Below are 55,473 nucleotides of genomic sequence, written 5' to 3'. Positions count from 1 at the left end.
AAAACTCATCGAATGACCGCGCGCCAGCCTCCTGGCTGACCTTTGCCGAATCCACATTATCTCCGGATTGAGAGAACAAATTCAGAAGCTCCGTGTTCTGTAGCATATCCGAAATAAGAATTATTTGGTGGATCCCCTGCACCGAATAAAACTCTTCCCGTCCTGTTATATCTGCCAGCACTTCTAAAATGGGCGACTCTGTGCCCTCTGCTGGCTTTTGCAACTCGCTCAAGACGGTTGATAATGGGGTTCCAAACATCTGTGCGAATTTGCGTTGAACTTTCTCAGGGTTACCATACCAAAAGCTAGTCTCCTGCCCGCGTCCCGGACTGCAAACGGAAAAAATAGGGGGAAATCCGTATTCAACTTTATCTTGAAAGGTGAAAATACTGAGCTTGTAATCCTGGGGGATCTCGTCCTTCAAAGTGTTGATGACCCGCGCCAGCCGGTTTACCTGCGCATTGTTCCACTGATCTGACTTATCGACGACGAGGATTTCCAAACCTTTTGCGCCCGACAGGGGGCAGAGGTCCGCCTCGCCGCGCGGCGCAGGTTGCAACATTATATTTGCGTAGACGACGGCGGCAGCGATGGCGAAGGCGACTATCAGCAAAAAAGCGCCTGCCAGGTTCGCTCGGCTAACCTTGGAGCGCGGCCGATTCCGCATCTGCCTTCGCTTGTCCTTCGATTTCTGCCGCCCTAGCAAAATCATCAATATTCTCCAGCCGTTTTACGATCAAATCTTGAAAATAGCGAAGGTTGTCTTCCGCTTTGACCCCCACTTCCTCGCAAGATTTTGCTACTTCATCCGCATGCCGAAGCAAGGCAGCAACGTCAGCGTTAAGATCTGCATGCCGCAGCGTGGGCGTTTCTGAGAAATAGCGAGGCGCTGGTGTCTGTCGGATAGACCGGTTTTCGGCTCGATAGTCGTTGACGAGTTGACGGCAAACTTCCTGTATAGAATTTTGGAGGCTTCCCACATGTGATATTACGCCGGTCAGCTCAGATTTAGCCTGCAGTTGCCTTGCGCGAACCGATTGCGCTTCAACGATCAGCGATTTTAGCGGCTCGCTGTGGCTGTCAAGAGCGTCCTGAAGATCGTCTCTGAGGTCATCTTTAAGATTGCTCATTGCGACTTCGGCTTCAGTTAATTTACGATGGCGACGGCTGTAACCCGGATAGGACCCCAACAGTTTTGTGCCTTCATAGGAAGAAACCAGAAATATTGTCGCGCCGATAATTAGGAGCATCAATGAATGGAACGTCCGACCGTTGAATAGCTCAATTATATTGAAAGAAATAACCTCAGTTAATTCGGCAGTCGGGTCTCTGGAAAGGGAGTCTCGATAGTAGGCGACAACCATGTTGAACCAGAAGTCGCCACAAAAGATGGCGAGGGTCAGGGGAATAGCCCAGACTTTATGTGCGTGGTTATTGTGAGCAATATAACGGAATCCAATTACGCCAACCAGCAAGCCCAATGCCACGTTCACCAGCGATATCAACGCCGCGGTTGAGATCCCGCCAAGGTAGCCCGTGTCGCTTGCTTGGGCGAAAAACATCGCATTTGCGGCCGATTCCAAAACGACCATGAAAGCGATGATCCCAATAAAAAGCAGCATGGCCTGCGGGTATTCCGCTTCATACTCCCGATTATGTTTTCGTCTAAAGTGAAGATACTCCCTGCGGGCTCTCTGAATACGTGTTGCTGCTTCTGATATTTCGAAGCGGCGAGTGCTGAAGGCAGCCTCGACTGCATTCGTCAAGTCAACCCGTGCGTTTGTCAGGCGCCCATGGTCAACAGAGGTAGCGGAGAAGCGCGCGCCGATTGTCTTGATTTCGTTTCTTGCATCATTTTCAGCATTCGCAAGAAGATCCTGGCAATGTTCAATGATGCTCGATTCCGTAGTGCCGATCGTAGTCGCAGTAGTTTCCGGCAGTTCGTCGGCGGCATCCTTTTGTGCCCGAGCGATGACTCGCAACTTTGTGCGGACGGAATCCGCACTCACTTTTGCTTTCATATGGTCCTCAAGTCAGAAAAATCGCGGAAAGACGAAAGGTGATATAGGCTCCCGCCCACTTCGTGGTCGAACAGCCTGGCTTTCAGTCGCTTGTTCACTCGGTATCGGTTCCAAGTCCAAAGAGCGAAGCTCAAAGCAATAAGGGCAAGCATCAATGCGTATCCGGTGGTGATGGTAAGCCAATCCCCTCCATATTCGTCCGGCCACATTAGTAGAAAGAGAAAACCTGCGGTGCACAATGTTCCGATGACCACGAGAGCTGAAACGGTGCCGGAGAGCTTGAGGCTGTAAGCGCACCAGACAAGCGCTCGCAACAGAGTCCTGACAAGGAAGAACATCAAAGTTAGGCCGAGCCACATCAAGAATAGATAAGAAACGATATCGAACACCATATCGGTAGGAGTTGGCAGTGCCAAAGATATCAATGTTAGCGGAATTTCCAGAAGATCATTTAAGGTATCCCCGATCCAGATGCCAAAAAGTGTTGCGAGAAGATATAAAAATGCAACGAATATTCCTATGAATATGCTGCTTTGAAAGACAAGAATGATATCTGTAGCTGCGGAAATGAAAATTTGGAGCGGGCGGCTTAAATATTTGGTGATGGTCGATACTACTGGCATCGGTCTATTTGTAAGGAAATCCGCATGAGGAAAAGTCGCGGAGTATTCCCGCTTTTTGTATTTCTATTATTAATTGTGTCACTGCTGGGTAGTCAAGCTGTCGGCGCTTATCCCACGGCACCTTCAGGCGGTCGTCTCTTCGATCCTGGCCAGCTTCATAAAACGCCAGCAAATCATGACATCCAGCTAGATTTCGTTCGCCTTAAATTTAGAGGGAAGATCGAGCCCAAAGCCGGCGAAAGGCCGAAGGAGCATATCGGCGCGAGTTCTTTCGGTCGCAAGGCACTGAGTTCGATTGCCAAAACGTCGAATCGCACGGCCTTCGGCGTTGGCGAAGCAATACGCGACACAACCAAGGCTGCTCAGCAGATCGTGAAGAATGCGCTAGACGGCCGCATCCGGGAGCGGATGGTCGAAGCCGATTTGAAAGCTGGAAATCCAAATGCGATCGTACAAAATCAAACACTTATAGTGGATAAGAATGGCAAGAAAGTGCTTGATCCTATTACTAACCAGGGCCGACGGGTTGATCACGTCGTCATAGAAGATGGCAAGGTCACGCGGATCGTTGAGACAACGTCGCCGACGGCGTCAAAAACCGCTCAGAGGTTAAAAGAGATAGCTATCCGAGACTCCGGCGGTGAGTATATAAAAGACAGAAAAACGGGAAAGCTGATTTCAATTAAAGATATCAGCTCAGAAACGGCGAGAGTTGACATAAAAGATAAGAAAATATCATATGGTGCGCGATGAGTATTACTTTATACAAAGCAATAGTACCAGTGAGATCTGGAGATCTCACTAGCGATGCAGCGATAAAAATCGGCGAAGCGCTAAGAAGTTTCTTAGTTGAACATAATCTCTTGCTTGATGCCTCTGAGGTGGTGAGGCGCCCGGGAGGGATGGATATTGAGTTGTATCTGGAGGATTTGAATCAGGATGGGCTGGATGTCATGAAGATCGGGTTTCATAACTATTTGAAACGTTTCGAACGGGATGTTGCTGCTGATCCCTTTGATGTTAGGATCTTATCGAGGGCATTGGCGAAGGTACGGTCGAAATATAGGCACTGATTTCATGCTTAGGAGTGAATCCGGAAAACACCCCTTGGCCACCTAACCGTAGCGCAGCGGCCATAGTCACAATGACTGCGCATCAGTCGCTTTGCTTTGCATAGGCTATATTCTCGGCCGACGGCGGTACGGTTGAGGACGCGGAAATTGTTTTTGCGGTCTTCAAGACAGGAAGAAGCCCGAGATAGGTCTCGGCTTCGAGAGCCGCCCGTCGCTCACCGAGGGTTGGATGCGTGCATAGCCAAGAACCTTCGGCGAAGCCATGGAACATCAGTCGGGCATGCTCACGCTCGAATTCGCTCAGTTCCGGCTCGTTGTGCAGCTTTTCCAGAGCGGTAATCATATGTTCCTTGCTGGTGAGCGCGGCGCCGATGGCATCGGCCCAGTATTCGCGGCTGCGCGAGAGCCGCAGGACCAGCAATTCCGAAAACCAGGTGAGGAGCCAGCGGCCCCAGCGCTGGAGAGTTTTGGAGAACCCCAGATACCAGACCAGGGAGTTTTGGAAAGAGCGGGCGAGGCCCATGCGGCGCATGTCGTTATTGGCAATATGACCTAACTCGTGCCCGATGATGGCGTCCACCTCGGGTTCGCTCAAGGTATCGATGAGGGGTTGGCCGATGACGACCAGGGCATTATTGGGACTGCCGCCGATGGCGTAGGCGTTGTTGTGGGGCATGGTGCCGACCCATGGCCGGGTGTTGAGGCCGAGTCTGGCAGCCAGTGCATAGACGCGCTGGGCCAAGGGATCTTCCTCCTTCAGCAGAGTGATGCCATGTTTGCGGATCGCATTCTCGCGTTGCCGCCACAGGCCGGTAAATCCCCAAAGCGTTCCCCAGAGCGGGACGGCCAGGACGCCGCCCAACATACTTCCGGTGACAATCCCGACGCCTAAGCCGACCGGCAGGGAGATAAAGCTGGCCCAGGCCAGCCCGACCCAGCTGCCGAAGACCAAGCCAAGCCAGGTTGTCAGACTGCTGTTCTGGAGCTTTTCGTATTCAATTGTCGCTTCAGCCATGATTGTGCCCTCTCATCATCCCAATGCGTTGGCGGCAGGTTTCGCTCTTCTCGTGGACGACAAGTTGCGTCTTGAACGGGCGTGTGCCTGCAATGTCGGTAATTCCATAGCGCCAGCCGTCGCCTTGCCAGCCGCCGAGCAGCTCCCGGACTTCGTCGCTGGTGAGCAGTGGACGGCCGAGGAATTGAATGTTCTCGGTCGACGAGAAGCTGGTGTTGGTGGATCCGTCCCAGTCCTGCTGATGCGACGACACGTTGGCGCCGGTGCTCGTAGTGCGGATGGCATGGGTCTTATGGCCGAGATAGCCGCCGATCATCTTGGCCGTCTCCTCGTCATTGATCCCAAAGAACTGCTTGACAGCGCAGTTCAGGAACGGCCGCCAGCTGTTGCCCGGATAGTGCTCCTCGATCGAATAGATATCCTGCAGGAAGAACCACAGCCGCACGCCTGCGCCCGCATGGGTGCGGATCGCGTCGCGATATTCTGGGAAACGGCCTATATTCAAGAACTCGTCGAGTACGAACAGCACCGGAATTTCGGGGACGCGCGGGTTGGCGAGCATGGCGTCGAGAGCGGTTTTGAGAACGACGCGGAGCCAGCCCGCGAACGTCTTCATCATGTCGAACGGGATCTCGATATAGACCGTCGCGGGACGGTCCTTAAGGCTTTCGAAGCTGACGTCGTTGCCATCAATGCTTCGGAGGATTTCCGTATCTTTCCATTCGTAGAGCTTGCTTGTCAGCGTGGCCTCAAGGACCTTCAGATCACGCATCGGGTCCTTTTCGAGGATCGCGCGTGCGGCGTCGGCTGAGGGCGGAAAGGTCTCCATCTTCCTGGCCGCCTTGAGAAGATGGCGGCCCTTCAGCGACGCCATCTCGCAAGCAGTTGCCAAAGTTCGGCGGCCTTGCGGCGCCTTGTGGCGAACATACATGATGACCGCGGTCACGAAGCCGACGGCTTCGTCAGCGAAGAATGACGAGGCCTTGGGATCGTGCGGAAACATCTGCTGCGCAATTGCGCGGGCGTCGGATTCTCGCCGGACGCGGCTCAGAGGATCAAAGCGGTGCACCGGTTTGCCTGACCCGCGGTCCAGCGGGGCGATCCGGTAGACCGGGCCGAGCTTGCTGCGCGACTTGGAGGTGGCTTCGAACAGCTCGCCTTTGGGGTCAAGAACAACGCAGCTGCCCTGATAGCGCAAAAGGTTTGGAATGATTGTGGTCTTGCCTTTGCCCGACCGGGTGGGAGCGATGGTCAGAAGATGGCCGTCGCCATCCCAATGGACGTATCCCGCCGGTGTGGATTGGCCCTCATCGCTGAAAGTGCCGAGAAGGATGGAGCGTGGGTTGTCGAAGGCTGATTTGTCGCGGAGATAAGGCCGTAGATCCGTCGAATTGGGCCACCTAGCCGAGCCATAGAGGGGAGGTGGGTCGGCGAGCACGCGTTCGCGTTCCTGTCGAGCCGCCAGGTCACGCTTGGCGCGTTCGATGATCGGGCCAGGGTCTCGGCCGGAACGGATGGCGGCTTCGACAGCATCGGCCACTTCAGGACCATAAAGCTTTTCGATATCACGCCGCGCGGAACGGGCTTTGAGGCTCCGCCCGGCTTTCAGTCCCCATTTTGCCGATTTCAGCGCCAGCGAAAGGTTACGCTGAAGATCACCTAAAGGATCAAACTTATAGGTCACAATATCGCCCCACCCCAACCGGAGCGAGAATAACAAGCTAAAATTGAAAAACAATCGGAAGCGGGGTGCGAATTGCTTTGTGCCAAATAAAGTCAGGTAAGAATGCGCTGGAAATTGATGGTTTGGATCCGAAGTAAAGAGTGGGAAAACCGGCGATCCTTCTTGTCACACAAGGCCGAGCCAACCCATACTGCAATCAAAGGAGGAACTATGCCGAGCGTTTTCTTTTCCTATTCGCACGCTGATGAAAAGCTGAGGGATCAGCTAGAAAAGCAATTGTCCATGCTGAAGCGCCAAGGGGTGATCGAAACATGGCATGACCGGCGCATCGGCGCGGGGCAGGACATTGATCAGGCCATCGACGACCACATTAACACGGACAACATCATCCTGTTGCTCGTCAGCCCCGACTTCATCGCGTCCGACTATTGCTATGACATTGAAATGCAACGGGCGATGGAGCGTCACGAGCGCGGGGAAGCAATCGTCATTCCTGTCATCCTCAGAGCTTCCGATTGGCATGAGGCGCCTTTCGGCAAGCTGAAGGCGGTTCCACTCGACGGTAAACCGATCACGCAGTGGCCGGACATCGACGAGGCCTTCCTTCAGGTGGCAAAGGCGGTTCGTGAGGCAGCCGGGAGGTTCGGAGGCGAGGTTGCGACGCCTGTGCGGCGCTCGGCGGTGGCCGAGCGTTTTTCGGCAACCACTCCGGTCGCGCCTCGCTCCAGCAACCTCCGGCTGGCCAAATCTTTTACACAGAAAGATAAAGATCAGTTCCGCGACGAAACGTTTGAATATATTGCCCGCTTTTTCGAAAACTCTCTCAGCGAGCTGGGCGATCGTAATCCCGGGTTTGAAGGGGTCTTCCGGCGCGTCGATGCCAACCGTTTCTTCGCCACGATCTACCAGAACGGCAAGGATGCTGCACGGGGTACCGTGTACATGGGCGGAGACATCTGGGGAGGGGGTATCAACTACACCCAGGGCCATTCGACCAGCAGCAATAGCATGAACGAGTCGCTGAACGTCGAAGCCGACGAGTTGGCGCTTTACCTGACGAATATGGGCATGATGTCCTTTGGCGGGGAGCGGGATCAAAAACTCTCGCAGGAGGGCGCTGCCGAGTTACTTTGGGAAGCGTTTATTCGACCATTGCAGACTACCAGATATTGAAGGAACTGACGTGCTGTCACCCCGCGAATTCACGGTTGGTACTTTTGCCGATGCCAAGCCTCTGAGCTTGATCCTGCCGCGAACTCAACATGAGGAAACCGTCCTGTTCGGGCACCTGAATAATGTGACGATGGCCGTATTCCTGTCAGGCCAAAATCCTTTTCTGAGTTTTGAAAGTGCGGATAACAAAAGTTGGATGGGGCTCATTGTCCCTGACGTCAGTATCGAAGTGGACGAAACAAGCGCCTTCAACCCGGCTGCAATCGACACCCCTTTAGGTTCGGTTCTGAGAATGGACACGCGCCTAGCCATCGAGGCGCGCACCGAAAGTTCGTTTCGGTCGAAGGCGATCACTCTGCATAACGATCTCATGCCGGCCGGCGAGTTCAGTGCCGGATTTAAGACCTGGCAGGTGGTGATCGGAGAAGGACATTCCAAACGCGTTCTGTGGCGCACGCCCGATCCGAAACCGGCAGGCTGAGATTATATCATCCTGCGGATTTCGACCGCCAGAGGTTCGAGGTCGCCGCTGAAACTGACGATCATGGCATCCAGGAATGGGCCGGGTTGCAATTGTGTTTCGTCCAGTTCGTAACCGGCATTGCGAGCCAGCATTGTTAGAAATACCAGTTGGGTACGGCCATTGCCTTCGCGGAATGGATGGATCGCGTTGATCTCCGCCAGAAACCATGCCGCGCCTTGTGCGAAGGCATCCTTTGTTTCGAGATCGGCCAGGTGTTTGCGTTCGGCCAACTGCGTGAATAACTTCTCCGCTTCCGGCACAATGTATTCGGGATAGCAGAACCAATTCTCACCCTTGCCGGTGCGGATGGTACGGACTTCACCAGCCCATTCGTAGACATCTTGAAAGAAATGTCGGTGCAGCGCCAGATAGTGCGCGAAATCGAGGTTTCCTTCGGGCAGGGTCTCCTGCGCCCGTGAGTCGAACATCAACTGTTCGAACTCGTCCAGTTGGTCCTGGTCTTCAATATCGGCCTTGTTGCGCAGAACATGGGTGCCCGGATAGCAGAGCGGATCTTCGACGGCATTGTAACGGACCACGCGTCAGCCCTTTTTGAAGGCCTTCATGATCTCGCGCCGGTAGGCGTCACCCTTCAAGCCGCTGAAGGTGAGTTTGTCCGACAGCGCCTTCGAGGCGCCGTTCATCTTCAGTCCCTCGACCTCGGCGAATTTGGCAGCCTTGCTGCCGCCAATCGGACGGGTAACGAATTTGCCGGTGTCGGAGGAACGGCCAGGTTTCGGATCTTTTCTCATGACGCAAGCATACCATCACACCGAAGGCGTTGCCCACCTTTTTGTATCGGAATGGACATTGTAGGCTGGACCGAGTTTACGAGTTGTGGGGAACGCGGACATGTCCAATAAAATCAAACTGGTTCATGCCGTTAAAGACTGGAATACATTGAATTCAATAGCCGTTCAGGGCTACGCCGACGGCCTTGAATGCCTTGCCTCGGTCGATTTGCTGGAAAGGGCCAACGCACCGGAGGTGATTGCGGGGGTTAACAAGGACGGCTTGGCTCTGACCTTGAGATTGCTTGTCAACAGCACGCTGTTTCGGCTCCATGTTTTCGTGGTGCGCGCGTTTGCGGAAGTTCGTCATCCCGACGACCGACATCTTCGCGCGGCGATTACTTTCCTTAAGGAAGATGGCCGGCTGGGTGACGTACCATGGCCGGTTCACCGTCAGCGCCTTGAAAAAGCGATCTGGATATTCGACCGGGCACTCATCGATCAACGCTTGGCGCGTCTGAAACATATGCGCAACAAGCAACTTGCGCATTTTGCTATCTATGAAACGGAGGGTGGTCCTACCTACACCGACCTCTTCGAGTTTGCGACGCTGACCGCGTCGATCTGGGAACACTTAGGCTACGGCACCCAGCAGATCATGATCGATATGGAAGATCAGATGAAAGCCTATCGACGCAGTGCGGAGACGTTCTGGTCCGCCTTTCAAAGAGCGACAGCGGACCAATAAACTGATCTCCCAAGATCCGCCGAAATATCGGGGTGTCGGACGGCCTTCGCGCAGCGCATGGAAGCTGCCGCCGCACCGCGCCTTAAAGGACCTTCCGTCCGAATGTCAATACGTGTCTCCGACCGGTGACAGGGTGGATGCCTGTTGCCGTTCGCTTCAAGGCCGGTAAGTTGGACGTGATCGCAGGCGTAAGCAATTCCTGCAATTGCAATCTAGGATGAAATCCGCATACTAAGCTATCTCAACTCCGTCCGGATAAGCGCTATGGGAAAGTGCCTGCGTTGCGATGGTACCGGTTCCATCGACTGTCCTGATTGCGGTGGATCCGGTGACTACAATGATGACGGCGAAGTTGTCCCTTGCCTCAACTGTGGTCACGGCGATCAGCCTGCTGGACAGGTTTGTTGTCCCGAAGATTGCGACGAGGGCTACATTGATGATGGCGAGGACGACGACTAGCGTTGTCTGCCAAGTATTTCGGCGATAATCTGGTTGTCGGCAATCGCTGCTTGCTCATGGCAGTACAGCCGCACATGCCGAGCAAACGGCCGTCGGGATGTCGTCTCAATCCAAACTGCGCAAGTTCCGTCCGCATAGGACCTATGTAGTGCGTACGGATAAGCGATCCACTGCCCATCGACAGGCAGCGAAATCATCGGCGGTATCTCAACCAGACCGACTTGACGGGAAAAGAGATGGGCATATTCAGCCCATTTCCCGCTCTCTAAAAAAGCGACCTTAGCTAGATCGGATTTGAAGGTTTGGGCGGAGAGAGCTTTCGGCCCCGCGAGACGCGTTGTTTGCAACACAATGTTGCCCGGCAGAACTAATGGAAATATGGCTTCAAACTGGAACTCCATAATCGAATGTGAAGCGATTGCACATACTTGGCAACCTTGCTCTGAGAAGGCAATTGGCTCGCGTGTCATGTTTGTCAGCGGCCAAACAGCAGCGCGAACGTGAAATAGATCAGCGTCAGGCCGAGCATCGTCCAGAGGACCCTTGCGACTACTGTGACGGCAGCAAGCAGAGATTGCGCCACGATCAGCAGTGCCAAAGTGCCAGAATGAACACGGGCGTCACCATGTGATCACCAGTTCTGGATATTCGCTGCCAATGGCGGGGCGAAGCGGGTCCTGCTCGATGAGGGTCGGGCGCCAGATATAGTGGAACTGCTCCCGGTCGAGCCATTCTTCGAGGCTTTTGGCGGCATCGGTATCGGACAGGTCGAACGGTTGCTCCTGGACGATCCGGTAGTGGCGGTGACCCTGGAATGCCTGTTCATCGATGGCGGCCGCTACAGTGGCAGGCTTGAAGAGCCTGTCCGCGTATTTTTTGCGGACATTGGCGGCCATGAGGAAATTGCCTTCAGCGCGTTTCATCAGAAGGCACTCCCGAGATAGGTATCGGTGACCTTGAGACGGCCATGACCGAGTTCAGCGGAAATCTGCCGCCGCGCGGCGCGATCGGCCTCGCGCTCCTTCGGCGTCATCTCCTTCCAGGTCTTGCCGCCAGCGAGCGGGCAGGGGAGTCCGGCAAGTACCTTATACCGTTGCTGAGCATAGGCGTGGCGGAACCCGTGCGTATTGCGCAGGCCGGCCTTGTGGGTCTGGTATTCATAACGCTTGAGCTGCTCGACATAGGTCAGATCCACGGGGATCAGCGATCCCTGACCTTTGACGAGGGCGGCGATGTGGTGGAGCGTCTGGCGCTGGTCCAATGTGGTGATCGGGATCGTCCGGGCGCGGCCGCCTTTAGTCCAGCTCGGCTGCAGCGCGATATGGTCGGCGCGCATGGCGATATGTGGCCGAAACTTGATCGCTTCCTCGCGACGCAAGCCGAACGCGACCTGCAGCAGGACGGAGGCCTGGATATGCGGGCTTTCGATCGCCTGGAGTTGGGTCGTGTCGAGGGTTTGGGCGCGATTGCGGTGGGTTTCACCGCGTTCGGCGACGCCATAGGTGGCGTTGTCGCGGCTGACCACGTTCGGCTTGCCGATCTTCTCGGCCCACCAGCGCAGCCAGCTCAGCCGGTTACGGATGCTGGCATCGCTCTTGTCGTCGTTGAGCCATTTCTCGACGAGTGCGTCGACGTGCTTGGGTTTGAGCGAAGCTGCCGTCGGCAGCTTGTAGCCGAGTTCGAGCAGTTCGTCCGCCATTGCGGCCAAGCCGCGCGAGCGGTTGGTTTGCGTGCCGAAAGAACCGTCCCGGTTGCGGCGGCACAGCCGCACCAGGTCCATGTTTAGGTTGTCCATCATTCTCATTTCCGTTTAGGGCGGTGAGTGTTGATGGCTGATGCCTGTCCTTAGATCAGGTCACCCCGCGGAAAGACATCCGCGGCGAAAGCCGGGAATGGGGTTAGTCTCCTTTCGTACGGTAAGAGCCTTCTTGAGCCAGCCGGGCGGCTGGCCGATTAAGTGTGCCCTGTTGGGCGTCCGGCGGCGGTTCGGGGAACCGACGTCGGGGGATGCGCCGCCGCGGCGGCGCACGGATCGTGTTAGCATGCATGATGCGCTCCTATTGGTTGGGAAAACGGGGAGGAAGATGGATCAGGCTGTTGCTTGATCTGCCGGAATAGTGAACGCAGCCGCTTCGTAATTTCCAGCAGCTTGCCTAAAAAATGATGCCGCTTCGTTCCGGTGGGAACGCGCGTCCTTTGTCGGTCATGTGGGATCGTTTGTGCGAAATGGCTTCAGCGTTGGCGTTCGGCGGGTCCGTCACTCCCCAAAGGATTGGCGAGTGACGGCCCGCCGGCCGGCCGCGCGGTCGGACATGGTATGTCCGACTTGTCCCGCTTGTGCTTTGCGCCGGTTGCTCCGTGGGACCGGCGGTAGGCGCCTGGCAGGAGGTGGCACCTTGATCCGCCTCCGGCCGTCCGCAAGTCGTGTGCCGCCGCCGGTAGCGGTCTCCCGAGCACAGACTTGCCGAAGGCCGGTGTTCGGCGGATCTGATTGGGCCACCTGCCGATGGTCGCCCATCTGGTTCGCGGGCAGGAAGCGGCTGCGCGCCGCGTCTGCGGGAGCGCGGACGGCAGTCTGCTGTGTTTATGGAATTTAGGAGGAACTGGGGAGGGGAAGGCTTTCCCCTGGCTGCCAACCCGGCGGACGGTTTTACGCCACCCCTTCTGCGGGAGGGCCCGCAACGCCCCAACGTAGCAGAATGTTCATTTCTGCAATTTTAAATTTTGATTGCAGGAGACAGAATCTCTTTTTGAGTCCGCCGCAGTATCTTATCGTTTGCGACATGGACCATGTGGATCTCTGAAGAATAGCATTCCCGATTGAGTCTGTTTTCTATTGTTATTACGCCATGAATCGCGTCTTTCCACGGATCTGGCACCTTTTTTATGGTTAAAAATGCATTTATGTATGTGGAGAGGCCGGACATAATAATGTGCGATCCAGTGTCGAAAACAAGGCCATCGCACATTTTCACGTTTCTCATCAAACTCGCCTTCAAGAAGAATATAGGTATATTCTTCGCATCGATGTGGACTCTGAGATTTAGTATTTTTAAGCTAGTTTCCGGAATACTTGAAAATATATGGTAGGTGCCTTCGTATTTTTTGATGGCGAGAGCTGGATCGGAGTCTGTTCCTAATTCTCTGACTGCAAAGTCATACATTTGTACGTGGTCAATCTTAAACCGTGTCTCGAGCCTTCTAACTGCAATCGCAAGCACGTCTTTTTTCTGAATATTTGAGGACAATACGGCCTTTGAGGGGTCGTTGATCCAATTCCGGAGCGTCCTCTCGGAAAAGAGGCCCTCAATCGCTTCCCTTATGTCTTTCGATTGCCCATTCTCGATGTAATACTTGATCTTATTCAGATCTCTTATCGCTTTTAAGATTTTTTCTTGATTTTGTTCGTCTTTTTCAAGTGAAATCATTGTCTTGCCTCTTTGGCGGAATCCTATATTCCGCTGACTATAACTCTCTCAGGCAAATTGGAAATAGGCTACTGAGTGGAACGCGGATAAAATGCGAGATTTGCGGCAGGAGCCCGATAAAGGAGGAAATTTCTCGAAATCGGTTGCCGAACTTTAGTCGCTTACATTAGAATTGCTATAATGTAGAGAGCGACGCCGACGGAAAATCAGCCTTGACCTGTTGCGGTGATTAAGTCACTCTAGGGCTACGTTAACCAAGAATAGCTATACTCGGAATATATGACCGAGGCGGCCGTCATCGAGGGGGCTATGGCTGAAGGGATGTATTTAGACATCGCAAGAATAGAGCTGCCTCCATCTGTAAAAGATCGATGCACCAGGAATCATGCGCCGCTAGGCGCATTTTTTTTCAGCTTCGATTTCGTGCTGCCAGTCAGCACGAAAAAAGCCCTACACCATACGGTGTAGGGCCATCGCAGTGCGTGGGAAAGAAGGCGGCAACCTTCTTTCCCGACTTCCGATCAACACGTGACAAGGAAAGGATTAGATATGTCACAAGCGACCGGTTCCGTAACCAGTTTCACCGTCGAAGAACTGCTCCATCTTGCCGATCTGATCGGTGAGAGGGTTGCGCAGCATTCGTGGATCGTTCTGGTAATCTCTCTTCTCGCTGCCGTTCCCGTGGTGTGGAAGAGCGCAAGATATTTCGCTAAGGTCGGTCGGATCATCTTCGCTGCACTTGAGGCAGCTCTCGGATGGCTCGATGCGACTGGCCGCGGAGCATGGGATCTTGCATGGCGTCGCAGCCGTCGCGCCGCCTGGAAGTTGATCAAAAAGGGAGCGCAGTCGGTCCTAGATACCGCTAATTTGCGGCTCCAAAGCCTTGATGAGAAAACGGTATAAAAGAAGCGAGGCCTCTGATCAAATCTAGAGGCCATGTTAACTCTATGTACTATATAGGTCAACAACGTTGACCTATATAGGCAACCCCCATCTGGTTGCGGAGATGGAGTCCGGGATTGATCTCTCTGACTATCGCGGCGGAAATTTGCCTGCAACGTCGTAGTCACCCATTCTCTGAGTAATTGATCGAAGGGCGAGTTACGCCCGGCTAAGCAAGTAGGATCGTTTCTTAAAAAGTTGGTGAATTCAAGACGTTCATCAAAAGATTTTATTCTAGTGACTTTAATGTCGGCGAGCCTTGGCAGAGAATTCTATCTGCGGGGGCGGAACCACCGCGGCAATTCGGCGCCATAATAGGTTGAGCGGCGACCTCCTGGTAAAGCTTTGACGAAGGGCTTTGCGTAAATCTTGCATCGCACAATAAATTCGACGCCGTCTTTTAATGCGAAACGTGGCGCGCTGATAGCCCGATTTCCTGGTAACACGGCTGACAGCCTTTTGCCGCAATTGGTCTAGACACCAGCGCTCAAATTAGCTGCTGGGGCCGTGGCCGCGCGCCGCACCTCGTTGCGCTCGGCGCGTGTCCTTAGCGAATCCGCAGAATCGTACTTTTACTGACGCCGAACGCCCTCGCGATTTGCGCGCATGGCTCGCCATTGCTGAGGCGTTCCACCACAATTTTCCGGTCGCTTGGACCGAGTTTAGGTTTACGTCCGAATTTGACGCCCCGTCGCCGTGCCATTTCGCGGCCATGAGCGGTATTCTCCAGAATTCGCAACCGATGCCACCGCGCGAACCATCCCAGAATGAAAAGAAACAAGTCGGCGAGCTCGGATGTCGTATCGATAAATGGCTCATCGAGAAGCCGTAGACCGGCCCCAGAGGCTTTGACGCTGTTGAGAATGGTCAGCATATCCATCGGGTCGCGAGCCACGCGATCACTGACGGTCGCCAGCAACACATCACCGGGTTTCAGTAACCGGAGAAGCTTATGCAGTTCCGGACGATCCGTTGTGTTCTTGCCGCTGCGCTTCTCATGGAAAATCCTTCTGCATCCTGCTGATCGCAGCCGTTCGAGCTGATAGGCAAGATCCTGTCCGCCCGTGCTTACACGGGCGTAACCTACAAGACGGGAAGATAAGGAATTTTGGCGCATGCAGGGTCTCCGATATGAAACCCCCGAATTTATGCCAGTAAACAAAGTCTAATTTAAGGAGTTACTAAATTGCATGATCACCAAATCTCACGATATTTGCAAGGAGGGTCGATTCACTTAATGTAAATGGCGGCGTGTCTTAGAAATACTTAATATTCTGATATTTATAAGCAGACTACGCAAAGCTCGTGAATAGAGACCGCGCCCTCCATAAATCGTGATTTTTGCTATCCACAGAGGGCATTCACCCTCCTTCAGGTAGCCCCCATGAGCGCACGCCTTCTCAGACTTTCCTTTCTTGCCCCCATCGTTTTCGTTCTGCCCGGCTGGTCTTTGCTGGGTGGCGGCGATCCTTCGCCTGATGCTGCCCAGCAATATCTGAGCGGACGCGTCGGCAACGTCTGGAACCTCCAGCTCAGCAATTGCTCCGGCGATGACAACCGCAAATCCTGCTCCGTCGCCTACAACCGCTCCTTCGGCCCTTACAAATACTACGAGGAGCTGAACATGGATTTCCAGAAGACGCCATCGGGCTGGAATGTCCTGCGTTACAGCGTCATCAAGACGGAGACGCTGTGATGAAGAATATCGCTATTGGCGCCGTCGCCATCGCCGTCATGCTCGCGCCCGCCGCGCATGCCGACGACAAGGCGTGGGCGATGTATTCCTTCCAGACCAAGAACTACTACTACATGGATTCCTGCAATCGGGGCGGCCAGTCGCCTATGACCGGCGAGTACATGAAGCGCCTCGAAGACAAGATTAATGACTATGCCGCCGCCAACGGGTTCAAGGATGCGGACATCAATGCCATGCGGCGGGACGCCATCGCCAGGGTCAACTCCGCCGTCAGTAGCGGCTGGCTGGATGGACCGCGCTGCGCCCAGATCCGGGGGAATATCATCAAGAGATTGAATCAGGTAGACTTCTGGAGCTGGAACTAAGATGTCGGCTTCTATTCGCTTGTGGTGCAGTTTAGCTCGGGGCGTCGTGATCCTCTTGGGCTGCGGCATGTCCTTAACGTCATGCGAGGCGTCAGCAGATGAGAAGGGTGTCGATACCAGCCGATATCCGCCGTCTGGCGTGTTCGCGAACTGGTCGAAGGCGCAGATGGACGAAATCTTCCAGTCCAACCCCGAACAGTTTGCCGCTGGCAGCAGGCGACTGGTTGAAGCGGGCTTGCCGGAACTGAAGCTGCAGGACACGGATGCCTGCTATTCGACCTTCAATATCTCCGACGGCGACGGCACCAACATTGTCTATGACGTCGATAAGAAGACGTTCGAAAGCTCGTCCGGCGCTGACATCCGCTATGCCGAAGCCTGGCGCGGCAAATGCGAATACGATGCCGGAAAACGCCTGGAAACCTGCACGTCCACGGGCACCTCAGCGGAAACCTCGGTCACCTGGTATCCGACGACAACTTCAACGACCGCATCGTGTTCAACACAATGGCCGAATATCAGGATTTCATCGACAGCAAGGCCGACCCGCAGCCACAAATCCAGAGCTACGTGTCCTGCGACAGTGAAAAGACGAAGCTCTATCCCCGGATACAGGCCGGAAAGCTGGATCGAGTTGAGGATACCCGCAATCTGGCTCCCATTCTCCGGTCAGCAATCGCCGATCCGATGTACGTATCGAAATTCCTGAAGGTCGTGGGTAAGCAGCCATAGGTGTCCAGTGAAACAGCTCCGCGCATTCATCTTACTTTTTGCCGTGCCTTTGGCCGCTCATGTCGGCGCCGCATTGATGATGGCTAGGCGAGGGCTCTCTTCGTCCATTCGCTCGCGGGAACAGACACCCTCCGCACCCGATCAGTGCCTTCAGTCAACGACCGCCCATCCCTGGATGAAGCTGCAGTTGTCGTTGCCTCTCGCCCTAGTGCTTTTTCCCGCTGAACCGTCTCTCCCTTGCGGCCAGTGAGGTCGGGGTTCTGCGGCGTGGCCCGTACCGGTCAATCGGCTGCCCGCTCCTTCGCTACGCTCCCGTGTTGCCGTTGACTGGGACCGGCGCGTCCCGCGCCTCGGGCTTAACGCCGCTTTGAAATCCCGACCGGCCGCAAAGGGCGCGCCGGGTAACCAACGGGAGAATCCCAATGACGACCGAAAGCAAACGACCCTCTCACGAGGTCTTCCACATCGAAGGTGAAGGCAAGAAAGCCTTCTGGACTAAGATCGGCGGTGCCTGGTCCCACGACGACGGCGAGGGCTTTACCATCAGCCTCACCTGCCTGCCTCTCAACGGCCGGCTCGTGGTCCGCAAACCGAAGAAGGACGACGCGCGATGAGCGCGTCCACCCTTCGCATCCGTCTGCTGAACGATCAGCTGCGCGCGTTCCCGTTTCCACCCCGTGGCGAGATGGTTATGACCTGCGGCGTGGCTGACCTTCCGGCCGATGACCTCAGTGAGGTCCTGCACCAAGTTCGGACATTCGACGCCTTTACCGCCGATAACGATCCTCACGGTGAGCATGACTTTGGCAACTTCACATACAATGGCGTCCGCTATTCTTGGAAGATCGACTATTACGATCGCGACAAGGAGTATGGCTCGCCTGATCCGAGCGATCCGGCCGTCACCTGCCGAGTACTGACAGTGATGCGCGCCGACGAATACTGACATTGTAAAGTCGAGGCGGCCGCCATGCGGGCCGCCTCGACGCGCGGGATATGCACTCTGCCTTTCGCCACACTGAGGGATATAGCGTAGGCCGCCCGAGGAACTCATGTGTAAGCTTCCAGCTTCCCTCGCCTCGGGCGATGCCCGCCCATTTCTGAAAATGACCGCGGGCTCAGCGGATGCCGTTGCCCGACATCGACCTTGTTATCCTTCGGGGTCGGACCCTTGTCGCGGCATGGGCAACGAAACCGACCGACGTAGGGCAGGGGAACCCCGCCGCAGCTTCCCTCTTAACCAACCAATTCCTTGAATCAGCGTTCGATTGAAAACATCGGCAAGAAAGAACGAACATATGATTCAAATATGTTGTAGAAAATCCCCGATACAATTGAAGCGTGGTAAATATTTGCTATCGTATGATTCTTCACAGGGGGATTTCATGAAGAAAATAATAGCGTTATCGATAATATCCTTAGCTGTAAGTGGCTGCACTTATGCCGCTAATCAGGTGTTGGGCGACAATGCAACTCCAATAAATCCGATAAAGGGTCAAATTCTAGAGGCCGGAAGGCTCTACCGTGTCAAAAGTGACGGATCCACGCATCCTCTCTGCGAAAGAGATTTTGACAATCGCGCGATGAAGGCGATAACAACTAAAGTTACGCTGGATTCCGATAAGTCAATTAGTGATACAAACACAGCGGAGTCGGTTACATTCGGATTTCCCGGCGTACCTACTCTGCACTGGCCATACTATAAAACGAAAGTCGACGGATATACTGTCACTAGGGCAGCTTGGCCCTCTGATGACGACTTTTACCACTATGTCAGAAACAGTGTCGGGGACACTTGCCGCGGGTATATCGATAGTGGCACCGTCGTAATTGTTGAGGCCGAAGCGCGAGCGAAAGCATCATCGCAGGTGTTTAAAGGACCAGTGGACGAACTTAATTTAGGTCCGCTGAATATTAAAGGCATTGGCGGCGAAAAGACCATTCCCGCACCTTCGAATGTCACGTTCGGTATCATCGCCGCAAAAAAATAAATCGGTGTCTCGGGCGCAATTCACATTTAGTTACTGCGCCTCTGAGCACTAGGACATCACTTCAGAGTATGTCGCTATCTGAGCCAGCCAGTTAGCGACATGCTTCCCAAAATGCTGCGCTGCCTATTGCTCTGGAAGTTTTACCTGCGGCGCCCCCGTAAGCTTGCCGAGGACGTCGAGCGGCGCGACTTTTGCCCACACCTGACCGTTTGCGAGGTTGGTAACATCGGTTACGTGGAAGAAATCGCCGGGCGAGGCCAAACCCTTGATTGACGCATTATCTTTCGACCCGCCCGGCGCGATAATCTCATCTCGGATCCAAACATATCCCTTCGCGACGACAGTTGATCCGACCGAGGGCGCAGCGTCCGGCTCTTGCGGAAGCCTGTAAACCTGATCAAGCCACTTGGTGCCAGACGGATCTTTGGTGCCGATGTAGGTAAAACCGGGGGCCGGCGCGTTGGAAAAGCGGGCCTTCGTCGTCGTTTCCTGCTGGGTCTCACACGCCGGATCGGTTGTGGATTCTGCTCCGGCTGTGAATAGACTTTCGTGAGCCAACCGGATTGTTGTGAACCATGTTCGGGTGGATAGGGCCGACGTACTGGAGGGGAATTCGGCCGATGACAACATACCCACAACAAGCCCGTCCGGTCCGAATACCGGGCCGCCGCTGGCACTCCTCTCCACTTGCATTCGCGTTTCCTGCCAGACGCTCGACCGTGGAGAGATAATGTTGAGCTTGGTAATGGGCGACTCGGCAACAAGAGAGCGCCCAGAATCTTTGATATAAGAAATTCCGAGAACGTTTAGCCCAATCTTGGGCCGATATTCCTCGCGAATTCGTACGTATGGAAGATCTTCTTTATCGACTTTCAATAGAGCAAAGTCGAAGTCATCCCTCTTCATGATTGCTGCCGGAATCGGATTGGCGTCAAGATCGCCAATGCGAACCTTCGCCGTTCCTGTCGTTCCTGAGCCGTCTTCGCGTTCCAATACATGCCGTGCAGTGAGAATCCATCCGTCGGGCGAAATGACAAATCCGGTTCCGTAAATTGCCGTATCATCGGTATCCGTTTGATCGGGGTAATATAGAACCTCGACCACCGCCTTATTGAAAGCTTCGTAGACGCATTGCTGATTGGCACGAGCAGTTGGCCCATATGCAAGAGCGGGAATTATGAAAATCAAATAGCGAAACAAGGTTTTCATATTACGCTCATACCTGCAGTGATTTCATGACATCGCCAATCCGCGCCTTCAAACGCTGCCCGTACCCAGCGCCCCCGATACAATCGCCCATGTTTGCAATCGAACCCTTTCCGGTTCCGTTCAGCTCTTTGTCCGAGCCAGAGAGATGGTGATAGTTTGACCCATTCTTCGCATGGATCCTCACGGCAAACGTCAGGATATCATTCGATTTAAAGATCTCATCCCAGTCGAGGCTGGTCGAAATAGTGCATATTTCATCGACATGATGGCTCCGCCATTTGTCCCTGTATTTTTGAATGGTTTGGTCGTCGCCGACATATTCGGTAACGTATTTGGCTATGTCGCGATAATTACTGCGCCAAGTCGTTTGAATAACCCCGCGCCCACGGAACTTAAAAAAGTCGGCGTGCAAAATCATGCCCGTCGTCTTAACGTCCCCTGATGTCGGATATTTAGACTGTGGGTATACGAATCCTGACCATATCGTATCACTGGTTTTTCTTAGCGCCGGCCATTCCGGTTCACCAGTTCGCTTCGCATGCACGTCCAGAAACACATCACTATTGAATAATTCGAGGCAGCTATAATTCTTGTTGTAGGACGCCTTGCTCCAGGAGCGGTTGTTGGTTTTAAGAATTACCTTATCGAAAAGATAGGAAATGCCGGGATGGTCTTTGTGGCCATATGATTCAGTTATCGATACGAGGTTGCCGTTACACTCGTTAATATGGACCGCCATGTAGCAGAGAAATTGCATAAGCGTCAGCGGTTCGCTTTGAAGATAAGACGTCCAATAATTGTTGAAATTGGAAGCTACATTAGGGCCTTGAATTCTTTTATTCTGGAAATTCCCTTTTCCAGCCAAGTCTCGATTAAACCAATCGATAAATGAATCGCCTTTTTTGGATTTGAAGTAGTCGTCTATATCTTTGGCAGATGCAAAAACAATTTTTGCCCCCGCGGGTGCCGAGTTTTTAGGTAGATCCGGTGCATTTGCGACGAGCGTGCTAATAGTTCCCGAGTTGAGTTCCCAAACGCCTGAGAAATCTGCGCGGCCGCTCTCGAAAGGTACATCGAAATCTGCCGTTGTTTGAGCGATGGCCTTAGTGGCGAATGGTATCAAAGCGGCGGCCTGTAAAATCGTTCTCCTGGTAAACATTTGCGAAGCTCCCAGTTCGCGTATTTATCACGTTATAGTTGCTTACCTCATTGCGACTTGCAAGAGAGTTCGACTGAAACTGCAATAAAAGTCTTCAGAGTGAGGAAATCGGTGGACCAAGGAAACAACATCGATCCGTGACGCAATGCCTTTACATCTCGTTATTTACCGGCGGCACTAAGTATTTTCACTTGATTTTACGCGCTGATCGCCTGTCGTTGATAGGCATGAACACGGAACACACGGACGGAGGCAGTCGGTCCCGCCTCCCTGCAGGCCGCTATGCTGAGGCTCCTGCGGCTGCACTTATTCCGCCCTTAGCGTGTCGAGAATTCCCGAAATCCCGTCGTGCGCCGGCGCGATGCTGATTTCTCCGATACTCTTCATTGTTTTGCTTGATGGAACGCAGCGGCGAGGCGAGGGAAGCCTTTATGGCTCAACGTGGTCCTTTCTCCGTATCCGCGTGACTTAAACGCTGACGTTCGCGCTCTTCTTCCGCGTCAACGATCGCAAGGTCCAAGAGATAGACCAACATTTGGCGACGGGCGTCCTTTTCCGCTATCGTCTTTGCTGCGTTCAGTAGGTCTATAAACAGGGAAATTTTCCGCTCCAAGATTCCTACTCGCTCAGCCTCAATGTCAGGACAGATATACTTTACCCTATTTCACGGCGCTTGCGCATATTCTCCGTGGTATTGGGGGCCTAGGGGCGTTGCCCCTTCTCCTCCCCAAACAGGATCTTCCACCCAGCTTCCTCCACTGTGCTGGCGCTGCGTTCCGTGCAGCCGGTTCCCCGCGAAGACCTGTTGTCCCCTTCCAGCCCCACCGCTCACGCGGCCCCGGGGAGCAGAACGCGGTTCTGCCCGTGTTCCACGACGACAATCAACGGAAGGACTCAGACTATGGACACCATCACAATGACCACCGAAACGGCCGTGGCCCAGCTCACCATCAATATCCGGCACGAGGACGAGAGCATTGCGCTTAATAGGCTGATGCCGAGTGCCGGTAACGTGCGGCGCGTGAACGCTACGGCGGGCTTGTCGGAGCTGGCCGACAGCATCGAGGCGCACGGGCTCATCCATAAGCTTACGGTGCGCAAAGGCAAAAAGGGCAAATACGAGGTGATTGCGGGCTCCCGCCGCCTTGGCGCCCTGCGTTTGCTAGCGAAGGAGGGACGGTTGGCGGAGGACGCGCCCATTCCCTGCACCCTGCGTCAGGCGGGTGACTCTACGGAAATCTCGTTGGCGGAAAACGTCCAGCGCGGGGCGATGCACTGGTCGATGAAATTCTTGCCTACCGGGAGCTTGCCGAGAATGGCATGGCCCCGGAGAGCATCGCGGCGCGGTTCGGCCAGTCGGTTATCACCGTGCGTCAGCGGTTGAAGCTGCCAGGGCTTGCCCCGAAGGTGCTGGACGTGTTGCGCGAGGATGCCATGAGCATCGAGCAGGCCCGGGCGTTGGCCATCAGCGACAGCCACGAGGAGCAGGAGCGGGCATCCGCCGCAACAAGCGCCGCTGATCATGATGGCTTACCGCTTTTATCCGCGCTGACGCCGCGCAGGACAAAATCTGGCGCGATACCATGGAGGTGTGGGGAGAAAAACAGGCGGACGCATACATTCTTGGGCTGCATGGATATTTGCGGCGACTATGCGAAGATCGGCTAATCCGGCGACAGCTTCCTCAACGATTGGCGGTCCCCGTGGAATTTCGGCGCCAAGCCTATTTCAGTCGCTACGAGCATCACTGCGTATTCTTTCGTGAACTTGAAAATGGCGATCTCGGTATTATGAACATTCTTCATTAGCGCATGGATCTGCCAGTGCGCCTCAAGGAGGATCTTGTCGCGATTTCAAAGAAATAGTACTGAAACAGCATCTATAATCGCGAAAACCACGCGGTGACTTTCCGGACAGGCATTTGGATTTGGGAGCGAAATGAGAACCTGCCTGTACTGTGACGCGCAGAAATCTGAGGAGTCGTTTTCCGACGAACACATCTGGCCGAATGCCTTGGGCGGCGACTTCCTGCCGCGCGATGTCTGGCGTACCGATGATGTCTGCCAATCTTGCAACAGCCTAGCCGGCGTATTCGTTGATGGAGCGTTCATCCGCAGTTGGGTAGGTCAAGCAGAGCTCTCGAATGGCTCCCTTGAATATCTGGCTGGCAAGGGCAAAGTCACGGCGATACCACTAGACTACCTTGGACCGATACAGGACGTGCCACTACCGGAAGGGCACGTTGCTGACTATTGGGCCGGTCCGTGTGGCGCCAACATAGTCCATATCCGCCCCGACGACGGTGACGAGGAATGGGTGACCTACGCTGGGGGTGACCCGCGTCGGAAAAGGTCCAAGGCTGGCCGAGCCTATGTAGCCCTCACATCAACAGAGGAATTCTGGATTCTAGTCAGCCTGGAGTCGTTTCGACAACACTTTCGTCGAGCTGAGCGTTTTGTCGTCAATGCGGAATTGCCGCCAAACTGGCCCTTTAGGAACCTTGATAGAGCCGACCCAATCCAAGCCGGGGATATGCAAACGGTCGATGCCGTTCTCAATGCCAGCCGTGATGGAAGCCGGATCCGCACGCGGCCCGCTATTTCGTTCGATCTCGGAAACAGGATGCTTGCAAAGCTCGGCCTGGGAGTTGGATACAAGCTCCTTGGTGAGGCTTTTCTCAGATCGGACTACGCCAAAACCTTGCGATGGGGGATGCGTGAAGCGAATACCGAAAAACGGCGGCTCATTCCCGTGCGCGGTTCGCCGCTCTTCGGTGGGGCAGGCCTAGGCGGTGCCGAGGAAATATTGAAGTGGCCGGGTGGTTGGGTCCTCATGGTCATGATCGTCGAAGGCAGTCTTGGCCTCTTTATTATCTCACCCTCAGGACGCTCCATGAACGTCTTGGTCTGTAACGACCAGGACCTGATTGACACTCTCGACCCGAACTATGTTGACGGAGTTGTGTGGATAACGGTGCCCGCCGCGGCAGAGGCGATTGGCCCGATTTCATTGCCTGCATATCTGGCGCATCAAATGAATACCGTGCCATCGCCGTCCCTCGTGGCACTTGCCGCCAAACGCGGAGATCGTGCAAATATCCCAAGTTGCCGTCCGACAGGACCGAGTTGAGAGACGACGCTGCCGGATGATCATAGGTGCTGACGCTCAAAAAAACGGCCCGAAGCGGAACTGATTGTATGGAAAAGCTGGCAGAGATTTTTGCGAAAATTCCTTGGGCCTCATTTGGACGGCAAACCCCTATTTCTCGCCTTGCCAAATCGATCCTTCCTGTCGGCAACCATTTCGGTGTCCAGAAACATCAATCCGGCGAAACTATTAGTAGTGAGGACCCCGGCTTTGAAGAGTGGATCATGGATATCCAGGGAACGGCATTTCAGTGTGGCCCTGGGAAGCTTCTCACCTGCTGGCATGTTTGCCAGGCTTTGGAGGTGAGGAGCGGTCACGCCTACATTCAAGCTGACACGATCTTCAATGGCAAACTGGCTAAGACCTACTATCCCATCACGAGTTGCTTCAATTTCATAGATCCCAGGCATCGGAAGGGGAATGCCTCGGTAGACGTTGGTGTCCTAATATGCCCCGTACGAAGCCCTGACGATCATAAGTATGAAGTGCCAGCCGTAAAATGGGGTGATTCTACTCGCGTGGGGATCGGCGATCGAGTCCTGATTGGCGGCTATCCTCTGGGACGCGACCTGTTTTTAACAGCCGCAACTAACCGAGGCATTGTGCAGCCGACTTTCTATGACGGCATAATCAGCGCGATTTTGCCGGCAACACAACCTGAGGAGACTCGCCTTTTTCAGATCAGTTCGGTTGCGCTGGGCGGCATTAGTGGAGGTGTGGTCTGTACAGCGGACACCGGCAAAGTCATTGGCATGGTGACAAGCGGTTTATCAGTGGAGAACGTTTCGCTTCCCATAACTTATGCTATCCCGAGCGAGGTGCTTCAGCCTTGGGTGGACGCCATAAGCTTTGTCACAAAGGATTAATGACGTTGATAGAACAACAGGGCAGGCCTTATTGATCACCGCTCTGAAGTACGGACTTGCCAAAACCTTCAAAGGTGATCCGGCATTTTGCGCCTGCCTCGCGTGCGCAAATCTCTGAAAATTTATAGATATCTTCTCCGCCATCTGGCCGGAGGATGCCGCTTTGTGTCGTGGTGCCCTCCAGAATAGCACCATCCATCTCGGTGCGACGGAACGCAATGTCAGCGCAAGCGCAATAGTGAATCGAGATGGGTCCAATTTTGAGCGCCTGAATGAAAACACCGGGTTCCGCCATATCAAACTCAACATCGAGAGTGGAGGCTGGACTATCGAGATCGCAGGAAAAGGTTGTGCCGATTTCTGTGATGAGCTGTATGCAGGTGAGGATGTCGTCCTGACTGGTGATGATATCATCGAATGTCAGCGCCAAATCCGTGTGTCCAGTGCGCTTCAACAGCGCGTCAGCGGCGGTAATCACCTTGTGGAAGTGGCTTATTCGTTTTCGATCGTCCGCGCCGAAGGATGCACTGATATTATTGGCTGCGAAAAGCTTGGTCATGCCGTCAACATAGACTTCGATCGAACCGTTGTCGCAACTTAGGATATCAAAGATATCGTAGATTTCCTTCCACCATCCGATCGGCTTCCGCTCGTCGCGAAGGTCAGGCATATCCAGGTTGAATGTGCCCGACATCAACAGGTGCATCTTGAGGGGATCGGATTTCACCAGAAACTGCATTTGCCTGAATTCCGCAACGCGTAAGGCCGGAGCGAAGATGTCTCCAGATCGGGTGACAGGGATGGAAGACTTATCTTTCCGAAAGAAGAGGCGGCAATCATGCCCTTTAGTTGGAGTGACCGTTATGGTTCCAGTCGTACCCATGGGGGGTGAAAGCGGTCGGGTTATGCCGAAGCGTTCTTCTGTGCCGTACATATTCGTCGCCCGCAATGGCTTTAATCCAAGGGCTGCCTGAATGAGCTCGCTGGTACTGGCTGCTTCTACCGTCATGCTGACTTTAAACGGATAGGGACCATACCCTGCCTTCCGAAGCTGGTTGTCCTTGGCAATTGCGTAAATCGAAGAGCCTGCGTAACGCACGCAGATGTCTCTTCCGGCAGCGATAATATCCTCGGCGACGAGGGGAACGGGTAGCCAGCTCGCGTCCTTACTCAATCTAACCTTCTGACGGTTTGTCACGCCTCCTTTTTGAGTGTCCCGGGTCAAACGCTTCAGCACGAGGTCGAGTACTTTGTCGCCCATATGAATCAGGAAAGCGTCCCGCTCATTGCGATCTTCGTCGATCGTCAAGACCAAAATAAACGCGGGTTCGGAAGATTTGGCTAGTCTTTCCAGCGAGATGAGTGAAGCCGTAAAGTGGGTGCCGCCGTGCCACATGGTTTTGATCTGAAAAACAAACGGATCCGGAATCGCACGTTTGTCGGCCGGAACCGAGGTTGGTAGCGCCGAATTTGGCACCTCAACTCGAAAATCCCATCCCGCGCGATCTCGCGTGGCTTTATTGGCAACAAGACCTGCTTTCGCACACATCGCTCCAAATGCTGCCTCGCCCAATTCGCCCAAGGTATCGGCATTAAGCGGCCTCGCATTCGACATCGAGTTTCTCCAGGTACGGCACTCTTCGATCTCGTGGCTCGGAACCAGGAGCTTGCGGCAGCAAGGTTCTTTGTCTGAGCCCACTGAGAATCAACAGAGGGCACTTTAGCGATTTTAGTATGCAGACAGCAGCCGTTACATGAAAGTTACATGGGGAGGCTTTGCGCGGCTATCAACAAGATAAGTGATTGAAAAATATGGTGGGCGGTACAGGATTCGAACCTGTGACCCCTACCGTGTGAACCACTCCTGGGCTATAATTCCCTAAATCCGAAATACAGCAACATGCTGTAAGTTCATCATTTTTTCGGTATTTGTGAACGTCATTTCTTTATTTCCCATGTAACATTTGGTATAAATCCGTTACATGGAAGTTACATGAAATGCCGAAATTGTATTTGACCGATTCTTTAGTTTTAACGGCGCAGTGCCCTGCCGATAAATACCAAGAAATCTTCTGGGATTACCCCGTTGGGGCAGATGGTCACATTCGTAGTGGTTCTGTCGCAGGTCTCGGTCTGCGCGTCACGGCTTTCGGAAACAAGGCTTTCGTCCATGTCTATCAATATAATGGCAAGCGCTACCGCAAAGCCATCGGATCGCCTGTCCTCCTCAACGTCGCATCAGCGCGCCTGGCCGTTGGGCAACGTGAGAGGCAGCTGGAAGCCGGGGAAAACCCTGATTCTGACACGGAAGATACGCGTCGCGCCCATCTGCTGACTGTTCGCGAAGCCATCGACCGGTATTGGGAAAGCCATATTCAGACGTTGTCGGAAGGATATCGGGACGGGTTTGCTCTATTCGTGGCGCGGTGGCGAAAGAGATCGCCCCGAGTGGAGACCCGCCGGGGGCACAACATCAAAAGGAGCTATGTCGATTTCGGGACAATGTTCAATGATCGGCCGTTTGCATCCATTAAACCTCTGGATATCGAACGATACCAGAAACAGTTTACCTCGCCCTATAGCCATAACGATGGCTTGAGGCATGTGAGCGCGTTGTACAACTGGGCGATCCGCATGCAGCTCGTTGATATGCGCAATCCGTGCACCCCAATCCGAATCCGGAAGGTTGTGCGGAACCGTCGCGACTATTCCACAGAGCAAATTCGCCAAATTGCACGCCACATCTTCTATCCAGTCTTGGAGGCCGTACCGGAAATCGAAACGCTCAGCGGATTGCAGAAGCGCAAAGCCGCTCTCGCCAAGGCGGTCATCCAAACGGGGAACGATCAGATGCTGGAACTCTGCAATCTGATGGGTATCCTCTTCCTGACTATGGCTCGCCCCAGCGATCTGGCAACGGCCAAGTTCGAGCATTTCGACCTCGAAAAGCTGATTTGGCACAAGCACAACACCAAGGGCATCAAGCTGTCTCGTTCGGCCTACGAATATGCATTCCGTTCAGTGCCGATCCACACCAAGGTCGCCGAGCTGGTGAGGGCGCAACGGATGCGCTGGCCTGAAAGCGAGCTGCTTTTCCCGTCACATCGCGATGCATCTCAACCGCGCGACAACTTCCGCCGCGGCCTCGCTCGCTTTAAGGCATTGCCGGGCGTCCCGGACTATTTCCAGTTATACGATCTTAAACGGATTGCGATTTCGCTAATGCTGGCGGGGCAGGGCGTCTCCCACGAAGCCATCTCACACTATGTCGATCACAAGGGGAACCTAGAAACAACGATGATCTACGACCTTGGGCTGGTCGATCCGTTGCGGCCGGTCACTGAGAAGCTTGGAGATCTTTTGGGTGTCTAGGCTGTCCGGATTCGGTGGCGAGGGGTGACGGCTTCGTGAGGCAATTGCTCCGGGTCTCACCCTATCCGCGCCACGGGTGGATCAAGGGTCGGCACCGCGCCCTTGCCGACATCCAAACGTAACCGTAGGCAGGGCATAACCCTTATGTTAAAAAGGATAATCGATACTGTCGTCGATGCTTGCATTTCTGCCGGAGCCTTTCTCGGACACGATGAAACTCGCTCGCTCATAGAGCTCATCATAGGTCAGGACTTCGATGTTCCGTGTGTCCCGCCGGAACAGCTCAAATGTCCTCAATTTAATCTCTCGCTCCTTTTCAGAGCCGGCGAAGGCCGCGTCGGATGACGTGATCAGGATGCATTTGGGGTCCAGGGTGCGTTGCCGCAACAGCTTCCCAGCTCCGTTGAGGTTCTTGTGGGCATTGGTCTCGGCTTTAATCTGCCAACTCGCTTTCTGCTCGAGGATTTGTGAAACGGCATCCGTGAAATCTCTCGACAGCCGCCAGCTATTTGCTCGGTTTTGGTTCTTTAGGAATAGTGGCGTGGATGGTTTTTTCACTTCGACCAGGACTGTGAAGTCCGTACAGCCCATGAGGAAGTCCACGATGGCGGCATCATTGCCGCTGAGATCGGTGTCCGCGATATGCGCCTCAGCCTGCAAGATATTCAGGTAACGGTAATCCAATCCGAAACCAAATATCCACGGATTCCTTTGAAAAAAATTCTGCCAGACCTTTTCTTCTTGTGGTGTCGTTAGGCCTTCTTCCACCTTGTATACGTCGAGGTAACCCGGCTCCTCCAGGAGTCGCTTGAAGATGCCGAGTTGTGCCTTGCGATAGCCGATATTGACGATGTCGTGGGATTGGATAAGGCCGCTTTGCAAGACCTCGTCGAGAATCTTATACCCTTCAGGTAAGGCAACGATGGACTTCACCTTATCAGCCGTTTCCCTGTCTATAGGGCCATAGCCTTCGTGAATCGCCAGCCTACGTTCGGTGACGCTGGCTAAATCCAACTCCGTCATTAGTTGAAGCAGCGCCATTATTTTCTGGAAAGAGAAGTGCGACAGGGCAATAGGATCGTCCGCACCTGACCACTGCTCTCGCCATCCGTCTTTGTACTCCTTGTATTTCCGCAGTTCGACCTTTGTTATCTCATTCCGTTCGGTGATGAAGGTAAACTTCACCTTTAGTCTGTTCCGAGACGGAAATGGCGGGATGTATTCAATTGAACGGCTGCCCCCCTCCTCGATGATGACGGTGAAGAATTTACCGTCACCGTTCTTGAATGGGTGCACATAAAGGTGGTCAGTGCGCCAGCCGCCTATCGTTGCCCCGTCGTCAAAGCCGCTCAAAGTGAATCCTCTTTTGTGCGACTGTTATACTACAGGTTGGTGAGGCTCTGAAGTGGGAAACACTTCAATGTCCGTTCGCTCCTGATGGGATTGACGTCATTTTTTTCATGTGACGCAATAGTTTTGCAGTGATTTTGACTGCTCCAATCCCGCCAACGAAAGTCTTTGCTCATGGAAGCCTTGCAGACGCTTGTGTTAACTGATGCGCAACTGCGCGATATGCTGGCCGAAGCTGCTAGGCGAGGGGCGGCACTAGCCGTCGAGGAGCTTCGTTCACAGCTCCATCAATCACCCGACGAAGCGACTCTGCAGAGGCTCCGCCTATACCTGTCAGATCCGGGGTCTTTGAAAGACCCATACACTCATTGGGCTCACAGCGGTATCATCCGCCAGATCGCGGCCACGGCGCGTGACAAGCCCAAATCCACCGCGTGGTTCATGAAATTCCAGCGCGAGACGAAACTCAACGAGTGTTTTAACCGGCCCAGCCCGGCGTATGGACGCCGCCGCGAGTGGACATTTTTTGACATTAAGCTGGCGTGGGATGCCTATTATCGCAGGCGATGACGATGTGTTTGCCGTTCAAATTCAGCCTGATTTGTACACATATTTGAACACATACACAGAGTAATGTAGATAATATCATTTAAAATCAATGTGATTAACTTTTGCGCAAGGGACTTAAAATCTCTCGGCCTTAGGCTATACGGGTTCGATCCCCGTCGCTCGCACCACATTGAATTATCGTTTGAAAAACAGCTTATCCTCCCTCGAACAGAAATCCCGATATTTCCTGGGGGAGGGGCAGTCGGGGCGCGGACGCGGAGACTAGGCCAAACAGGCCATAACGTTGTTGGATGGATTTTTAGCAAACTCCCGGACTGCTTGTTGCCTTGCAGACATGGTCGATTTTGCAAAGAAAGTATAAGCCTCATCTATGTTCACGGATGTCAAAGCGCTGGCTGCTTTGCCCGCCTCGTATAATCAGTGGACGCTAATTTAGATAGGCGATCGCAACGGCCTGAGGTAGAATAGGCCGAGGTCGCCAATTCCAGTCCGGTCATGGCGAATCGTTTGTGGCAAGTCGATGAAACAAAGACTAGCAGCAGTCCTAGCGGCCGACATGGCAGGCTATAGCCGACTGATGGAGGCGGACGAAGCCGGCACGCTCGCCCGGCTCAGAACGCACCGGATAGAGTTGATCGACCCTGCCATCGCCAAGAACGAGGGCCGCATCATCAAGACGACGGGCGACGGCATGCTGGTCGAATTCCAGAGCGTGACCGACGCTGTGAGATGCGCCGTGGAAGTCCAGCAGCGCATGAAGCGGCGCAATTCCGACGTGCCGCAGGATCGACGGATCGAATTCCGGATCGGCATCAATGTCGGCGATATCATTTTCGACGACGATGACATTTTCGGCGATGGTGTGAACATTGCCGCGCGCGTCGAACAACTGGCCGACGTCGGAGGCATCTGCGTCACGGCCGCGGTGGCGACGCAGATTGCCGACCGACTCGAAGTGGCCATCGAGGACCTTGGCGAGAAGGCACTGAAGAATATCAGTCGTCCGGTTCACCTTTACCGGGTCGGGTTCGACGACACCGTCCTCGCGCCCGCGGCGAATGCCGCAGACGGCAAGCGGACCGCTTCCAAACCCACGATCGTCGTTCTTCCCTTCAACAACATGAGCGGCGATCCCGAGCAGGAGTTCTTTGCCGATGGCCTGACCGAGGATATCCTCACCGAACTGTCGCGCCGCCACGAGCTCTTCGTCATCTCACGCAACTCCAGCTTCGTCTACAAGAGCCAACCCGTCAATGTGCGCGAGGTGGCCGAGAAGCTCGGCGCCCAATACCTGGTCGAAGGCAGTGTACGGAAAATCGGCGACAGGGTGCGCGTCACGGTCCAGTTGATCGATGCGGTCAACGATGCCCATGTCTGGGCGGACAAATACGACCGCAAACTCGATGACATTTTCGCCATCCAGGACGAGGTGACGGCCGCGATCGCCGCCACGCTTCCCGGGCGCGTCGAGGCGGCCCAGCGTGACCAACTCGCCCGCACGAAGCCGGCAAACATGGCCGCCTACGAATGTGCGCTCGCGGCCAAGGTGCTGCACCATAGAAGCAGCGTCTCGGACAACGCGCAAGCCCAGGCGCTGATCGACAGGGCCATCGAACTCGACCCAGGCTATGCGCATGCCCATGCCTGGCGGGCTTGCATCCTCGGGCAGGCCTGGGTGAACTGCTGGTGCAGTGACAAGGATGCGGTCTGGGCGCAAGTCAATTCCGAGCTGGAGCGGGCGCTTGCGCTCGACGACAACGACGCCGACGTGCATCGCATTCTCGCCGCGGTCAATGTCAACAACAATCAGTTGACGACGGCACGCTATCATCAGGAGCGTGCTCTCTCGCTCAACCCCAATTACGACCTGGTGGTGGTTCAGCAGGGTGAGTTGCTGACCTGGCTCGGCCGCCCCGAAGAAGGAGTCGAATGGATCCGCAAGGCCATGCGGCTCAACCCGCATCATCCGGCCCGTTTTTGGAGTCACCTCGGAAAAGCCCATTTCACCGCCCGGCAATATGGCGAGGCGATCGAGGCCTTCATGCATCTTTCCGCCATGGACCACGTCCAGCACGCTTTCGTCGCGGCCTGCTATGGCTGCCTCGGCGACGATATTGCCGCATCCGCACATATGAAGCAGGTCAAAGCGCTTGCGCCCGACTTCGGCATCGAGCCGTTCCTCGCCACGCTGCACTATACCCAAGAATCCGATACGCAGCATATCCGCGAGGGGCTGATCAAGGCGGGTGCCGGCGAGATCGTCTCAACGGCCAACGACCTGGAGAAACGCAGGAACCTTGGCTGAATTCCATATCTCTCGATAGTTGGCCAGATCCCCGCAACACCGCGACAAGAAAGCAGTGGATTGGCGCAGCGAGATATCCGTGGTTGCCGCTCGGCGTTTGTACCGCCGGTGAACGTGAGTGTCCGTTTGATACTCGGGAGTATGCTTTCAAGGTATCCTGAAGCGGGGGCGGCGCGATCGAAGTGCCCGCAGCAGCTTGATACTGAGCGCTGACTTAAGAGGTAGAGTTGTGACAGAAGCGAGAATCTTTCTGGGATGCTCCCGTGGGTTCGATCCCCGTCACTCGCGCCATCTTTATAAATCCGTTCGAATATGCTTGTATAATGTGAATAAACCATAGGCAGCGCTTGTCTATGGCCTCAACGGTGCAAAAAATGTAGGCACTGTGCGGTTGAGTAAGTATTGTCTTAGTGGGAGTAAGGCGATGGTTTACGACTGGAATGGTGCAAGGACGCGTCGCATCAGACTTTTCAAGATGAGTGCCCTCCTGCTATTGGGAACGGCACTGGCAGCGGTGCCGTTGTTCTTCTGGGCCTTGCAACTGCGCGGACTTTAACGTCCCTGTTTACGGTCAGCGTCTGGCAAATTCTGCGGCGGCGTTCGCCGCGGTTCTTGCCTCCCGCCATTTGTTGAAGGCCCAGCCGGCGACCAGGCCGATTGCTGCGCCTGCGGCCTTGACGCCTGCATCGTGAAGGCGCGCATGCCGCGTCGGCGACAGGTACTGCAGATATTCGATGGCGAACGCACCGAAGATCAGCAGCACGGCGACCGTTTTCCATTGTTTCGGATAAGCAACAGCAAAAGCCAGCCCTGCTGTCAGGTAAGCCGCGGCACGGTCGATGTCAGGTGTTTCGATCGTGTGGGGTCGCAATTCGATCGGCGAAACTGTGACGAACAGGATGAAGGCGAAAAGAAGCCACGCCAGCGGCTTTGTGATCTTGGGTGTCATCTTGCCGTCATATTAGCAATTGCTGCGCGACATCAAGTTAAAAGCTCTCCACGTGACCTGGGTCTTGGACGCAATCTGAAGACGCGCTTAAAGAAGCCTTTCATCGAGCGAACCGCAAATGGCGCAAACGGGCTTCTTTCCACACGCGGCTTGTGTCATAGCGACGTCTGGATATTTGAAAATGGACGAACGCCCGTGACAAGACACGATGTCGAAGGCGCCGAAGAGGCAATGCGCAGCCTTTTCCCCGCCACGCCGCTGCAGCTCAATGATCACCTTTCCGCCCGCTATGGCGCCGATATCTGGCTGAAGCGCGAGGATCTTTCGCCTGTTCGCTCCTACAAGATCCGCGGCGCGTTCAATTTCTTCCGCAAGGCGATTGCCGAAGGTGCGGGCGGCAAGACTTTCGTCTGCGCGTCGGCCGGCAATCACGCGCAGGGCTTTGCTTTCGTCTGCCGCCATTTCGGCGTCCCGGGTGTCGTTTTCATGCCGGTCACCACGCCGCAGCAGAAGATCGACAAGACCCGCATGTTCGGCGCCGGCTTCATCACCATCGAGCTCATCGGGGATTTCTTCGACCAGTGCTATCAGGCGGCCCGCGATCACGTCGAAGCGATCGGCGGCGTCATGGTGCCGCCTTTCGATCATGTCGATATCATCGAGGGCCAGGCGACCGTTGCTGCAGAAATCATGCAGCAGCTTCCCGAAGGCACGGTGCCCGACATGGTTGTCCTGCCGGTCGGCGGCGGTGGCCTTGCCGCCGGCATCACCGGTTATCTCGACGGCATCGTTGCGAAATCCGATTTTATCTTTACCGAACCTGCCGGCGCCCCGAGCTTGCGCCGCAGCCTCGAAGCCGGGCAGGTGGTGACGCTTCCCAAGGTCGACAATTTCGTCGACGGCGCGGCCGTCGCCCGCATCGGTGACCTGAATTTCGCGGCCCTGAAGGACTTTTCGGTCGAACAGGTCAGGCTGATGCCGGAAAACGCCATCTGCGTCACCATCCAGGAGATGCTGAATGTCGAAGGCGTTGTGCTGGAGCCGGCCGGCGCCCTGTCGCTGACGGCGATCGCAGCCATGGATCGCGAGGCCATCAAGGGCAAGACGATCGTTGCCGTCGTCTCCGGCGGCAATTTCGATTTCGAGCGGCTGCCCGATGTCAAGGAAAGGGCCATGCGCTACGCCGGCCTGAAGAAATACTTCATCCTGCGCCTTGCCCAGCGCCCTGGCGCGCTCCGCGATTTCCTCAATCTTCTCGGGCCGCATGATGATATCGCCCGCTTCGAATACCTCAAGAAATCGGCGCGCAATTTCGGTTCGATCCTCATCGGCATCGAAACGACGGCGCCGGAGAATTTCGTGACGCTGGTCGCCAATTTCGAAAGCGCGGGCATGGGCTTTGAGGATATTACCGAAAACGAGATCCTCGCAAACCTGATCATTTGACTTTGCGTCCACTGCACTGCGTGCTAAAGGCGGATTATGGCTTCGTTCCTTTCAAACATCCTTTCGGTCTTCTCCGGCGGCGGCAAATCCTCGAGCGAGGCGGTTGCGGGTCCTTCCGGCGAGCCCCAGCTCTATGGCGATTGCACCATCTACGCAGAACCGCAGAAGGAAGGCGGCCAGTATCGTCTGGCCGGCCGCATCGAAAAGAAGGTCGGTGAGGACGTCCTCGTCCGCAAGTTCATCCGCGCTGATCTTTTTTCCTCGTCGGATGATGCGATCGAATGCACGGTGCGCAAGGCGCAGCAGATTATCGATCAGCACGGGTCCTCTCTTTTCAGTGATGGCGAAAAGCTTCGTCAGGTCTAAGGGCAAGCCTAGTCCGGGCTGAGATTTCCCGTTGTTTTTCAAAACTATGACAGCATTTCCGTGACGGAAACTGCTGCTTTGCTCACCTAATCTTAAAGGATTATGGTGAAGGTGGCTCTGCAGGTTTTGCAGGGCACCGCTTGTGTTAGAGCTTTCCGGACGACTGACCAGAAGATCCGCCGCGGCGGCTGCGGCTCTCGCGCGCGGCGGAGGACCGTGATAGTGCTTTTCAACTCCGCGCTCTTCATCTTCGAAGCCGTCGGCTATTTCGTGCTGATGGTCAGTCTCCTGCATTTTCGCCATCGCCTCGGATTGGGCGTCTTCCTGACGGCGCTCGGCGTCATGCATTTCATGGAGACCTATCTCGCTGCGGTCTTCTATGTTTCCCTGCCGTTCGGGAACGTCTCGCCGGGTTCTTCGATCTTCTTTTCCGGCAAGCTGATGATGATCCTCATGCTCTACTTGCAGGAGGATGCGGCGACCGTCCGCCAGCCGATTTATGGTCTGTTTCTCGGTAATCTCCTGACCGTCGCCATTGCCTGGGTACTGCAGCTTCACCAGCCGTTGGAATTGTCGCCTGGTCATCCGGCAGACGTCGATTTCCTGAAGGAAATGGGCTGGCTGATGGTGTGGGGAACGGCGATCCTCTACCTCGACTCGCTGGGCATCATTCTGCTCTACGAAAAGCTTGGCGATTTCATGCGCCGGCGCGTGGTGCTGCGTTTCATGATCTCGGGCCTTGTGGTTCTGACCTTTGACCAGATCCTCTTCTTCAGCGGCCTGCACTATTTCGTGGGTGTTCCGATGGCAGCCTTCTGGGCCGGATGGAAAGCCAAGATGCTGGCGGTCTGCCTCTATTCCCTGATGTTTGCCATCTACGAATACCGTATCCGCCGGGACGGCGTTGCCGCCTCGGCCCGCTCGATTAGTGATCTCTTCGGCGATCTGACATTCCGCGAGCGCTATAACGATCTCCTGGAACGCACCGGCCGCGATATGCTGACTGGCGTCTATGACCGCAGCCGTATGGAGCTGGAGGCGCCGCTGATGGTGCGCGAGGCGCTTCGGCAGGGCCAGCACGCGACCGTTCTCATCATCGATGCCGACCATTTCAAGGACGTCAATGACGGCTTCGGTCATCTGCAAGGCGACGAAGTTTTGAAGGCCATTGCCTCAAGGCTCGGAACGACGCTCCGCTCCAGCGACCGCATCTTCCGCTTCGGCGGCGAAGAGTTTGTCGCCGTTTGCCCCGGTACGAGCCATGAAGAGGCATTGCTGCTCGCCGAACGGCTTCGCTGGACGATTGTGACCAGCGTGAAGACGCCTGACGACGCGCCCATATCTGTAAGCATAGGTGTTGCAACCGCCGACGAAGATGGTGACAGCTTCACGACTGTGCTTTCGGCGGCAGACAGCCGCCTCTACGAGGCAAAGAAGAGCGGCCGTAACTGTGTCGTGGGCCGCTCCGGTGTCGTAAAAGTCAGCTAGATCAGGTCCGCTCAGGCGGCGCGGAAGATCTTGGCGCCGGAGGGAGCGCTCGTCATGCCGCCATCGACGGTAATCTCAATACCCGTGACATTGCTGGAATCATCAGAGGCAAGATAAAGCGCAGCCTTTGCGATCTCATCCGCCTCGCTCATGCGGCCGAGCGCGCTCATGCTCCCGAGCTTCTCTTCGAGTGCCGTCATCGCATCTTCCGTCTGCGCATAAGGCGACCAGATCGGCGTGCGCGTACCGCCCGGCGTTACCTGATTGACGCGGATGCCGCGTGGCGCAAGCTCGGAGGCGAGGTTGCGGGTCATGGAGCGCACGGCGCCCTTCGTGGCGGCGTAGGCCGACCAGCCCGGCGCGCCGAGAACGGCGTGGACGGAACCGTTGAGAATAACCGAAGCGCCATCATTCAGATGCGGCAGCGCGGACTGGACCGTGAAGAAGACCGAGGTCAGGTTGGTGTTGATGATCCTTTCGAACTGTTCCAGCGAGGTCTGGCCGAGCGGTGTCGCGCCGCCGATGCCGGCATTGGCAAAGACGATATCGAATTTGCCAACATCAGAAGCAGCTTCGGCGAAGACTTTCTCCGCAGCCGCAACGTCGGTGAGGTCGATCTTCAGCGCCAGCACATCACCGCCAAGCGCCTTCTTGGCCGCTGCGAGCGTTTCCGGGTTACGGCCGGTGATGATGACCTTCGCGCCTTCGGCAACGAAGACCTTGGCGGTGGCAAGCCCGATGCCGCTGTTGCCGCCAGTAATGAGCGCGACCTTGTTCTTGAGACGCATGGGAATGGCTCCTATTGGAAAATCTCTCGATCTGGATTATGATCGATATCCACAAAGATTATGATCGTAATCCACATATGTCAAGCCGGTCTATCGGGAGATTTTCAATGGGCCATTCACAGCTCGAAAAGCAGAAGACGCACGACAGGATCGTCGAAATTGCTTCCAGGCGTCTGCGGGAAAAGGGACTCGAGGGTATCGGCGTCGCCGAACTGATGAAGGAGGCCGGACTGACGGTCGGCGGCTTCTACAAGCATTTTGCATCACGCGATGACATGGTGGCGGAAGCCATGAAGCTGGCTTTCGGGTCCTGGGAAGCGAAAGTGCGCTCAGAGGGCAGGGCGCCGGCAGATATTCCGATGGCGGAATATTCCGCCAATTACCTGAGTGAGGTCCATCGCGATGACGTAAGCGGCGGCTGCCCTTTTGCCGCGCTGACCGCCGATCTTGCCCGCAGCGGCGAGAAATGCCGCTCGCTTGCCACCGAACAGCTGAAGACGAATCTCGCAAACATGACAGGCCGCATGAACGCGGCCGACGAGGCTGAAGCACGCCGCAAGGCAATCATCGTCTCGTGCCTGATGATGGGTGCGGTCGGCCTTGCACGCATTGCCGACGACGAAAAACTCTCTGAAGAAATCCTGGAAACAGTCCGGTCCTTCGTCGGTGGTTTTTCGGCAAAATGAAAGGGCCGGCTTGCGCCGGCCCCTCGAGTGGAACTTTTGAATTTACAGCTTAGGCAGCAAGAGCAAGCTCTTCGACCCGCGATTTGGCAGCGCCGATGGCCTTTTCGGCAGCTTCCGGGCCGAAGGCGAGGCCTTCGACATAGATGGTTTCAATGTCGGTAATGCCGAGGAAACCAAGAACCGACTTCAGATACGGGACGGCATGGTTCATGCCGGCAGCCGGACCCTGGGAATAGACGCCGCCCGAAGCGAGAACGACATAGACCTTCTTGCCGGTGGCGAGGCCAACCGGGCCGCTTTCGGTATACTTGAAGGTCAGGCCGGCACGGGCCACATTATCGATCCAGGTCTTCAGCGAAGAATAGATATTGAAGTTGATGAGGCCGGTGCCGATGACGATGCTGTCGGCTGCGAGCAGTTCGTTGACGAGCTCGTCGGAAGTCTTGACGGCAACAGCTTCCTCAGCCGTGCGGGCTTCCGGCGGCTTGCGGATGGCGGCGGTGAAGAGATCGTCAATGTGCGGCAGCGGATTTGCAGCAAGGTCGCGGCGAACGACGACGCTGCCGGGGTTCTGAGCCTTGAGCTTATCGGCGAGTTCAACAGCGATCGACGTGGAAAGGGACTCCGAACGCGGGCTGGACGTCAGAAGAAGAATGGAAGACATGGTTGAATTTCCTCTCGAATTGCGGTTCAGCAGCCGGTTGGGAGCGATGGGCCGCTGTGTTCGAGACAAGAAATAAGGCTGGCCCAGTATCGAAAAAACTGGGATAATGTCGATCAAAATTATCGATGGATTGGATGGACGATGCTTCCCAACCCGACACTGGATCAATTGCAGGTTTTCCTGACGGTCGCCGAAACCGGCAGCTTTTCGGCCGCCTCGCGCGTGCTGAACCGCGCACAGTCGGTGATCAGCTATACGATCGCCAATCTGGAAGCCCAGCTTGAAGTGCCGCTCTTCGAGCGCTCCGGCGCCCGCCAGCCGAAGCTGACGGATGCCGGCAAGGCGATGCTGGAAGATGCCCGTCGCATGCTGGCCGACCTCGAGGTTATGCGCGCTCGTGTGAAAAGCATCAAGCAGGGACTGGAGGCCGAGCTTTCTCTGGCGATCAGCGTCATGGTGCCTGCCAATGCCGTCATGATGGTGCTACGCGAATTTCGCGAAAAATTCCCAGGTGTTGCGCTGAACCTCAATGTCGGTGAGCTCGGCATGGTGATGGACATGGTGATGAACGACAAGGCCGATATCGGCATCGGCGGCGCGCTTGTGAGGCAAGAAGATTCGCTGATAGCCGAAAAGATCGGCTATTCTTTCATGGTTCCTGTCGTCGCGCCGGATCATCCGCTGGCGCGTATCGAGAGGCCCTTGACGCTAGCCGATGTGCGCGAAGAGATCCAGCTCGTGGTCTCCGATGCCTCCGGGCTTACTAAGGGGCGGGATTTCAATGTTCTGTCCTATAGGACATGGCGCGTCAGCGACATTGCGACCAAGCACCAGCTCATCAAGGGTGGTCTTGGCTGGGGTGGCTTGCCGGTCTCTCTGGTCGGTAACGACATCATGAAGGGCAATCTGGTCGCCATCAAGCTGGAGGCCTACGAGCAGGGCGAGTATCCGGTCTACGCTATGCACAAGGCCGCCAGCCCGCCGGGCCCTGCCGGCAGGTGGCTGGTCGAGGCTTTTCGCAGGCGGCTCGCCATGTGCCCGAGCCACGGAGAAATGGTCAGTATGCTCGGCATCGACGAACTGCATGCGATGCCGGAGGCTGCAGAGTAGCCGCAAGCTTGACGGGTTTCCGGCCTTTGCTATAACGGCGTCACGGTCTGCAGTTCACCGAGGCGTCGCCGTCCCCGCAAGGGAAGCTAAACCTGCTTCAGAAAGATCATCAGCACTTGTCCTGTGCCGAAGTCGAAAGCCGGCGACCACCGACACCTTTTTGAGGGAACGGCGCGTTGAGGATAAGACGTGACCAGATCTATCTTTCCAATGGAAATCGCCGATCTTTCGGCTTTTGCCAAATCTCTCCGCAAGCAGATCGAAGCGCTCGCTGACAAGCCGAGCCATGTCGAGATGCTCAATCTGCTAACCCGCGCGGCGGGGTATCGCAACTACCAGCATTTCCGCAGTGTTGCGGAGTCTGCCGAAGTCCTGAAGGACTGGAGCTTGAAGCTGGATCCCGAGCCGTTGCCGGACGAAGACCGCGTACTGAAGGCATCGCGCCATTTCGATGGCGACGGTCGACTGATCCGTTGGCCGGGCAGAAGGGGGCTGCAGGAGCTTTGCCTATGGTTCTTGTGGTCGAAAATACCAGCGGATGCGGAACTGACGGAGCGTGAAATCAGCGACTTGATAAGTCGCCTGCATCTCTTCGGCGATGCCGCACTGCTGCGCCGCGAGCTTTTCGACTTCGGGCTTGTCCACCGCACCCGCGATGGCAGGCAATATCGCCGGATCGAAAAGAAGCCGCCGGCTGAACTCGGGCTGCTTCTTCGTCGCATCGAAGCCGAGGCAGAAATTGCGTGAGCAAAAAAGGGCGCGGTTGAAGGAACCGCGCCCCTGCGGTTTTAGAGAACCAGCCTGAACTTCGCGAAGCCCTCGGCACCTTCGCCGGCATCCTCGATCTTCACGCTCTTGACGTCGGCGAGGTACTGTTTGGCTTTCGGGCCGCTTTCGAACACGACGGTCGTGCCGGGCAGGGGCTTGAAGGTCCAGTTGCCGTCGGCGGACGGGTTGATCGTGCCCTGATCATGGACATAGCGGACGATGACATCGCGGTTGGTATCCGGCGCCTGGAAGATCACCTTGTCGGAGGCGATGTCAGGGAAACTGCCACCGCCGCCAGCACGATAATTGTTGGAAACGACGACGAACTTCTGCGCCGGATCGATCGGTTTGCCCTCGAAGGCCAAGTTCTGGATTCGGTTGGAGTCCGGATTGACGGCCTTGCCCGACGAATCATATTTCGGCGGCTGCGACAAGTCGATCTGATAGGTCACGCCATCGATGACATCGAAATTGTAGGACGGGAAGTCGTTGTTGAGGAGAGCCGCATCCTTCGCGCCGGGCTCGATGTGATTGAACATGCCGGCGGACATTTCCAGCCAGTTCTTCACCTGCGCACCGGTGATGGCGACGGCCTGAACCGTATTCGGATAAAGGTAGAGGTCGGCGACATTCTTGATGGCGATATCGCCGGCCGGAACATCCGTATAATAGTCCGCACCGCCGCGGCCGCCGGCCTTGAAGGGGGCTGCAGCGGAGAGAACCGGCAAATCCTTGAACTGCGTATCGGCCAGCATCTGCTTGATATACCAGGTCTGAGCCTGCGAAACGATCTGTACGGAGGGATCGTCGGCGACCAGCGCAAAGTAGGAATAGAGCGGCGCGGAGGTCTTGCCGACAGGCGTGCGGACATAGGCAAGCGTTGCCTCATGCTCTGCCTTGGCGGCCTCGACCACTTCCTTCTTGTCAGCGACGTCGGCAACCACCTTCTTCTTGTCGTCGCGATGGTAGATCGGCCGTGCTTCGGAGGTGAAGGCGACGATTTTCCAGCTGTTGCCGTCCTTCTCCAGCAGCAGGTCGATCAGGCCGAGATGCGAACCCCAGAAGCCGGCCATGACGGCGGGCTTACCGTGCAGCGTGCCCTTGACCGGATCGGCATTGGCAATCCCATCCCAGGTTTTCGGGCCAGGGAAGACCAGATGCTGATGCCCGGTGAAGATCGCGTCGATACCCTCGACAGCCGCGAGATGCAGCGAGGCGTTTTCCATCTTCTCGGACGGGCCGGAACCGTCGATGCCGGAATGGGAGAGTGCGATGACGATATCGGCGCCGGCTTCCTTCATGGCCGGCACCCAGGCCTTGGCGGCCTGAACGATATCGCGCGTCTGCGCCTTTCCCTCGAGATTCTTGATGTCCCACAGCATGATCTGCGGCGGCACGAAACCGATGAAGCCGATCTTGACCGGGCTTTCATTGCCGGCACCGTCCTTGATCTGCTTTTCGACGATGATGTACGGCTTGAAGAACAGATCGTCCTGCTTCGGATCGGAGGCGAGCTGGCCCTTGGTCAGGTTGGCGCAGACGAAGGGGAAGTTCGCGCCGTTCAGCACCTTGAACATGAAGTCCAGGCCGTAGTTGAATTCGTGGTTCCCGAGTGTGCCGACCGTATAGCCAAGCGTGTTCATCGCCTTGATGACCGGATGCACGTCGCCATCCTTCATGCCGTGCTGGTAGGCCATGTAATCGCCCATCGGATTGCCCTGCAGCACGTCGCCATTGTCGATCAGCAGCGAGTTGACGGCTTCCGCGCGGATCGTGTCGATGATCGTTGCCGTGCGCGACAGGCCCATCGTGTCGTTCGGTTTGTCGGCATAATAGTCGTAGGGGAAAACGTTGACGTGAATGTCAGTCGTTTCCATCAGCCGCAGATGCGCCTGGTTGGCCGCAGCTCGCGCACTGAACGGGTGCAGCAGCACCAGAGCGGAAGTGGCGGCAAGACCGCCGAGCAGGGAACGACGGCTCATTGCAGGCACATCGAGAATGGAAGGCATGGAAACACTCCTTTTGACATCATGCATCACCCGGTTCGATGAACTTAGGATGATTGGCAAAGGAGTACATCGCGAAAATGACAGAATGGCAAAGACGATGCCGCCAAAGCGGCACCATCCTGGAAAGCTTTACCGAACGCGTGGCACTTCGCGATGGAAGAAGCGGAAATAGGAGGCAATGAGCGCGCGGGCATTGGAATTCACGTCGAACTGGATGCCGACGCGACCATTATGCGTCCAGCGGATGACGCCTTCGAGCAGGCCGAGATTTTCGGCTTCGATGCGGACCTTGCTGCCCGAGGCCGCATAAAGCGGCGCCTTGACTTCGAGTGCTGCACCCGTAGCGGAAATATCAAGGATGCGGGCATCTACCTGGTTATTTAGATAACGGATCTTGCCAAAAACGCGGCAGCTCCTGCGGTCGGCCTTGCGGGCCGTGATCTTGAGATTGCGTATCATGCCTATCCCCGTGACGAATTCGGGAGGAGCATAGGCAGGGAAGATTGAAATGCCTTTAGGCGCTTATTTAAAATTGCTGCGAAAGTCTCAATTCGGCACGACCGCTCGCCGCGCCACGACATGTTCGCGCCATACCGTGAAGATGCCGGCCGCGACCACGATGATCGAACCGACGATCATGTTCAGCGTCAGCTCCTCCCCGTAGATGAGCACGCCAAGGATCGAGGCGTAGACAAGCTGGATATAGGTAACCGGCTGGACAGCGGCCGCATCGAGACTGTCATAGGCGCGGATCAGGAAGTAGTGGCTCGATGTTCCGGTCAGGCAGACGGCCAGCATCCACATCCAGTCCCAGCCCTGAACCGACGTCCAGTAAAAAGGGCCTGCAAGCGTCATGACGAGAGCCCCGACGACGCCCGTATAGAAAAAGCTCGTCATCGCCGAATCCTGCCGGCTCACGTAGCGGGTGGCGATCACGTAAAGCGCGAAGTTGACGCACGAGACGACGGCAAGAAGCAGGTTCACGTCGAAGAACCCGCCCTCCGGCTTGAGGATGAGCAATACGCCGCAAAGTCCGGCGCCGATTGCCGTCCAGCGGCGCCAGCCAACCCTTTCGCCAAGCAGTGGAATGGCAAGCAGTGCGACGATGATGGGGGTAGCGGCAAAGATTGCCTGCGAATGCGCCAGCCCGATCAGCGCAAAACAGGTGATTGCCAGCACCACTTGCGCCGCAAGCAGAACACCGCGTGAGATCTGCAGAAAGGGATGTTTCGTGCGGGCGGTGGCGGCGATGCCACCGCGCATTTTCGCCGCCAGGACCACGGTGAACAGACCGAAGGCCCAATAGCGCACCATCGTCACGAAGATCGGCGAATAGGCTGAACCAAGATGCTTGGAGATCGCGTCCTGCGCTGAAAAGATCGTCAGTGCGAGGAGCAGGAAGATATAGCCGTGGGTCTTGGATTTCATGTCTTGCCGTTGAAGCGGAGACATCCGCAACGTCAAGCTAGGGCAGGATTCCAAGGGCTTTGCAAGGCCTCAAAGGCCGACATTCGGCCTGTCGATGATCTCGCGCAGCGCAAAGCTGGAATTGATCTTCACCACATGCGGCAGCGCCGAAAGCCAGTCTCTATGGATGCGCTCATAATCTTCCAGATCACGAGCGGCGACGCGCAGGATATAGTCGTATTCGCCGGACATCAGGTAGCAGACGAGCACGTTCGGACAGCGTTTCACTGCGGCCTCGAATTCCGACAGCGTTTTGGCGAACTGGCCGGATAGCGAGATGTGCACGATGGCGATCATCTTGTAATCGAGCGCCTTGTGCGAAAGCCTGGCATGATAGCCGCCGATGACACCGCTCTTTTCAAGAATATCGAGCCGCCGCGAACAGGCAGAAGGTGATAGTCCCACCTTGTCGGCGAGCTCCGCATTGGTGATACGGGCATTGATCTGCAGCGCCCTTAGAATCGCAAGATCGATACTATCGAGGTCAGACATTCGAAGAACCTTCGAAAAATGGACGGTTAACACAATAATCTTCGAAAATTTGCTGAAACGCAAATCCTCTTTGCAAGGACATTTCGTGGCTGTGGTGGTTGGATTTGAGGGTCAAGAAAACGCTCCGCGGAACGCGGACATAATGAGAGGAACGCGAATGCGTGTCGGCTGCCCGAAGGAAATCAAGAACCATGAATATCGCGTCGGTCTGACGCCGGCTTCGGTAAGAGAATATGTCGCCCACGGCCACGAGGTCTGGGTGGAGACGAAGGCGGGTGCCGGCATTGGTGCCGATGATGCCGCCTATGTGGCTGCTGGCGCGAAGATCGCCGCCTCAGCCAAGGATATCTTCGAAAAGTGCGACATGATCGTCAAGGTCAAGGAGCCCCAGCCGTCGGAATGGGCGCAGCTCCGCGACGGTCAGCTCCTTTACACCTATCTGCATCTTGCGCCCGATCCGGAACAGACCAAGGGTCTACTCGCCTCCGGCGTTACCGCAATCGCCTATGAGACGGTAACCGACGATCGCGGCGGTCTGCCGCTCCTGGCGCCGATGTCCGAAGTCGCAGGCCGTCTTTCCATCCAGGCTGGCGCAACCGCGCTGCAGAAGGCCAATGGCGGCCTCGGCATCCTGCTCGGCGGCGTGCCCGGCGTTCTCCCGGCCAAGGTTGCGATCATCGGCGGCGGCGTCGTCGGTCTGCACGCAGCCAAGATGGCTGCCGGTCTCGGTGCCGATGTCAGCATTCTCGACAAGTCGCTGCCGCGCCTGCGCCAGCTCGACGATATCTTCAGCGGTCGTATCCATACGCGCTATTCCAGCATTCAGGCGCTGGAAGAGGAAGTCTTCTCCGCCGATCTCGTCATTGGCGCGGTGCTGATCCCCGGTGCCGCCGCGCCGAAGCTTGTGACCCGCGAAATGCTCTCGGGCATGAAGAAAGGCTCCGTCATCGTCGACGTCGCCATCGACCAGGGCGGCTGCTTCGAAACCTCGCATGCAACGACCCATTCCGAGCCGACCTACGTCGTCGACGGCGTCGTGCATTATTGCGTCGCCAACATGCCGGGCGCCGTTCCCGTCACATCTGCCCACGCGCTGAACAATGCGACACTCGTCCACGGCCTTGCACTCGCCGACCGCGGCCTGCGCGCCATTGCCGAAGATAAGCATCTGCGCAACGGTTTGAACGTCCACAGGGGCCGCATCACCAACAAGCCGGTCGCCGACGCGCTTGGTTATGAAGCTGTCGCGCCGGAAAGCGCCCTGAACGTAGCGTAAACCAGTTGACTCTAGGTCAGATAAAGGCGCCGGTTTCCGCTAGGGCCGGCGCTTTTACTTTGTCGATCCGGCACTGATAGCAATTGTTGCGCGCCGAGCGCACATGCACATAGGCGACGCCGGGCCGCGCTAGCAGTTCGGTCGCATAAGTAGGGATCATCTCTATCGGCGTGACCGCGCCGGTGCCATAGACGATCCTGTCATTCTCGCCATAGCCGCGCACAATGAAATCAGGGCTTGTCGTCAGGACCGGAGGCAGAACCTCTTCGGCGGAATAGCGCTTGCAGGGCTGCTTGTGCACGAAGATCGGTCCGGTCTCGGCATAGGGCTGCAGTTCCGGAAAGGGCCGATAGGCGAAGACGAGCAGTTCTTCTCCGGCACCGATATTTCGCAAGCAGTGGCGGCAGGGATGGCCTGGACCATCGGATATCATCGTCTCAGGCAAATGATCATAGGCATCGCGGCCGCCGCTCCAGAGCGCTTCTGCATCTGTTGTCGGCATGGCGGAAAACTGAATGCTGGTCATGGCAAATCTCCTTGTGAGCTTTGCCATAGTTTCCGCGCTGACGCTCACCCAAGCCACCCGATTCTTGCTTCGAATAGCAGGCGGTGTGCAAACGCGATCAGCCTTTCCTGGCTATTTCCAGCAATTCCTTGTCACTCAATGGCCTGACGATCCCGGTGCCGGTGGAAACCGGCGAGAAACCGAACATCTGATAGAGCTGTAATGCCCGCGGATGGTCGAGATTATTGGTGGTCGTCGTGACCTTTGTCGGGTTCAGCGTCCAGATCGCGTAGAGCGCCTGGAGCAGGAACCATTTGCCGATGCCTAGGCCGAGTGCGTGTTCGAAGAGCCCGAAATGGGAAAGCTCAATCGTATCCTCGTCCTCGCAGAGATATTCAAAGAAGCCGGCAGGGGCGCCGTTGACGTAAAGCACGCTAATATTGTTGCGCTTGTCATGCAGCGTTGTTGTCAGTTCCTCGTCACTCATCCTTAGCCGGTCGACCCACTGCCAGCGCGCGCCAACCTGCCGGTAGAGATAGCGATAGAAGGCCAGGGGAATACCCGGCGCGCGCATGATTGCCGTCTGGATGTTGACCGGCACGGGCAGGCTTGCCTTCGGCGGAGCGACCATTTCCAGCCGCGTGATATGGGCCTTGAGCGAGGCGGGCGTCTTTCCCATGGCGTCAGGCTTTGACCGGTTCCGGTGGGCCGATGACGACGGGTGTGTCCTCGCGGCTGCCCCATTCGCTCCAGGAGCCGTCATAGAGCTTGTTGTCGGTATGGCCGAGCGATTCCAGCGCCAAAGTAATGATCGCGGCGGTAATGCCCGATCCGCAGGAGGTGACGACCGGCTTGGAAAGGTCGATGCCGGCATCCTCAATCGTTTGCTTCAGTTCCGGTAGCGATTTGAAACGGCCCTGATTGGCAAAGACGCCTGATGGCAGGCTGCGCGCGCCTGGCATATGGCCGGAACGCATGCCTGCGCGCGGTTCGGGCTCGGCGGCGGCGAAACGGCCGGCGCTGCGGGCATCGGCGATCTGCAGGGCGCTGCTCGCAACGATATCGCGCATCTGCTCAAGATGAACGACGCGGCTGGCATCGTAGTTCGTCTTGAACGTCGCCGGAGCATAGTGCGATACTTCGGCTTCGAGCGGTCGTCCTTCGGCTTTCCAGCCGTCCAATCCGCCATCGAGCACGAAGACGTTCTTTGCGCCCATCACCCGGAACAGCCACCAGACGCGCGGCGAGGCAAACATGCCGATGCCATCGTAGACGACGACGCGGTTGTTCTCGCTGATGCCTAGCTTGCCGACTTCAGCGGCGAAATAATCGGGAGAAGGAATCGTGTGCGGCAGGTTGGTCGAATGGTCGGCGATCTTGTCCTGGTCGAATCGGATGGCGCCTGGAATATGGCCGGCGGCATATTCCGCATTCGCATCGCGCTTTTGCGCCGGAAGATAGAAGGACGCGTCGAGCACGCGCAGGTCGGGTTTGCCGAGTTCAGCCTGCAGCCAGTCGGCCGAGACGACGAAACGGCTCTTGGTGTCGCTCATGATGATCTCCCCAAAATATCAGGCATCGTCGCCGGGCGTGCCGAAGCGAATGCGAAAGCGCCGGTTCTCTTTGCCCTTCTTCTCGATCTTGGCAATATGAATCTGGCCGACTTCCTGTGTTTCCGAAACATGCGTGCCGCCACAGGGCTGGCTGTCAACGGCAGAATTCTCCCCGATGCAGACGAGGCTGACGCGGCCAAGGCCAACAGGAGGACGCACATTCTTCGATTTGACGATGCCGGGGTTGGCGGCGAGTTCCTCATCCGTAATCCACTGAAGATAGACCGGATGGTTCTGATTGACGAGGTCCATCAGCTTGGCCGTCACCTCGTCCTTGTCGATCGTATCGATCATGTCGAAGTCGACGCGACTTTCATCCTCGCCGACCGCCGCCCCCGTGATCGGATAGGAGCAGACGACCGATAGAAGATGACAGGCCGTGTGCATGCGCATCAGTCTGTAGCGGCGCGGCCAGTCGATGTGCAGTACCAGCTTCTCGTTGATCTGAGGCCGCGCCTGGCCTTCCAGCGGCACGTGGATGACGATGTCCTTGGCTGCGCCGTGTTTTGCCTGGCCAAGCTCTATTTTGGAGCCGTCAGCCCGTTCGAAGAAGCCGGTATCGCCCGGCTGCCCGCCCGATGCCGCGTAAAAGCAGGTCTGATCCAGCTCGATACCCCCGTCCTCGTGAACGGCCGTGACGACCGCTTCGCATGTGGAAAGATAGAAGTCGTCACGGTAGAGGGCATTGACTGGCATGGAGGCTCACGCTGCGGGTTCGTAGGGTATTTTGATATCCGTCGAGCCGACCATCCATTGAGGAATGGGCAGGCCTTTCGATGAAAGGAAATCCGGATTGAAGAGCTTGGACTGATAGCGGTTGCCATAATCGCAGAGGATTGTCACGATCGTGTGGCCGGGGCCGAGATCCTTGGCGAGGCGAACCGCACCGGCAATGTTGATCGCCGTGGAGCCGCCAAGGCACAGACCCTCGCGCTCGACGAGATCGAAGAGGTAGGGAAGCGACTCGGCATCAGTGACGTGATAGGAGAAATCAGGCATGAAGCCTTCGAGGTTGGCGGTAATGCGCCCCTGGCCGATGCCTTCGGTGATCGACGAGCCCTCGGACTTCAACGTGCCGTTCGCGTAGAATTCGTAGAGCGCTGCACCCTCGGGATCGGCAATGCCGATCTTGATATCCTTGTTGAAGCCCTTGAGGCCTGTCGCAACGCCGGCAAGCGTGCCGCCCGAGCCGACCGAGCAGATGAAGCCATCGACCTTGCCGTCCGTATCTTTCCAGATCTCTGGCGCGGTGGTTTCGATATGCGCCTGGCGGTTGGCGACATTGTCGAACTGGTTCGCCCAGATCGCCCCGTTCGGCTCGCTCTTGGCAAGCTGTTCGGCCAGGCGGCCGGAAACCTTTACGTAATTGTTCGGGTTCTTGTAGGGAACCGCCGGAACTTCCACGAGCTCGGCCCCAAGCAGGCGCAGGGCATCCTTCTTTTCCTGGCTCTGGGTTTCCGGAATGACGATCACGGTGCGGTAGCCGAGCGCCTTGGCGACGACCGTCAGGCCGATGCCGGTATTGCCCGCCGTGCCTTCGACGATGACGCCGCCAGGCTTGAGCAGTCCCTTCTTCTCGGCGTCACGGATGATGTAGAGCGCCGCTCGGTCCTTCACCGACTGGCCGGGATTGAGAAACTCGGCCTTGCCGAGAATGGTGCAGCCGGTCGCCTCGGAAACACCCTTGAGCTTGATGAGGGGCGTGTTGCCGATAGCCTCGATTACGGAGGGGTGGAAGGTCATGGAATCTGCCTCGTTTACGCATAGTTTAGGAACGGTCTTTTCCCTTCACAAGGCGGCATTGGCAAGAAATCCTATTCCATGCCTTCTAAGCCCACGATAAAATTAGTCTTCCTTTTCCAGCCTTTCGCAGAGCCCAGGCAAGCAGTGATCCGAAGATTGACTTTCGGCGTATGGATGACGACAAAGCAAGCACGGGCGCAGGAACAAGGCGTGACCGAATCTGACATGGTTCACGAGCATATCGACACGATCGATGCATTGATGGCGCATTATGTCGCTGGTTCCCTTCCGGAGCCGGCCCGCGTGCTCGTGGAATCTCATCTCGAAATGAAGCCGGACAATCGCGGCCTGGTGGCTGACCTCGAACGGCTGGCTGGATACGCTCTGGAGAGCACGCCATCAAGCCCGATCAGCGACCGCGATGCGAAGCTTGCGGCAATCTTCGGCTCGAAGGCTCCTGCTGCCCCTCCGAAGCTCCCCTCACGTCCGCAGGGTGCTCTTTTCCCGCGCGCCTTGCGCAACCTCGTCGGTTTCGAAGCTGATGACGTGCCTTGGCGTAAGCGCCTTCCGGGCTTCAAGGAATATGCGACCGATATCGACGGCTGCGAGGTCAGCCTGATGTGGATACGGCCGGGTCGCGCACTGCCTGCCCATACGCATGCGGGCATGGAACTGATCCTCATCCTCGATGGCGCTTTTCGCGACGAGCGCGGCCGTTTCGGGCCGGGGGATATCTCGGTTGCGGATGCCACCGTCGACCATCGCCCCGTCGCCGAGAAGGACCGGCCCTGCATCGCCTTTGCCGTTTCAGACGGCCCGATCAAGCTCACCGGCTCCTTCCGGCAGATCATCGGCGACCTCATCGGCTGAAAGCAGCCACAATGCCGTGATAGAGCCATGATCCCGGGAGAGATGAGGAGCTTCCGGGCCTGTGTTCGTGTTCAAACCGGCAGACCGGAGGAAGTGTCATGCGTAATTTCATCGCCCATCCAGAACATGGTATCGTCTGGATTTCCGGTGCGAGTTCCGGAATAGGCCGAGCGCTGGCGCTGAAGCTCGCGGGCGAGGGATACAGGGTCGCCGTCACCGCCCGCAATCACGAAAAACTGGTGGAATTGCAGCTCGAGGCGGCCGGATTGCCCGGCAGCATCATCGTGCTCGACGGCGATGTGACCGATGCCGAAGACATGGAACATGTCATGGCCTCGATCGAATATGAGCACGGTGCGCTCGCCATGGCGATCCTCTGTGCTGGCGTCTATCGGCCCGTCCATGGCGAGGATCTGCACCGAGCCGATTTCGAGAAGACTTTTGCCGTCAACCTGTCAGGTGTGGTCAATTGCCTGCTGCCGGCGATCCGCCACATGAAGGCGAAGGGGCAGGGGCAGATTGCCATCGTTTCCTCGGTAACGGGCTACACGGGATTTCCGACCAGCGCCGCTTACGGCGCGACCAAGGCTGCCCTGATCAACATGGCCGAAAGCCTGAAATTCGATCTCGACAAGATCGGCATCCGCATCCAGCTTATCAATCCGGGCTTCGTCGATACGCCGGCAACGCGCAAGAATGCCTTTCACATGCCGGCACTGGTTTCGCCCGAGACGGCGGCGGAGCGCATTGCGGCGGGCCTTAAGTCACAGGCTTTCGAGATCACTTTCCCGAGGCGCTTCACCTATGTGCTGAAGTTCCTGCGGATCTTGCCTTACGGTCTCTATTTCGCACTGGTGAACCGCTTCACCGGTTGGGGCGAGCGGCCTGCCAACTCCAGTCACCGCCCGGTGACGCCGCATCCGGCCGAGTGATCAAGGTCGCGAAAAGACCACCTGCCGCACATCGATATTGCGGGCGCGAAAGCCTGCCTCGCAGTAGAAGAGGTAGAATTCCCAGAGCCGCTTGAACCGGTCGTCAAAACCCATCGGCCGCAGCCTGTGCCAGACGGACCAGAAGCGCTCGCGCCATTCTGCCAGCGTACGGGCATAGTCGAGGCCGAAGCCAAAGTCCCTGACCAGTGACAAGTCCATTTTCTTGCCGAGTTCTGCAAGGTGGTGGCGCGTCGGCAGCATGCCGCCGGGGAAGACATATTTCTGGATGAAGTCCGGATTGCTGCGATATTGCGCGAAGGCCTCGGGCCGGATGGTGATGATCTGCAGCCCAGCCTTGCCGCCCGGCTTCAGGCATTGTTTCAGCTTGGAGAAATAGGCCGGCCAGTATTTCTCACCAACAGCCTCGAACATCTCGATGGAAACGATGCGATCGTAGACCCCGGTCTCGTCGCGATAGTCCTGAAAGCGAAAATCGACCCTGTCGCTGAGCCCCGCCTTGCTGATGCGCGCTTGCGCGAAGGCAAGCTGCTCGCGGCTGATGGTCAGTCCCGTTACCCGGCAATTCAACTCGCCTGCCGCAAATTCTGCAAAGCCACCCCAGCCGCAGCCGATTTCCAGCACATGATCGCCGGGCTTGATGCCGGTCGCTTCGGCGAGCGCCCGATATTTTGCGTTCTGTGCCGATTGCAGGTCATTGGCGCCGGTCGAATAGAGCGCCGAGGAATAGGTCATGCTCGGATCGAGCCATTGCCTGTAAAAGTCGTTGCCGAGGTCGTAATGGGCCGAGATATTGCGCTTGGACCCCGTCTTGGTGTTGGCGTTCATCCAATGGCGGATGCGCTCGACGAAGCGGCCGACACCGCCCTTGCCGTGAGCATAGCTGTGTGCGGCCTCGCCGTTGACGAGGAACAACTCGAGGAAGGCGGTGATATCGGGGCTGTCCCAATCGCCGTCCATGTAGGTCTCGGCCACCCCGATCGTGCCGCTGGTCAGCGCACGGCCGGCAAGGTTCCAGTTTCGAAGCGTCAACGCGGCATCAGGTCCGGCAGCCTTACCCTTGATGAATACGTTGCGCCCGTCGGGCAGGGTGACGGCAAGGGAACCGCGCTGCATGCGCATCAGGCCGCGCAGCGCGAGCTTCGCTTTAAAGGGCAAGCCTTTGACAATCCGTGAAATATTTTCCGCCGTCAGCGTCACCGCGTCGCGGGCAGATTGGTTCAAATCCTGTCCATTGCTCACCGTCCATCCTCCCGTATTTTTAGGCCGGTCAGGACAATGCTTGCGCCTCTCCTCCGGCGATTGCAGCAAACGCTAGATTCATTCGGCAGCTTCCGCAAGCCGGCTTGCCGGCTTCACGCTGACAGGTGGGGGAGGTGGTGGCCGGCGAACGTAAATGGCGCCTTTGAGCCAGAGTTTCAGGGCCTCCCAGTGAATCCCCGTCATGATCTTGACAGTCAGCAAGGGAATGGCTGCGAGAAGATAACAGAGCGTCCGGCCAGTCAGCGGCTTTTTCCGGCCGGCGAACGTTGCGGCAAGAAGCGGTCCTTCCGCATCGGTTTCCAGGATGCGCCAGCGGATTTCCTGGCCGGGCGGCAGCATGCGGAAATGATAGCGCATGCCGATACCAATGAAGGGAGAGACGTAAAAGAGCTTGTCGCAGGTCTGGCGAAGACCGCTTTCGAAAATTTCATCATCCTCGACAGGGCAGACATAACTATGCCGCTCGCCGAATGTGTTGCGCACCTCGTAGATCAGCGCAAGCAAGGCATCCCTGTCGTCATAGGCATAATAGACCGAAAGCGGATTGAAGACGTAGCCGAAGATCCGCGGATAACAGACGAGCAGGATTTTGGCAGGTCGCCCGACACAGGCGTCCGCAAGCAGGCGATCGGCATAGGAGCGCAGCTTCCCACCTGCTACATGGTCCTCTTCATGGAACGAGACGAGATTGCTTCGGTTGACCGAAAACAGCACCGACTGGCCGCCAGCTTCTTCCAACCGGTCGAGATCGATAGAGAGCGAAAAGACTCGATACTGGAAGCGATGGCCGAACGGTTTCATGCGCTGATGCATGACATTACCAGCATAAAGCACCGCCGCCGCATCCGGTGGAGGACCGTTTCGCGTCACACTGACGCCATACCTCGATGCGTGGAGGCTTCTGCGGGACGCCGTCATGCTATCACTTCCAGTATGGTTTCACGGGAGGAGGGCCGGGCGGTCCGCCAGGGTGTGATCCCGCCCAGCGCCTCGGCCGCCGCAAGACCGGAGACGAGTCCATCCTCGTGGAATCCATATCCGGTCCAGGCGCCCGCGAAATAGCAATTGTTTCTTCCCTGAATGGCAACGAGCGCGCGCTGCGCGGCCATCGCTTCCGCGGAAAACTGCGGATGTTCGTAAGTGAATTCGGCAAAGACCTTGCGGCTCTCCGGTTCGCGGTCCGGGTTGAGCGTGACGAACAGCGGAAAATTCGGGTCTATGCCTTGCAGCCTGTTCATCCAGTAGGTCACGGCCACACCGGCTCTGCCGTCGGAATGGCTCGAACGCAGGTAGTTCCAGGAGGCCCATAGCTTGTGTCGCGTCGGCATCAGGCTCGCGTCGCGGTACAGGATAACGCGGTTGGATTGATAGGGGATAGCTGTGAGCAAGCGCTTTTCCTGATCCGTTGCATCGATCAGCAACCGAGCCGTCTGATCGCTGTGGCAGGCGAAGATCACCTTGTCGAAGAAGGCCTCACCGCCGGTTTCGTCGATCAGGGTGACACCCTTGTCGCCGCGGATCACCCCACGCACGCCACGGCCGAGCCTCACTTTGTCGCCGAGCGGTGACAGAAGCCCTTTCAGATAGTTGCGGCTGCCGCCGGTGACGGTACGCCACTGATGCTGACGGCGATAGATAAGCCGGTGATTGTCGAAGAAATTGACGAAATGCTCGGCGGGAAATTGCAGCATCCGCGCCGATGGCGTCGACCAGATCGCCGCCGCCATCGGCACCAGATAGTTGTTGGTGAAACCAGGCGAGAAGCCGCGCCAGTCGAGATAGTCGCCGATCGAGCGCGAGGCCAGATGCCCGGCTGCCCGATCTTCCAGGCAGGTCCG

Annotated in this window: 56 protein-coding genes and 3 pseudogenes (2 of these 59 only partly in view); 28 read left to right on the top strand and 31 right to left on the bottom strand. The window is 56.3% G+C overall.

What is annotated here, in order from left to right; all coding sequences use genetic code 11:
- The 3 genes in view from H4W29_RS01430 to H4W29_RS01420 are tightly spaced (each overlapping or abutting the next) and all read right to left on the bottom strand, a layout consistent with a single transcriptional unit that may run on beyond the window.
- A protein-coding gene (locus H4W29_RS01430; protein WP_192727369.1) for a hypothetical protein crosses the window boundary here: on the bottom strand, window positions 1-712 show its 5' portion. Its footprint begins 119 nt before the window's first position; the window shows 712 of its 831 coding nt (coding positions 1-712); the start codon lies at window positions 710-712; its stop codon lies beyond the left edge, outside the window.
- Window positions 639-2,021, bottom strand: a complete 1,383-nt coding sequence (locus H4W29_RS01425; protein WP_192727368.1) for a cation:proton antiporter family protein — start codon at window positions 2,019-2,021, stop codon at window positions 639-641. Before H4W29_RS01425 ends, H4W29_RS01430 begins: the two co-directional genes overlap by 74 nt.
- Window positions 2,018-2,644: a hypothetical protein gene (locus H4W29_RS01420; protein WP_192727367.1), complete on the bottom strand. Its 627-nt coding sequence runs from the start codon at window positions 2,642-2,644 to the stop codon at window positions 2,018-2,020. The genes H4W29_RS01425 and H4W29_RS01420 overlap by 4 nt, the downstream gene beginning before the upstream one ends.
- Window positions 2,645-2,668: 24 nt before the next feature.
- On the opposite strand from H4W29_RS01420, the gene H4W29_RS01415 reads away from it, so the two are divergent.
- Window positions 2,669-3,397, top strand: coding sequence for a hypothetical protein (locus tag H4W29_RS01415; protein WP_192727366.1), 729 nt, complete (start codon window positions 2,669-2,671; stop codon window positions 3,395-3,397).
- Window positions 3,398-3,799: 402 nt separating this feature from the next.
- On the opposite strand, the gene H4W29_RS01410 is transcribed toward H4W29_RS01415, so the two are convergent.
- Complete coding sequence (locus H4W29_RS01410) at window positions 3,800-4,732, bottom strand: M48 family metalloprotease (protein WP_192727365.1); 933 nt, start codon at window positions 4,730-4,732, stop codon at window positions 3,800-3,802.
- Window positions 4,725-6,470 (bottom strand): type IV secretory system conjugative DNA transfer family protein, encoded by a 1,746-nt coding sequence (locus tag H4W29_RS01405; RefSeq protein WP_246517090.1) that lies wholly within the window; start codon window positions 6,468-6,470, stop codon window positions 4,725-4,727. Before H4W29_RS01405 ends, H4W29_RS01410 begins: the two co-directional genes overlap by 8 nt.
- Before the next feature lie 156 nt (window positions 6,471-6,626).
- On the opposite strand from H4W29_RS01405, the gene H4W29_RS01400 reads away from it, so the two are divergent.
- Both H4W29_RS01400 and H4W29_RS01395 read left to right on the top strand, forming a co-directional pair.
- Window positions 6,627-7,589, top strand: a complete 963-nt coding sequence (locus H4W29_RS01400; RefSeq protein WP_192727364.1) for a TIR domain-containing protein — start codon at window positions 6,627-6,629, stop codon at window positions 7,587-7,589.
- Window positions 7,590-7,599: 10 nt separating this feature from the next.
- Window positions 7,600-8,070, top strand: coding sequence for a hypothetical protein (locus H4W29_RS01395; protein WP_192727363.1), 471 nt, complete (start codon window positions 7,600-7,602; stop codon window positions 8,068-8,070).
- 2 nt (window positions 8,071-8,072) lie between these two features.
- Here H4W29_RS01395 and H4W29_RS01390 read toward each other — a convergent pair whose 3' ends face one another.
- Together H4W29_RS01390 and H4W29_RS01385 are read right to left on the bottom strand one after the other, a co-directional pair.
- Complete coding sequence (locus H4W29_RS01390; protein ID WP_192727362.1) at window positions 8,073-8,651, bottom strand: Fic/DOC family protein; 579 nt, start codon at window positions 8,649-8,651, stop codon at window positions 8,073-8,075.
- A gap of 3 nt (window positions 8,652-8,654) precedes the next feature.
- On the bottom strand, window positions 8,655-8,864 hold the full coding sequence (locus H4W29_RS01385) for a hypothetical protein (RefSeq protein ID WP_192727361.1): 210 nt from the start codon (window positions 8,862-8,864) through the stop codon (window positions 8,655-8,657).
- A gap of 100 nt (window positions 8,865-8,964) precedes the next feature.
- Between H4W29_RS01385 and H4W29_RS01380 the strand changes: the two genes are divergently transcribed.
- Window positions 8,965-9,591: an AbiU2 domain-containing protein gene (locus tag H4W29_RS01380; RefSeq protein WP_192727360.1), complete on the top strand. Its 627-nt coding sequence runs from the start codon at window positions 8,965-8,967 to the stop codon at window positions 9,589-9,591.
- A 455-nt stretch (window positions 9,592-10,046) separates the two neighbouring features.
- Here the strand turns inward: H4W29_RS01380 and H4W29_RS01375 are convergent, their stop codons facing one another.
- The 4 genes from H4W29_RS01375 to H4W29_RS01360 form a co-directional block, all read right to left on the bottom strand.
- Complete coding sequence (locus H4W29_RS01375) at window positions 10,047-10,520, bottom strand: hypothetical protein (protein ID WP_192727359.1); 474 nt, start codon at window positions 10,518-10,520, stop codon at window positions 10,047-10,049.
- A 150-nt stretch (window positions 10,521-10,670) separates the two neighbouring features.
- Window positions 10,671-10,973, bottom strand: a complete 303-nt coding sequence (locus tag H4W29_RS01370; protein ID WP_192727358.1) for a hypothetical protein — start codon at window positions 10,971-10,973, stop codon at window positions 10,671-10,673.
- Window positions 10,973-11,845, bottom strand: a complete 873-nt coding sequence (locus tag H4W29_RS01365; protein WP_192730647.1) for a phage integrase N-terminal domain-containing protein — start codon at window positions 11,843-11,845, stop codon at window positions 10,973-10,975. Before H4W29_RS01365 ends, H4W29_RS01370 begins: the two co-directional genes overlap by 1 nt.
- 922 nt (window positions 11,846-12,767) lie before the next feature.
- Window positions 12,768-13,478: a hypothetical protein gene (locus H4W29_RS01360; RefSeq protein WP_192727357.1), complete on the bottom strand. Its 711-nt coding sequence runs from the start codon at window positions 13,476-13,478 to the stop codon at window positions 12,768-12,770.
- Window positions 13,479-14,027: 549 nt separating this feature from the next.
- Between H4W29_RS01360 and H4W29_RS01355 the strand changes: the two genes are divergently transcribed.
- Window positions 14,028-14,381 carry a hypothetical protein gene (locus H4W29_RS01355; RefSeq protein WP_192727356.1) on the top strand — a complete coding sequence of 118 codons (354 nt, stop codon included), beginning with the start codon at window positions 14,028-14,030 and terminating at the stop codon, window positions 14,379-14,381.
- Between the two features lie 586 nt (window positions 14,382-14,967).
- Here the strand turns inward: H4W29_RS01355 and H4W29_RS01350 are convergent.
- Window positions 14,968-15,537, bottom strand: coding sequence for a recombinase family protein (locus H4W29_RS01350; RefSeq protein WP_192727355.1), 570 nt, complete (start codon window positions 15,535-15,537; stop codon window positions 14,968-14,970).
- A gap of 267 nt (window positions 15,538-15,804) precedes the next feature.
- Between H4W29_RS01350 and H4W29_RS01345 the strand changes: the two genes are divergently transcribed.
- The 6 genes from H4W29_RS01345 (at window position 15,805) to H4W29_RS01320 (ending at window position 19,204) form a co-directional block, all read left to right on the top strand.
- Entirely contained in the window at window positions 15,805-16,116 is a 312-nt protein-coding gene (locus tag H4W29_RS01345) for a hypothetical protein (protein ID WP_192727354.1), read from the top strand.
- Window positions 16,116-16,481 (top strand): hypothetical protein, encoded by a 366-nt coding sequence (locus tag H4W29_RS01340; protein ID WP_192727353.1) that lies wholly within the window; start codon window positions 16,116-16,118, stop codon window positions 16,479-16,481. The genes H4W29_RS01345 and H4W29_RS01340 overlap by 1 nt, the downstream gene beginning before the upstream one ends.
- A gap of 1 nt (window position 16,482) precedes the next feature.
- Entirely contained in the window at window positions 16,483-17,190 is a 708-nt protein-coding gene (locus H4W29_RS01335; RefSeq protein WP_210332127.1) for a hypothetical protein, read from the top strand.
- 445 nt (window positions 17,191-17,635) lie between these two features.
- Window positions 17,636-17,827 carry a hypothetical protein gene (locus tag H4W29_RS01330; RefSeq protein ID WP_192727351.1) on the top strand — a complete coding sequence of 64 codons (192 nt, stop codon included), beginning with the start codon at window positions 17,636-17,638 and terminating at the stop codon, window positions 17,825-17,827.
- Window positions 17,824-18,159, top strand: coding sequence for a DUF3768 domain-containing protein (locus H4W29_RS01325; protein ID WP_192727350.1), 336 nt, complete (start codon window positions 17,824-17,826; stop codon window positions 18,157-18,159). Before H4W29_RS01330 ends, H4W29_RS01325 begins: the two co-directional genes overlap by 4 nt.
- A 439-nt stretch (window positions 18,160-18,598) precedes the next feature.
- On the top strand, window positions 18,599-19,204 hold the full coding sequence (locus tag H4W29_RS01320) for a hypothetical protein (RefSeq protein ID WP_192727349.1): 606 nt from the start codon (window positions 18,599-18,601) through the stop codon (window positions 19,202-19,204).
- 123 nt (window positions 19,205-19,327) lie between these two features.
- Here H4W29_RS01320 and H4W29_RS01315 read toward each other — a convergent pair whose 3' ends face one another.
- Window positions 19,328-20,413, bottom strand: a complete 1,086-nt coding sequence (locus tag H4W29_RS01315) for a S1 family peptidase (RefSeq protein WP_192727348.1) — start codon at window positions 20,411-20,413, stop codon at window positions 19,328-19,330.
- A 7-nt stretch (window positions 20,414-20,420) separates the two neighbouring features.
- Entirely contained in the window at window positions 20,421-21,572 is a 1,152-nt protein-coding gene (locus H4W29_RS01310) for a hypothetical protein (protein WP_192727347.1), read from the bottom strand.
- Window positions 21,573-22,473: 901 nt separating this feature from the next.
- Between H4W29_RS01310 and H4W29_RS01305 the strand changes: the two genes are divergently transcribed.
- From H4W29_RS01305 to H4W29_RS01295, 5 genes and pseudogenes are all read left to right on the top strand, one after another.
- The gene (locus H4W29_RS01305) at window positions 22,474-22,956 is read left to right on the top strand and encodes a ParB/Srx family N-terminal domain-containing protein (RefSeq protein ID WP_246517081.1); all 483 of its coding nucleotides are present in this window, start codon (window positions 22,474-22,476) and stop codon (window positions 22,954-22,956) included.
- Window positions 22,908-23,015, top strand: a pseudogene (locus H4W29_RS34895) (hypothetical protein); the annotation flags it as partial. The gene H4W29_RS01305 and the pseudogene H4W29_RS34895, both read left to right, overlap by 49 nt.
- Before the next feature lie 79 nt (window positions 23,016-23,094).
- Window positions 23,095-23,377, top strand: a pseudogene (locus H4W29_RS34730) (type II toxin-antitoxin system RelE/ParE family toxin); the annotation flags it as partial.
- A 133-nt stretch (window positions 23,378-23,510) separates the two neighbouring features.
- Window positions 23,511-24,701 carry an HNH endonuclease gene (locus H4W29_RS01300; RefSeq protein ID WP_192727346.1) on the top strand — a complete coding sequence of 397 codons (1,191 nt, stop codon included), beginning with the start codon at window positions 23,511-23,513 and terminating at the stop codon, window positions 24,699-24,701.
- A gap of 26 nt (window positions 24,702-24,727) precedes the next feature.
- A complete protein-coding gene (locus H4W29_RS01295; RefSeq protein WP_312872257.1) occupies window positions 24,728-25,585 on the top strand; it encodes a trypsin-like peptidase domain-containing protein in 858 nt (285 codons plus the stop codon).
- 28 nt (window positions 25,586-25,613) lie between these two features.
- Here the strand turns inward: H4W29_RS01295 and H4W29_RS01290 are convergent, their stop codons facing one another.
- Entirely contained in the window at window positions 25,614-27,200 is a 1,587-nt protein-coding gene (locus H4W29_RS01290; RefSeq protein WP_192727345.1) for a hypothetical protein, read from the bottom strand.
- 383 nt (window positions 27,201-27,583) lie between these two features.
- Here H4W29_RS01290 and H4W29_RS01285 point away from each other — a divergent pair, with 383 nt between their 5' ends.
- Complete coding sequence (locus H4W29_RS01285; protein WP_192727344.1) at window positions 27,584-28,957, top strand: tyrosine-type recombinase/integrase; 1,374 nt, start codon at window positions 27,584-27,586, stop codon at window positions 28,955-28,957.
- Window positions 28,958-29,104: 147 nt separating this feature from the next.
- Here H4W29_RS01285 and H4W29_RS01280 read toward each other — a convergent pair whose 3' ends face one another.
- Entirely contained in the window at window positions 29,105-30,310 is a 1,206-nt protein-coding gene (locus H4W29_RS01280) for a Shedu immune nuclease family protein (protein WP_192727343.1), read from the bottom strand.
- A gap of 171 nt (window positions 30,311-30,481) precedes the next feature.
- Between H4W29_RS01280 and H4W29_RS01275 the strand changes: the two genes are divergently transcribed.
- Together H4W29_RS01275 and H4W29_RS01270 are read left to right on the top strand one after the other, a co-directional pair.
- Window positions 30,482-30,877, top strand: a complete 396-nt coding sequence (locus H4W29_RS01275; protein ID WP_192727342.1) for a hypothetical protein — start codon at window positions 30,482-30,484, stop codon at window positions 30,875-30,877.
- Between the two features lie 520 nt (window positions 30,878-31,397).
- Complete coding sequence (locus H4W29_RS01270) at window positions 31,398-33,182, top strand: adenylate/guanylate cyclase domain-containing protein (RefSeq protein WP_192727341.1); 1,785 nt, start codon at window positions 31,398-31,400, stop codon at window positions 33,180-33,182.
- Window positions 33,183-33,753: 571 nt separating this feature from the next.
- Here H4W29_RS01270 and H4W29_RS01265 read toward each other — a convergent pair.
- Window positions 33,754-34,131, bottom strand: a complete 378-nt coding sequence (locus H4W29_RS01265; RefSeq protein ID WP_192727340.1) for a VanZ family protein — start codon at window positions 34,129-34,131, stop codon at window positions 33,754-33,756.
- Window positions 34,132-34,326: 195 nt separating this feature from the next.
- On the opposite strand from H4W29_RS01265, the gene ilvA reads away from it, so the two are divergent.
- From ilvA to H4W29_RS01250, 3 genes are all read left to right on the top strand, one after another.
- The gene (gene ilvA / locus H4W29_RS01260) at window positions 34,327-35,577 is read left to right on the top strand and encodes a threonine ammonia-lyase (protein ID WP_183822070.1); all 1,251 of its coding nucleotides are present in this window, start codon (window positions 34,327-34,329) and stop codon (window positions 35,575-35,577) included.
- 36 nt (window positions 35,578-35,613) lie between these two features.
- The gene (locus H4W29_RS01255; protein ID WP_192727339.1) at window positions 35,614-35,943 is read left to right on the top strand and encodes an HlyU family transcriptional regulator; all 330 of its coding nucleotides are present in this window, start codon (window positions 35,614-35,616) and stop codon (window positions 35,941-35,943) included.
- Window positions 35,944-36,219: 276 nt separating this feature from the next.
- Window positions 36,220-37,431: a GGDEF domain-containing protein gene (locus tag H4W29_RS01250; protein ID WP_192730645.1), complete on the top strand. Its 1,212-nt coding sequence runs from the start codon at window positions 36,220-36,222 to the stop codon at window positions 37,429-37,431.
- Between the two features lie 11 nt (window positions 37,432-37,442).
- On the opposite strand, the gene H4W29_RS01245 is transcribed toward H4W29_RS01250, so the two are convergent.
- A complete protein-coding gene (locus H4W29_RS01245; RefSeq protein ID WP_192727338.1) occupies window positions 37,443-38,219 on the bottom strand; it encodes an SDR family oxidoreductase in 777 nt (258 codons plus the stop codon).
- 107 nt (window positions 38,220-38,326) lie between these two features.
- Between H4W29_RS01245 and H4W29_RS01240 the strand changes: the two genes are divergently transcribed.
- Window positions 38,327-38,905, top strand: coding sequence for a TetR/AcrR family transcriptional regulator (locus tag H4W29_RS01240; RefSeq protein ID WP_192727337.1), 579 nt, complete (start codon window positions 38,327-38,329; stop codon window positions 38,903-38,905).
- A gap of 49 nt (window positions 38,906-38,954) precedes the next feature.
- Here H4W29_RS01240 and H4W29_RS01235 read toward each other — a convergent pair whose 3' ends face one another.
- Window positions 38,955-39,569 carry an FMN-dependent NADH-azoreductase gene (locus H4W29_RS01235; RefSeq protein WP_192727336.1) on the bottom strand — a complete coding sequence of 205 codons (615 nt, stop codon included), beginning with the start codon at window positions 39,567-39,569 and terminating at the stop codon, window positions 38,955-38,957.
- A 141-nt stretch (window positions 39,570-39,710) separates the two neighbouring features.
- Here H4W29_RS01235 and H4W29_RS01230 point away from each other — a divergent pair, with 141 nt between their 5' ends.
- Both H4W29_RS01230 and H4W29_RS01225 read left to right on the top strand, forming a co-directional pair.
- Window positions 39,711-40,679, top strand: a complete 969-nt coding sequence (locus H4W29_RS01230; RefSeq protein WP_192727335.1) for a LysR family transcriptional regulator — start codon at window positions 39,711-39,713, stop codon at window positions 40,677-40,679.
- 189 nt (window positions 40,680-40,868) lie between these two features.
- Complete coding sequence (locus tag H4W29_RS01225; RefSeq protein WP_192727334.1) at window positions 40,869-41,426, top strand: DUF2087 domain-containing protein; 558 nt, start codon at window positions 40,869-40,871, stop codon at window positions 41,424-41,426.
- A gap of 41 nt (window positions 41,427-41,467) precedes the next feature.
- Here the strand turns inward: H4W29_RS01225 and H4W29_RS01220 are convergent, their stop codons facing one another.
- The 4 genes and pseudogenes from H4W29_RS01220 to H4W29_RS01205 all read right to left on the bottom strand — a co-directional run bounded on the left by H4W29_RS01220 (window position 41,468) and on the right by H4W29_RS01205 (window position 45,415).
- Window positions 41,468-43,456 carry a bifunctional 2',3'-cyclic-nucleotide 2'-phosphodiesterase/3'-nucleotidase gene (locus H4W29_RS01220; protein WP_192727333.1) on the bottom strand — a complete coding sequence of 663 codons (1,989 nt, stop codon included), beginning with the start codon at window positions 43,454-43,456 and terminating at the stop codon, window positions 41,468-41,470.
- Window positions 43,457-43,600: 144 nt separating this feature from the next.
- Window positions 43,601-43,915 (bottom strand): annotated as a pseudogene (locus H4W29_RS01215) (PilZ domain-containing protein); the annotation flags it as partial.
- 87 nt (window positions 43,916-44,002) lie between these two features.
- Entirely contained in the window at window positions 44,003-44,884 is an 882-nt protein-coding gene (locus tag H4W29_RS01210) for a DMT family transporter (protein ID WP_192727332.1), read from the bottom strand.
- A gap of 69 nt (window positions 44,885-44,953) precedes the next feature.
- Window positions 44,954-45,415 carry an Lrp/AsnC family transcriptional regulator gene (locus H4W29_RS01205; RefSeq protein ID WP_007813006.1) on the bottom strand — a complete coding sequence of 154 codons (462 nt, stop codon included), beginning with the start codon at window positions 45,413-45,415 and terminating at the stop codon, window positions 44,954-44,956.
- Between the two features lie 157 nt (window positions 45,416-45,572).
- On the opposite strand from H4W29_RS01205, the gene ald reads away from it, so the two are divergent.
- Window positions 45,573-46,691 carry an alanine dehydrogenase gene (gene ald / locus H4W29_RS01200; RefSeq protein ID WP_192727331.1) on the top strand — a complete coding sequence of 373 codons (1,119 nt, stop codon included), beginning with the start codon at window positions 45,573-45,575 and terminating at the stop codon, window positions 46,689-46,691.
- Between the two features lie 16 nt (window positions 46,692-46,707).
- Here ald and H4W29_RS01195 read toward each other — a convergent pair whose 3' ends face one another.
- From H4W29_RS01195 to H4W29_RS01175, 5 genes are all read right to left on the bottom strand, one after another.
- A complete protein-coding gene (locus H4W29_RS01195) occupies window positions 46,708-47,217 on the bottom strand; it encodes a DUF1203 domain-containing protein (protein ID WP_192727330.1) in 510 nt (169 codons plus the stop codon).
- A 97-nt stretch (window positions 47,218-47,314) separates the two neighbouring features.
- Entirely contained in the window at window positions 47,315-47,875 is a 561-nt protein-coding gene (locus H4W29_RS01190; RefSeq protein WP_192727329.1) for a GNAT family N-acetyltransferase, read from the bottom strand.
- Between the two features lie 4 nt (window positions 47,876-47,879).
- Window positions 47,880-48,749 (bottom strand): 3-mercaptopyruvate sulfurtransferase, encoded by an 870-nt coding sequence (gene sseA / locus H4W29_RS01185; protein ID WP_192727328.1) that lies wholly within the window; start codon window positions 48,747-48,749, stop codon window positions 47,880-47,882.
- Window positions 48,750-48,767: 18 nt separating this feature from the next.
- Window positions 48,768-49,505 carry an alanyl-tRNA editing protein gene (locus tag H4W29_RS01180; protein ID WP_192727327.1) on the bottom strand — a complete coding sequence of 246 codons (738 nt, stop codon included), beginning with the start codon at window positions 49,503-49,505 and terminating at the stop codon, window positions 48,768-48,770.
- A 6-nt stretch (window positions 49,506-49,511) separates the two neighbouring features.
- Window positions 49,512-50,552: a cysteine synthase A gene (locus H4W29_RS01175; RefSeq protein WP_192727326.1), complete on the bottom strand. Its 1,041-nt coding sequence runs from the start codon at window positions 50,550-50,552 to the stop codon at window positions 49,512-49,514.
- 210 nt (window positions 50,553-50,762) lie between these two features.
- Here H4W29_RS01175 and H4W29_RS01170 point away from each other — a divergent pair, with 210 nt between their 5' ends.
- Together H4W29_RS01170 and H4W29_RS01165 are read left to right on the top strand one after the other, a co-directional pair.
- The gene (locus H4W29_RS01170; protein WP_192727325.1) at window positions 50,763-51,422 is read left to right on the top strand and encodes a ChrR family anti-sigma-E factor; all 660 of its coding nucleotides are present in this window, start codon (window positions 50,763-50,765) and stop codon (window positions 51,420-51,422) included.
- Between the two features lie 98 nt (window positions 51,423-51,520).
- The gene (locus H4W29_RS01165; RefSeq protein WP_192727324.1) at window positions 51,521-52,354 is read left to right on the top strand and encodes an SDR family NAD(P)-dependent oxidoreductase; all 834 of its coding nucleotides are present in this window, start codon (window positions 51,521-51,523) and stop codon (window positions 52,352-52,354) included.
- Here H4W29_RS01165 and H4W29_RS01160 read toward each other — a convergent pair whose 3' ends face one another.
- From H4W29_RS01160 to H4W29_RS01150, 3 genes are all read right to left on the bottom strand, one after another.
- Window positions 52,355-53,614, bottom strand: coding sequence for an SAM-dependent methyltransferase (locus H4W29_RS01160; RefSeq protein WP_192727323.1), 1,260 nt, complete (start codon window positions 53,612-53,614; stop codon window positions 52,355-52,357).
- A 78-nt stretch (window positions 53,615-53,692) separates the two neighbouring features.
- A complete protein-coding gene (locus tag H4W29_RS01155; RefSeq protein WP_192727322.1) occupies window positions 53,693-54,553 on the bottom strand; it encodes a DUF1365 domain-containing protein in 861 nt (286 codons plus the stop codon).
- On the bottom strand, window positions 54,550-55,473 hold the 3' portion of the coding sequence (locus H4W29_RS01150) for an NAD(P)/FAD-dependent oxidoreductase (RefSeq protein WP_192727321.1). The gene runs 414 nt beyond the window's last position; the window shows 924 of its 1,338 coding nt (coding positions 415-1,338); its start codon lies beyond the right edge, outside the window; it ends in the stop codon at window positions 54,550-54,552. Before H4W29_RS01150 ends, H4W29_RS01155 begins: the two co-directional genes overlap by 4 nt.

Source organism: Rhizobium viscosum, from assembly GCF_014873945.1.
GTDB classification, from domain to species: Bacteria; Pseudomonadota; Alphaproteobacteria; order Rhizobiales; family Rhizobiaceae; genus Rhizobium; species Rhizobium viscosum.
Note: the sequence above shows the minus strand (reverse complement) of the source record. Positions and strands in the feature narration are given on the sequence as shown.

Bases quoted from the DNA above. Each gene is read 5' to 3' on its own strand.
- H4W29_RS01165 (WP_192727324.1), top strand. From the start codon at position 51,521: ATGCGTAATTTCATCGCCCATCCAGAACATGGTATCGTCTGGATTTCC.
- H4W29_RS01355 (WP_192727356.1), top strand. From the start codon at position 14,028: ATGTCACAAGCGACCGGTTCCGTAACCAGTTTCACCGTCGAAGAACTG.
- H4W29_RS01370 (WP_192727358.1), bottom strand. From the start codon at position 10,973: ATGAAACGCGCTGAAGGCAATTTCCTCATGGCCGCCAATGTCCGCAAA.
- H4W29_RS01210 (WP_192727332.1), bottom strand. From the start codon at position 44,884: ATGAAATCCAAGACCCACGGCTATATCTTCCTGCTCCTCGCACTGACG.
- H4W29_RS01300 (WP_192727346.1), top strand. From the start codon at position 23,511: ATGAGAACCTGCCTGTACTGTGACGCGCAGAAATCTGAGGAGTCGTTT.
- H4W29_RS01180 (WP_192727327.1), bottom strand. From the start codon at position 49,505: ATGCCAGTCAATGCCCTCTACCGTGACGACTTCTATCTTTCCACATGC.
- H4W29_RS01415 (WP_192727366.1), top strand. From the start codon at position 2,669: ATGAGGAAAAGTCGCGGAGTATTCCCGCTTTTTGTATTTCTATTATTA.
- H4W29_RS01175 (WP_192727326.1), bottom strand. From the start codon at position 50,552: ATGACCTTCCACCCCTCCGTAATCGAGGCTATCGGCAACACGCCCCTC.
- H4W29_RS01290 (WP_192727345.1), bottom strand. From the start codon at position 27,200: ATGTCGAATGCGAGGCCGCTTAATGCCGATACCTTGGGCGAATTGGGC.
- H4W29_RS01270 (WP_192727341.1), top strand. From the start codon at position 31,398: ATGAAACAAAGACTAGCAGCAGTCCTAGCGGCCGACATGGCAGGCTAT.
- H4W29_RS01330 (WP_192727351.1), top strand. From the start codon at position 17,636: ATGACGACCGAAAGCAAACGACCCTCTCACGAGGTCTTCCACATCGAA.
- H4W29_RS01220 (WP_192727333.1), bottom strand. From the start codon at position 43,456: ATGCCTTCCATTCTCGATGTGCCTGCAATGAGCCGTCGTTCCCTGCTC.
- H4W29_RS01325 (WP_192727350.1), top strand. From the start codon at position 17,824: ATGAGCGCGTCCACCCTTCGCATCCGTCTGCTGAACGATCAGCTGCGC.
- H4W29_RS01420 (WP_192727367.1), bottom strand. From the start codon at position 2,644: ATGCCAGTAGTATCGACCATCACCAAATATTTAAGCCGCCCGCTCCAA.
- H4W29_RS01255 (WP_192727339.1), top strand. From the start codon at position 35,614: ATGGCTTCGTTCCTTTCAAACATCCTTTCGGTCTTCTCCGGCGGCGGC.
- H4W29_RS01245 (WP_192727338.1), bottom strand. From the start codon at position 38,219: ATGCGTCTCAAGAACAAGGTCGCGCTCATTACTGGCGGCAACAGCGGC.
- H4W29_RS01190 (WP_192727329.1), bottom strand. From the start codon at position 47,875: ATGGGAAAGACGCCCGCCTCGCTCAAGGCCCATATCACGCGGCTGGAA.
- H4W29_RS01235 (WP_192727336.1), bottom strand. From the start codon at position 39,569: ATGTCTTCCATTCTTCTTCTGACGTCCAGCCCGCGTTCGGAGTCCCTT.
- H4W29_RS01410 (WP_192727365.1), bottom strand. From the start codon at position 4,732: ATGGCTGAAGCGACAATTGAATACGAAAAGCTCCAGAACAGCAGTCTG.
- H4W29_RS01285 (WP_192727344.1), top strand. From the start codon at position 27,584: ATGCCGAAATTGTATTTGACCGATTCTTTAGTTTTAACGGCGCAGTGC.
- ald (WP_192727331.1), top strand. From the start codon at position 45,573: ATGCGTGTCGGCTGCCCGAAGGAAATCAAGAACCATGAATATCGCGTC.
- sseA (WP_192727328.1), bottom strand. From the start codon at position 48,749: ATGAGCGACACCAAGAGCCGTTTCGTCGTCTCGGCCGACTGGCTGCAG.
- H4W29_RS01365 (WP_192730647.1), bottom strand. From the start codon at position 11,845: ATGGACAACCTAAACATGGACCTGGTGCGGCTGTGCCGCCGCAACCGG.
- H4W29_RS01265 (WP_192727340.1), bottom strand. From the start codon at position 34,131: ATGACACCCAAGATCACAAAGCCGCTGGCGTGGCTTCTTTTCGCCTTC.
- H4W29_RS01360 (WP_192727357.1), bottom strand. From the start codon at position 13,478: ATGATTTCACTTGAAAAAGACGAACAAAATCAAGAAAAAATCTTAAAA.
- H4W29_RS01375 (WP_192727359.1), bottom strand. From the start codon at position 10,520: ATGACACGCGAGCCAATTGCCTTCTCAGAGCAAGGTTGCCAAGTATGT.
- H4W29_RS01310 (WP_192727347.1), bottom strand. From the start codon at position 21,572: ATGTTTACCAGGAGAACGATTTTACAGGCCGCCGCTTTGATACCATTC.
- H4W29_RS01385 (WP_192727361.1), bottom strand. From the start codon at position 8,864: ATGAGAAAAGATCCGAAACCTGGCCGTTCCTCCGACACCGGCAAATTC.
- H4W29_RS01305 (WP_246517081.1), top strand. From the start codon at position 22,474: ATGGACACCATCACAATGACCACCGAAACGGCCGTGGCCCAGCTCACC.
- H4W29_RS01345 (WP_192727354.1), top strand. From the start codon at position 15,805: ATGAGCGCACGCCTTCTCAGACTTTCCTTTCTTGCCCCCATCGTTTTC.
- H4W29_RS01205 (WP_007813006.1), bottom strand. From the start codon at position 45,415: ATGTCTGACCTCGATAGTATCGATCTTGCGATTCTAAGGGCGCTGCAG.
- H4W29_RS01155 (WP_192727322.1), bottom strand. From the start codon at position 54,553: ATGACGGCGTCCCGCAGAAGCCTCCACGCATCGAGGTATGGCGTCAGT.
- H4W29_RS01195 (WP_192727330.1), bottom strand. From the start codon at position 47,217: ATGACCAGCATTCAGTTTTCCGCCATGCCGACAACAGATGCAGAAGCG.
- H4W29_RS01250 (WP_192730645.1), top strand. From the start codon at position 36,220: ATGGTCAGTCTCCTGCATTTTCGCCATCGCCTCGGATTGGGCGTCTTC.
- H4W29_RS01240 (WP_192727337.1), top strand. From the start codon at position 38,327: ATGGGCCATTCACAGCTCGAAAAGCAGAAGACGCACGACAGGATCGTC.
- H4W29_RS01320 (WP_192727349.1), top strand. From the start codon at position 18,599: ATGAAGAAAATAATAGCGTTATCGATAATATCCTTAGCTGTAAGTGGC.
- H4W29_RS01340 (WP_192727353.1), top strand. From the start codon at position 16,116: ATGAAGAATATCGCTATTGGCGCCGTCGCCATCGCCGTCATGCTCGCG.
- H4W29_RS01400 (WP_192727364.1), top strand. From the start codon at position 6,627: ATGCCGAGCGTTTTCTTTTCCTATTCGCACGCTGATGAAAAGCTGAGG.
- H4W29_RS01335 (WP_210332127.1), top strand. From the start codon at position 16,483: ATGTCGGCTTCTATTCGCTTGTGGTGCAGTTTAGCTCGGGGCGTCGTG.
- H4W29_RS01425 (WP_192727368.1), bottom strand. From the start codon at position 2,021: ATGAAAGCAAAAGTGAGTGCGGATTCCGTCCGCACAAAGTTGCGAGTC.
- H4W29_RS01380 (WP_192727360.1), top strand. From the start codon at position 8,965: ATGTCCAATAAAATCAAACTGGTTCATGCCGTTAAAGACTGGAATACA.
- H4W29_RS01350 (WP_192727355.1), bottom strand. From the start codon at position 15,537: ATGCGCCAAAATTCCTTATCTTCCCGTCTTGTAGGTTACGCCCGTGTA.
- H4W29_RS01230 (WP_192727335.1), top strand. From the start codon at position 39,711: ATGCTTCCCAACCCGACACTGGATCAATTGCAGGTTTTCCTGACGGTC.
- H4W29_RS01275 (WP_192727342.1), top strand. From the start codon at position 30,482: ATGGAAGCCTTGCAGACGCTTGTGTTAACTGATGCGCAACTGCGCGAT.
- H4W29_RS01315 (WP_192727348.1), bottom strand. From the start codon at position 20,413: ATGAAAACCTTGTTTCGCTATTTGATTTTCATAATTCCCGCTCTTGCA.